Below are 57104 nucleotides of genomic sequence, written 5' to 3'. Positions count from 1 at the left end.
CGCCTCCGCTGATCGTGTGGGCCAGCACCGAATCCGGCGTCCCGGCCCTGCCGTGGTAACCGACGAAGCAGACCGCGTCCACCCCGCGCTCGATGCCGGTCATCATCGCGAGACGCCGGGGAGAACCCCGCAGCAGAGTGCACCCCTGCTCGAGGCGATCGGGGATCAGATTGCGGAACTGCGCGTGCGCGTCGCAGACCACCACCTCGGCGGCGGGGTCGTGCGCCAGCACCCCGCGTACGGCGGCGCTCGCCTCGTCCGTCATGTACCCGCGGTTGCGTTCGTACTCCGCGTTGCCGGGACTGATGTCCTGTGGGTCCACGACCCCGGCGACGCCCTCCATGTCGACCGAGACCAGCACCCGCACGACAGCCTCCGACCCAGCCTGGGATGGGCGCCCACTCCCGGACCGACGGAGACGCCACTGCTGAGCACACTGTCACACCATTAACGAATCTTGATGCCCCACAGGGTTTCCGGGCCGCCCGATCGAGATCACACTGGTGGGTGGAGGAACACGGAGCAGGGTGTCCCTGATCGTGGGAGAGAGTGATCGTGATGGCCGGCCGCGTACGTCTCGAACCGTCGGCGTGGGCCCAGGCGGGGTGGTGGACAGGGGCCGTCCGGGTCGGTGCGGCGCTCGTCCCGCTCGTGACCTGCGCGCTGCTCTCCGCGGGCCGCAGGGATGTCACGCCGGTCATCGCGGTCCTCGTGCTCGTGCTGTGGGTCGTGCTGGCCGCCGCCACCGCTGACCGGGTGGCGGCGTTGATCGCCGCCGTCTCCGGTGGCATCTGGTTCGACTTCTTCCTCACCCGGCCCTACCACCGGTTCGCGATCTCCGGCACCGCCCACATCGTCGCGACGGTGCTGCTCGTGCTCATCGGTGTCTCCGTCACCGAGCTCGCGTTGTGGGGCCACCGCCAGCAGGCGCGGGCCGCCCGCCGCTCGGGATACCTCGACGGGTTGCTCTCGAGCGCCGCGGCGATTAGGGAGGGCGGCACGCCCACCCCGACGATCACTCAGATCGCGGCTCGGCAGATCGCCGATACCCTAGACGCCGAGCGGTGCACGTTCGTCGACGGCCCGCTCCGGGACGCGCGGATCGCCGTTCTGGAAGAGGACGGCACCGTGGTCCGCGCCGGGCACCGGGCCGAGGCCAGTCGGGTCGGGCTGCCGACCGAGGAGTACGCCGCCATCCTGGTGCGGCGGGGGCAGACGGTCCTCGGCTACTTCCGGGTGACCGCTGCGACCTACGTGAGCCACCCCAGCGCCGAACAGTGCCGCGTCGCGGTCCTGCTCGCGGATCAGGTCGCGGGCGCGTTCGGTACAGCGAGCACAGTGCGCACGGACTGACCCGCGCGTCAGGCTGCTGGAGTCTGGCCGGGTCGGGAGGGCATCAGGCCGGGGGTGAGGTCCCAGGTGACGCCGGCGCTGGTGACCTGGGCGGTGAGTAGGTCGCGGTGGACGATGGTGTGGTGCCTGGCGCAGAGCAGTGCTGCGTTGGCGAGATTGGTCTTTCCGCCGGCCCACCACGGGGTCACATGGTGGGCCTCGCACCAGTCGGGTGGCCGGTCGCAGCCGGGAAAGGTACAGCCTTTGTCTCGGTGGATGATCGCGGTCCGTAAGCCACCGGTGAAGAGGCGTTTCGCACGGCCGACGTCGAGTGGTTCGGAGTCGCCGCCGAGGACGGCGGGGATCAGGTCCGCATCGCAGGCCAATCGACGCAGGGTGCCCGCGTCGAGGTAGTCCCCGTCGGTGGTGTCGCCGATCCCCGGCAGGTACGTCGGATCGGATCCGCTGCCTCGTGAACCGAATTGGTCGAGTCGGCCGGCCTCGCGAAGCCCCTCGTACAAGGTCGCGTAGTCCATGGTGACCAGGATCTTCGCGGTCCCGCCGAACTCCCCGACAGACCGCGGGCTGGTGCCGTCCAGCACCCCGGCCGCGGTGTCGACCAGTCGCACGAGGGCATCCGCCCGGCGCTTGGCAGGGGTACGGGAGTCTCGCTCGGGCGCGCCGGCCCCGGTCTCCAGCGGCGCGGGATCCTCGTTGGTGCTGGTCGAGCAGGTCTGTGGCGCGGGTGCGGACAGAGCGCGGAGCGCGTGTTTGACGACGGCGGCGTGCCCACCGGACAGTTCGGCGACGAACCGGGTCAGCCCGGAGGGCAGGTCGGCCCAGTACACCGACTCACAGTCCTGCTGGCGTTCCTCGTTGTGGGCCAGTTGCTCCGGCGCGTATTCGCCTAGGATCCGGGTGCTCAACTCCCGCAGGGTCCGTGCGCCGTGGTCGGACAACGACAGGTAACGACCCAGCAGGTCGTCGCGATCCGCGGTGGGCAGTTTTGGCAGTATCTGTGGCACCTCACGCAGCGCGGCCGCCGCGACCGGCACGCTCGCCGACCCGGTCGCCAACGCATCGGCCACGACCTTGTTCCGCGGGTCGGCGCATTCGACCCCCACGGCGCCGACCCGGCGTACGACGGTCGGTTCCACGCCGGCGGTCTGCTGAGCGACCCAGGCGGGTGCTCCGGTGGCGGTGGAGTTGGAGACGGTGCCCCGGTTCAACGCGTCGGAGGTGGCCAGGGCGGCAACGTTTTCTCCCCGTGTTCCGATCTGCAGCATCGACCCGACGACCTCGCCCAGCTCGGTCTCATCCAACTGGTACAGCGCAGCGGGCCACTCATCCAACGCGGTCTTGAACTCCCTCAGCAGCGACAGCAGCCGGACACCCGTCCCCGGCACCGCGGGCACCCGCGTGTCGGTTGTCGACTGCGCCATGACCCCTCCTGCGATCGCTGCTCCTACCTCTTCCCTACATTCTGAATCATACGCGTGTTCGATATCCCTGACAAGGGTAAATATTACGAAAAATGCTGTGAATGTTGATCATTCGAGCCCCGTTATCCACATCCCCCTTGCATCGAGATGGACGGTTTCGGAGTTTTCCACACACCGCACCACCCGGTTGCCATGCCGTGGCACGAATGCGACATATGTGACACCTGCTGTGCGTGGACGACAGCCCGCAGGTGCCCACTCCGGCGGTCGGTGCTGACCGGTGCAATGGTGGTCGGGTGGAACGTCCGGCGGTGAGCCAGGACCGGACCGGGGCTCGGAGCACCCCCGCGACGGTGGTGTGCTGAGCACGTCGGCCAGCAGAGGAGACGGAGACACTCATGAACAAGAACCCCCGCGCCGCGACCGTCAAGACACCCGCGGAGAACTTCACCGGCGACGTGTGGATGGACCCGCTGTTCAACGGCGATGGCACGTCCCAATTGGTCTGCGGGCACGTGCGTTTCACGCCCGGAGCGCGTACCAATTGGCACTCCCACGCCCACGGGCAGCTGCTCGTGTGCACCGACGGCATCGGCCTGGTCGGCACCCGCGACGGGCGCACGATCCTGCTTCAGGCGGGGGAAAGCGTCTGGACACCGGCCGGCGAGGAGCACTTCCACGGCGGCACCGCCGACCACATGATGTGCCACTACGCGATCCTGGACGCGAGCGGGGACACGGACGCGACGACCTGGTTGGACCCGGTCACCGACGAGCAGTACGCCGCGGCCGAGGCCGCTGCTACCGCCTCAGGGAGTCACTGATGGAGTACCGCTCACTCGGCCGCACCGGCGTGCAGGTCAGCCCCCTCTGCCTGGGCGCCATGATGTTCGGACCCTGGGGCAACGACGACACGGCCGATGCGACCCGCATCATCCACGCCGCCCTCGACGCCGGGATCAACTTCGTCGACACCGCGGACGTGTACTCAGCAGGCGTCTCGGAGGAGATCGTCGGTGCTGCGTTGCAGGGCCGACGTGACGACGTCGTGTTGGCCACCAAGTTCTTCATGCCGATGGGTGAAAGCCCCAATCAGCGCGGCGGTTCGCGTCGGTGGATCATCCGCGAGGTCGAGAACTCCCTGCGGCGGTTGAAGACCGACCACATCGACCTCTACCAGGTGCACCGACCCACCCCGGAGATCGACGTCGAGGAGACCCTGGGCGCACTGTCGGACCTGGTGCACGCGGGGAAGGTGCGCTACATCGGCTCCTCCTCGTTCTCCGGGTCGCAGATCGTGCAAGCCCAGTGGGCCGCCCGGGAGCGCAACCTGGAGCGGTTCGTCACGGAGCAGCCGCCGTACTCGATCCTCGTGCGCGGCATCGACGAGGATGTGCTCCCGACCACGCGTCGATACGGCATGGGCACGCTGACCTACAGCCCGCTCGGTGGCGGGTGGCTCTCCGGCAGGTGGCGCAAGGACGCCGCGTCGGCGCCGACGTCCAGCGCCCGCCCGAGTGCCCGCTTCGACATGAACGTCCCCGCGAACCAGCGGAAACTCGACATCGTCGAGGACCTGGCCCAGCTCGCCGAGCAGGCCGGGGTGAGCATGATCGAGCTGGCGATCGCGTTCGTCGTCAACCACCCCGGCGTCACCTCCGCGATCGTCGGACCGCGCACGATGGAACAGCTGCAGTCCTACCTGCCCGCCGCCGACCTCACCCTCACCGATGACGTGCTCGACCGGATCGACGCGATCGTCGCGCCCGGCGTGACCGTCAACCCGGACGACAACAGTTACGGCGAGCACGAACTCGTCGCAGCCGCGCGGCGTCGCTGACCACGTCGTCTCCGACGCGAACGCGGGTCGCATCCGCGGCGGGAAACGCCCTCCGTCGACCCGATGACATCCCGAGCAAGGAGAGAACCATGCAAGAGCTGACCCTGAACAACGACGTGCGCATGCCCGCCATCGGGCTGGGCGTGTTCCAGACCCCCGCCGATGAGACCCGCAACGCGGTCGCAGCGGCACTGGCGACGGGATACCGGCACATCGACACCGCAGCGGCGTACGGCAACGAACGCGAGGTCGGTGAGGCCGTCCGAGACTCGGCGCTCGCACGCGACGACGTCTTCGTCGAGACGAAGGTGTGGATCAGCGACTACGGGTACGACGAGACTCTGCACGCGTTCGACAAGAGCGCCGGCAAGCTCGGTGTGGAGCAGCTCGACCTGCTGATCCTGCACCAGGCACTGCCCTCGGACTTCGAGAAGACCCAGCAGGCCTATCGGGCGCTGGAGAAGCTGCTGGCCGACGGCCGGGTCCGCGCGATCGGGGTCAGCAACTTCATGGTCGAGCACCTCACCGCATTGATGGAGAAGGCCACCGTGGTGCCCGCGGTCAATCAGATCGAACTGCACCCCTACTTCCAGCAGCGGGAGGTGCAGGCCTTCGGTGCGGAGCACGGCATCCTCACCCAGGCGTGGTCGCCCATCGGCGGGATCACGTTCTACCGCGACGGCGAGCACACCAGCACCCTGCAGGACCCGGTGATCGGCGACATCGCGCAGGCGCACGGGAAGTCGCCTGCCCAGGTGATGCTGCGCTGGCATCTGCAGGAGGGTCGCTCGGTGATTCCGAAATCGACCAAGCCGCAGCGCATCTCGGAGAACTTCGACGTCTTCGACTTCGAGCTCAGCGATGACCAGATCGTGGCCATCGACGCCCTGGACACCGACCGGCGTGGCGGCCCCGAGCCCACCGCCATCACCCTGGAGAGCTTCGGCCGCGACATCCCCGAGGCCTGACCGAACGCCCGGCCCGGGCGGTCGTCACCGCCCGACGGCGTACCCCTGCATGCCGCGGGGGTTGGCGCCGGCCCGCAGGACGCCCGTCGTGGCGTCGCGGGTGACGGCGCACAGTCGACCCTCGCTCCACGCCGGGCCGAGCTCTACGTCGTGACCGCGGGCTGACAGGTCGCGCACCGCGGCGGGGTCCATCCGGTCCTCGATCACCAGCACCCCGGGCTGCATGCCGCGCGGGTAGAACGAGCTGGGGATCGCCTCGCTGTGCCAGGCCGGCGCGTCGATGGCCTCCTGCAGTGCGCTGCCCTGAGCGAGTACCCGCAGCAGGAAGAGCAACTGCCACTGATCCTGCTGGTCGCCACCCGGGGTGCCGCACGCCAGGAGGGGCGCGCCGTCGCGCAGCACCAAGGTCGGGCTGAGGGTGGTCCGCGGCCGGCGGCCGGGAGCGAGCGAGGCCGGAAGGCCCTCCTGCAGTCGGAACATCTGGGCACGCGTGCCGAGGCAGAAGCCGAGCTCGGGGATGGTGGGCGAACTCTGCAACCATCCGCCGCTCGGGGTCGCGGAGATCATGTTGCCGAAACGGTCGACCACATCGACGTGACAGGTGTCCCCACGTTGCGCGGTGGGCGTTGCGACCGTCGGTTCGCCGACGGTCGAATCGCCTGCCGCAGAGTCTGTCTCGCCCAGGCCGCGGGGGAGCACCGGTGCCCGACCGCCGGGGCTGCCGGGCCGGATCTCCATCGAGGCGTCCGCGCCGACGAGGGCTGCGCGCTGCGCGGCGTACGCCGGGTCGAGCAGGTCGCTCAGCGGCACGTCGACGTCGCCGTAGAACGCCTCGCGGTCCGCGAACGCGAGCTTCATGACCTCGGTCGTGGTGTGCACGCCGTCCGCGCCGAGCAGGTCGAGCTCGGCGGGGTCGCCGAGCGCCGAGAGCATCTGCAGCGACTGCAGCAGCACCGGCCCCTGGCCCCACGCGCCGGTCTTGGCGACCGTGGTGCCCGCCCAGTCGAGGGTGGCGGCGGACTCCCAGGTCGCGCTGAACCCCGTGAGGTCTGCGCCGGTGATCACTCCGGCGTGAGCCGCGCCGCTGGAGTCCAGGAACGAACCCCGGGCGAAGCGGTCGACCGCGTCGGCGACGAAACCCTGCGACCACGCACGCCGGGCGCCCTCGATGCGGCTCACCCGGTCGGTGCCGGCGGCGGCGCCCTCGGCGAGGAGGCGGCGCAGGGTCGCGGCGTACGCGCGGTTGGTCACCATCGAACCCGCCGCGGGGGCCTTCCCGTCGGCCAGCCAGGTGTCCGCCGAGGTGGGCCAGTGCTCGGTGAACATCCCGGAGACCCGCTCGATGGTCGCGCAGACGGCGGGGAGGACGGGGTGCCCGGCCTCGGCGTACCCGATGGCCGGTTCCAGTACGTCGGACAGCTCCCAGGTGCCGTGGTCGCGCAGCAGCACCAGCCAGGCGTCGACCGCGCCGGGGATCGCGGCGGCCAGCAGGCCCGACCCGGGCACCTGGTCCAGGCCCTCGGCGCGGTAGTGCTCGATGGTGGCTCCGGCCGGCGCCGGGCCCTGGCCGCAGAGCACCCGGGGCGTCGGATCGTCGGCGGTGGCGACGATGGCGGGCATGTCGCCGCCGGGACCGTTCAGGTGCGGTTCGACCACGTGCAGCACGAAACCGGCGCACGCGGCGGCGTCGAAGGCGTTGCCGCCGCGTTCCAGGACGCTCATCGCCGACTGCGACGCGATCCAGTGGGTGGAGGAGACCATTCCGAAGGTGCCCGCGAGCGTGGGTCGCGTCGTGAACGTCATGCGGTCACAGCGGCGTTCGGCTTCATGACGCTCAGCAGCTCGTACCCGACGTGCGAGGCGGCGATACCGGTGATCTGCGCATGGTCATACGCCGGCGCCACCTCGACGATGTCGGCCGAGACGACGTTCGTGGCGGTCAGCGCTCGCAGGATCGCGAGCAGCTCCCGACTCGTCAGACCGCCGGCCTCCGGGGTGCCGGTGCCCGGCGCGTTCCCGGGATCGAGCACGTCGATATCGATCGAGACGTAGACGGGCGCATCGCCGAGCCGCGCGAGCATCGCCTCGATCACCCCGCGCGTACCGAGCTCGTCGAACTGGGTGGCGTGGATGGTCGCGAAGCCGAGATCGGCGGACTCCGGCAGGTCGCGGACGTCGTAGAGCGGTCCGCGGATCCCGATGTGCAGGCAGTGATCCCGGTCGAGCAGCCCCTCCTCGGAGGCCCGCCGGAACGTCGTGCCATGGGTGTGCGGGGCGCCGAAGTAGGTGTCCCACGTGTCGAGGTGGGCATCGAAGTGCAGCACCGCGATCGGCCCGTACGCCGCGTGCATCACCCGCAGCAACGGCAGCGTGATGGTGTGGTCGCCGCCGAGCGTGAGCAGCCGTCGCCCACCGGCGGTCAGCTCGGCCGCACCCCGCTCGATCTGCCCGATCGCGTCCTCGATGTCGAACGGGTTGGCCGCGATGTCACCGGCGTCCACCACCTGCTGGAGGTCGAACGGCGCCACCTCGAGCTCGGGGTTCCACGGCCGCAGCAGCCGCGAGCTCTCCCGGATGTGCGAGGGCCCGAAGCGGGCACCGGGCCGGTAGCTCACCCCGCTGTCGAACGGCACCCCCACCACCGCCACGTCGTACTCCTCGACGTCCTCGCGGCGCGGCAGTCGCGCGAAGGTCGTGAGTCCGGCGTACCGCGGGGTCTTGCTGGCGTCAGTCGGACCGACGGGCATCGGGGGCACTCCTGCGGGGCTCGTGAGCGCCGGATCGGACCCGGCGGCTCCTCCCCAGGATGCTCTCACCACCACAGGGCGCACCGGGACGGCGGCAGGCAGGCACGTCGTACGACGGTCGGTCGGCACAGCACGACGGGCCGGCCCGAAGTGGGGCCGGCCCGTCGATGTGGCGGAGGATGCGGGATTTGAACCCGCGAGGGGTTTCATCCCCAACACGATTTCCAATCGTGCGCACTAGGCCACTATGCGAATCCTCCAGGCGAGCAGAGGTTACCCGGTCCCGGCGGGACTGCATAAATCAGCGTCGTGCGGCCGTGCGCTCAGCCCTTGATGGCATCCGCTCCGGCGGTGTCGACGACCGTGTGGACCAGGCCGGTGCCCACGTCGTAGACGTGCCCGGAGACGCGTACGGCGGGGGAGATCGTCGGCGCCCACCGCAGCCGGGCCACGTCGGTACGCACGGTGCGCTCAGGGTCCAGCACCGCGGTGTCGGTCAGGGTGCGTTCGTCGAGCCCCATCCGGTGGACGAAGTCGTGCCGCAGCGTGTCGTCGGCGAGCAGCCCCGATCCGCAGTCGGTGTGATGGATGACCGCCACCTCGAACCACGGTCCCTCCGCAGCCTTCGTCTGCACGAGATGGCTGATGTAGGAGACGTCGCGGATGACCTCAGGAGTCACCCGGCCGCCGACGTCGCGCGCCACGATCGCGTCGCCCAGCTGCAGCCCGAGGAAGGCGGCCGGGTCCACCCGCGGGTCGATGCAGGTGATCACGTAGAGGTGCTCGCGAGGGATGAACGGGATCGCCGGCACCTCTCTGTGGGCTCCGGACCGGGCGAACGCCGCATTGCGGTCCTGCAGATTGGTCAGGTTGCTCATCGGGTGGCTCCCGCAGTGGTCGAGGTGGTCGAGCGGGTCAGTGCGGTCAGGGCGTCTTCGATCACCGTCGCGGTCTCGGCGGGGTGCGCGACCGGGACTGCGTGCGAGGAGTCGATCTCCACGACGTTCGAGCCGGCCCGGCCGGCCATGAACCGCAGCGCCCGGGTGGGGATCGAGTGGTCCGCGGTCGCCACCAGCGCCCACGACGGCAGTGAGTGCCACGTGGCCGGCTGCGCGAAGGTCTCCGCGAGCGCCGCCGGGTCGATCGGGTGCTGCGCCGCGGCCATCACCGCCGCGGTCCGCGGGGCGACGTCGGCGGCGTACACCTGCGCGAAGCGCTCAGGGCGCAGGTACATGCCCTGCCCGGCGGGCTCCTCGCGCAGCACGACGTTCGGGGGCGTGAGGCCGCTCCCCGGGAAGCGGTCGTTGAGCTCGCCCGCGCTCTCACCGGCCTCCGGCTGGAACGCCGCCACGAAGACCAGCCCACTTACCGAGGGGGTGAGCGCGTCCGGGTCGGAGATGACGGACCCGGCGTAGGAGTGCGCGACGACCAGGATCGGGCCGTCGAGGGTGCGTAGGAAGGCGTGCAGGTCCGCGGCGTCGCCGGCCAGGCTGCGCATGGCCAGAGCGGGCGCGAGGGCGATGTGACCTCGGTCCTGCAGCTCGGCGACGACCTCGTGCCAGACGGAGGCGTCGGTGAGGGCGCCGTGGACGAGCACGACGGTGAGCGGACCGGAATCGGTTGTCGGAGAGTTCGTCTCGGTGGTCATGATTTCAGCGTGGTCGTCCGCCGTCGTCGTCGGAAGTGGCAGTACTGCCGTTCGTCGATAGAATCATGCCATGACGCGTCATCGGATGGTCGTGCTGCTGATGGATCAGGTCCTGCCGCTGGACGTGGCGATACCCATGCACGTCTTCGCCCGGGAGGCGCCGGAGTTCTACGAGGTGCGGACCGCCTCGCTCGACGGTGGTCCGGTCGCGGTGGCCGGGGGCATGCACCTCGTACCGGACGGTGACCTGCGCCTCCTGCGGCGCGCCGAGACGGTGATCGTGCCCGGCTACGGCGGTGCCGCGACGGAGCGCGTCGCCGAACCCGGCCTGGCGGCTCTGCGGTCGGCGGCGCAGCGTGGCGCGCGGATGGTCTCGATCTGCTCGGGCACCTTCGCTCTCGCGCAGGCCGGCCTCCTGGACGGGCTGACCGTCACCACCCACTGGTCGATGTGCGCCGATCTGGCGCGTCAGCACCCGTCGCTCGAGGTCGATCCGAATCCGCTCTTCGTCGACAACGGGCCGATCCTCACCTCGGGCGGCGTGACGACCGGCGTCGACCTCGCGCTGCACCTGTTGCGCAAGGACCTGGGGCCCGCCGTCGCCACCCACGTCGCGAAGCGGATCGTGATGGCGCCGAGTCGGGAGGGGGAGCAGGCTCAGTTCATCGAGATGCCGCCGATCGCCCCCGGCGACGACGACCTCGCAGCGGCCCAGCAGTGGATGCTGGCGCGGCTGGGCGAGCAGATCACCGTGGCGCAGATGGCCCGGCGGGCGCGGATGTCGACGCGCACCTTCCACCGCCGATTCGCCGAGCGCACCTCGATGACCCCGCTGGCCTGGCTTCTGCAGCAGCGGATCGCCCGTACCAAGGAGCTGCTGGAAGGAACCGGTCTGTCGGTTGAGCAGATCGCCGAGCAGGTCGGGCTCGGCTCGCCGGCCAACCTGCGGACGCACTTCCGCCGCGAGACGAGCCTCGCGCCCGCGCGCTATCGCCAGGTCTTCGGCGGCGGGCCGGGTCGTGGCGCGGGCGAGGGGCGTCACACCGGCGCGGCCGACGTACCCGCTGCGGTGTCCTAGACTGTTCGCCGATCCCCCACGCGGTGGTACCGCGCCGAACTCCCCCAGGGCAGGAATGCAGCAAGGGCAGGCGTGCTCTTCCAGGTGCGTGGGGGGTCCTTCACGTCCAGGGGAGTGCGTGATTGTCCGCACTTTCGTGTCGACGGGTGCACGGATCTGCGGACAACCGCGGCCACCCGTACGAGCTGGTCGCACTGACGGTCCCGGCGCATAGAGTTCCCCAGGTGAGCACCGCGCTGTACCGCCGATACCGACCCGAGACGTTCGCCGACGTCATCGGTCAGGAGCACGTGACCGTGCCCCTGATGCGTGCCCTGGAGACCGGCCGGGTCAACCACGCCTATCTCTTCAGCGGGCCGCGGGGCTGCGGCAAGACCACCAGTGCCCGGATCCTGGCGCGGTGCCTCAACTGCGAGCAGGGCCCCACCCCGACCCCGTGCGGGGTGTGCGACTCGTGCGTGGCGCTGTCCCGCGGCGGCGCCGGCACGGTCGACGTGATCGAGATCGACGCCGCCAGCCACGGTGGCGTGGACGACGCGCGCGACCTGCGGGAGCGGGCGGCGTACGGCCCGGCCAGCAGCCGGTTCAAGGTCTACATCATCGACGAGGCCCACATGGTGACCACGCAGGGCTTCAACGCGCTGCTGAAGGTCGTCGAGGAGCCGCCGGAGCACGTGAAGTTCGTCTTCGCGACCACCGAGCCCGAGAAGGTCATCGGCACGATCCGGTCGCGCACCCACCACTACCCGTTCCGGCTGGTCCCGCCGCAGAAGCTGACCGAGTACATGGAGCAGCTCTGCGTCGCGGAGGGCGTGCAGGTCGAGCCGGGCGTGCTGTCCTTCGTCACCCGAGCCGGCGGCGGGTCCGTGCGCGACTCCCTCTCGGTGCTCGACCAACTGATCTCGGGGTCGCAGGACGGCGGACTGACGTACGCCGGCGCGGCCACGCTGCTGGGGTTCACCGACGGCGAGCTGCTCGACGCCACCATCGACGCGCTCGCAGTGTCCGACCCCGCGGCGACCTTCCGACAGATCGGTCGGGTCATCGAATCCGGCCACGACCCGCGGCGGTTCGTCGAGGACCTGCTCGAGCGGCTGCGCGACCTGATCATCGTCGCCGCGGTCCCCGAGGGGGTGGCGCAGGTGCTGCGCGGCGTCCCGGAGGACCAGCTCGAGCGGATGCGCGAGCAGGCAGCGGCGTTCGGCGCCGAGACCCTGGCGCGCGCCGCGACCATCGTCAACGCCGGCCTGACCGAGATGACCGGGGCCACCGCGCCGCGGTTGCAGCTCGAGCTCATCTGCGCGCGTGTGCTGCTGCCCGGGGCGAGCGGCGAGGAGGGGTACGCCGCGCGGCTGGACCGACTCGAACGCCGCCTCGCGATCGGCGCCGTGCCGGGGGCGACGGCACCTCGGCCCACCGCCTCCGCGCCGGAGGCCACCACGACCCGGTCCGCACAGTCTTCGACGCCACAGCCGACCGCGCCCGAGCCGGCTGAGCCCTCCGAGCCGCAGCCCGGCCGGCCACTCGAGCAGCCCACGCCCCCCGCGGGTCCGACCGAGCCGCCCGTGGTGCCGTCACCCATCCCGGAGCCGGCCCCCACCCCGAAGCCGGACTCGCCGGACGCGCCGGACGAACCCGACGGCGGCGGTGACAATGTCGACGTCCGGTCCCAGGGGCGTGACATCCCCGCGGTCGCCGACCCCGTCGGCAGCCCGTCCGCGGAGCGCGACACGGCCGACGACTCCGACGCGCCGCGGGAAGCGCAGCCGCAGGTCGCGGCTGCGGGAGGGCTCGACACGGACGCGATACGCCGGGCCTGGCCCGATGTGCTCAACGCGATCGCCCGCATCAAGCGGGTGACGTGGGCGTTGCTGAGTCAGCACGCGCACGTGCTGGAGTACAGCCCGCCACTCCTGGTGCTCGGGGTGAGCAGCCCGGGCCTCGCCCAGACCTTCGAGCGTGGGTCGCACCGCGACGTCGTACGTCAGGCGCTGCAGGAGGCCCTCGGTGTCACCGTGACGGTGCAGGCCCGCACCGACAGCGGTGCTCCCACCGGCACGCCGCAGCCGGACGATCTCGCCCCGGCGCGGCCGCCTGCTGAGCGTGCCGATCCCGGCGAAGAGCAGGGCGCGCAACCCGCCGCCCGTGAAACCGGCACGAAGGCGCCTGATCCGCAGCCCGCTGCACTCGCGGCCGCGCGCCGTCCCCAGCGCTCCGCGCCGCGCAAACGGTCCGAGCCCGAGGTCGAGCCCGGCGGATGGGGCGCGAGCAGCGCGCCCGCGCCGAGCTGGGCCAGCGAGCCGGCCACCCCGCAGGCCTCCGCGGGCGTCACCGGTCCCACCGTCCCGGCGCCCGATGACGACGAGGGGTCACGCGACGACGAGGACGTCGAGGACGCCGGCGAGGTCGGCATCCCGGTGGTGACCTCGATCCTCGGTGGCGTGGTCATCGAGGACCAGCGGGACTGACCTGTGCTCTATCGCGCCGCGAAAGGCACCGTCTCACCCGTCGTCCGCGCCCTCTGGCGCCCCCAGGTCGACGGCGCCGACAACGTGCCCCGCCATGGGGGAGTCCTCCTGGCGAGCAACCACCTGTCCTTCATCGACAGCGTGGTCATCCCGTTGGTCGCGCCGCGGCAGGTCCGCTTCCTGGCGAAGTCGGACTACTTCACCGGCACCGGAGCGAAGGGCGCCGCCTCGCGGCTGTGGTTCGAGACGATGGGCATGATCCCTGTCGAGCGCGACGATTCCCAGGCTGCGGCCAAGTCCCTCGAGCTCGCGCTGCGGGTGCTGGCCGCCGGTGACGCGTTCGGCATCTATCCCGAGGGCACCCGCTCGCGCGACGGGCGGCTCTATCGCGGGCACACCGGCGTCGCCCACCTCGCGCTGACGGCCGGAGTGCCGGTCGTGCCGGTGGGTCTGATCGGCACCGACAAGGTGCAGCCGGTCGGTGACAGCCGGGTGCACCGGGAGCAGTTCACCGTGCGCTTCGGCGCACCGATCAACCCGGTGGGCCGCTGGACCGGCGTACCGGCCGGCCGTGCCCGGCGTGAGCTGACCGACCAGGTCATGGACGCCATCGCCCAACTGTCCGGGCAGCCGCGCGCTGCGGCGTACAACGAAAGGCCCTCTGCCACCGGCTGACCGGCGATTCACTGCGAAGTAACCCTTGTCGATACCCAGACGGTCTGGGTATCGTCGGATCATGGGAAGCGACCTCTTGCGCGGGCATCTCGAGGGCCTGCTGCTGGCCGTGCTGGTCGACGCGCCCGGTCACGGATATGCGCTGAGTCAGCGACTGGGCGAACGCAGCGGCGGCGCGCTCTCGGTGCCCGAGGGGTCGCTCTACCCGGCACTGCAACGCCTCGAGCGCGCCGGGCAGGTCACGAGCGCATGGAGCGTGACGGAGGGTCGTCGGCGACGGGTCTACCGGCTCAGCCCCGCTGGTCGCCAGGCGGCGACTCGATCCAGGCAGGAGTGGCAGACCTTCTCGGCAGCCGTGGACCGCGTGATCGGGGGGCTCGCGTGACGGCTGTCGACGATTACCTGGACGAGTTGCGACGCCTCCTGCAGGTACGCGGCGCCATGCGGCGCCGGCTGCTGAAGGAATGCCGCGACCACCTCGTGGACTCCGCCGCCGTGGACGGGCCGTAGGAGGCGGTGCGCCGTTTCGGCGATGCTGCGGGGATCGCGGCGGCGCTGGACGCGGAGGTGGCGACGCGACGAGCGCAGCGGTCGACGTTCGCCACGATCATCGGCGCCTTCGCGGTCGCGGGCTCGACGTTGGTCGTCCTGAACTCCACGACCGCCGCCACGACCGGGTCGATCGGCTGGGCCGTCACGTTCTTCGCAGCCGCGCAGGTCGCAGCGGTGTCGCTCGCGCTCGCGACCCTGCAGGCTCTCGGGTTGCGGGGGCGGCAGGCGACGGCCGGGGAGGTGGCGTTGCTGTGCCGCCGCAACGGCTGCGCCCTGCTCGCCGCGGCCGTCGCCCTGTTCGCGGCCGCGGGCGCCGTCCCAGGGCATGGTCCTGCGGCCCTCATCCTCGGCGGGCCCTTTCTGGCCGCCCTGGCGATGGTGGGTGTGCTGCGGACCCGGTCGGTGATCCGTGCCTACCGGCACGCAGCAGATCGGCCGGTGCGGTCTCCGCTCGCCGATCTCAGCGCGGCGACCCACCTCTCACTTCCGCAGGTGGGCGCCGGCCGGCTGCTCCTACCGACCGCACTCATCGCGGCCGCGGCGGCGTTCGGGCGTGACCGAGCCGAGCACGCGGCGGTGCCCGCTGCCCTCATGAGCGCGGGCGTGGAGGTCGCGCTGGTGATCCTCGGGCTCGCGCTGCTCGGGCCGGCGCTCGGCCTTCGCGCGCGGTGGCATCGCCTCTGAGGCGCGCTGCTCAGCGGTCGCCTGCCAGCTGGGACAGGAACGGCACGCACGCCGCGCCGAGCGGCGTCGCCCAGTAGTAGACCCAGGTGCCGCGGCGTTCGCAGTCGACCAGGCCGGTGTCGCGCAGCTTGCGCAGGTGGTGGGAGACCGTGGGCTGCGAGACGCCGGCATCGGGGATGTCGCAGACGCACACGGGATTCGGATGGGCTGCGATGTGGCTGAAGAGCAGCAGCCGGATCGGGTCGGCCAGGCCCTTCAGAATGCCCGCCACGTCGTCGCAGCTATCGGCCGTGAGCGCGGTCTCGCCCGGCGTCACGCGCACCCGCGAGGCGGTCACGTCGCGCACCGGGATGAAGGTCATCCCTCTATATTGACAAATGTCTAACCAGAGCGCCACCCTTGCCTGCATCGACGTGTATCGAAGCAAGGAGCAGGACCATGAGTGATCCCATCGCCATTCGTGAAGAGGTGCGGCGCCGGTACGCCGAGTCCGCCCGCGCCGCGGCCGAGGGGTCCGGCTCCTGCTGCGGCCCGAGCCTCTACGACCAGAACGTCTCCGCCGACGGCCGGGCAGTCTTCGGATCGGGCCTCTACGCCGGCGAGGACACCGGACCTGCAGGCGTCGCGGTCGACGCGTCCCTGGGATGCGGCGTACCCACTGCGGTGGCCGATCTCGCGGCCGGCGAGACCGTCCTCGACCTGGGTGCTGGCGCGGGCGGGGACGTGCTGATCTCCGCGCGGCGGGTCGGCCCCACCGGTCGGGCGATCGGGCTGGACATGACGCAGGAGATGCTCGACCTCGCGCGCCGCAACGCCGCCGAGGCAGGCGTGACGAACGTGGAGTTCCTGCACGGCTACCTGGAGGAGATCCCACTGCCGGATGCGTCGGTGGACGTGGTGATCTCCAACTGCGTCATCAACCTGGCCGCCGACAAGGGCGCCGTGCTGGCCGAGGCCGCACGCGTGACCCGCTCGGGTGGCCGGTTCGCGGTCTCCGACGTGATCGCCGATGAGGACATGGACGAGGCGACCCGCGCCGACGTCGCGGCGTACACCGGGTGCATCGCAGGGGCGCTCACCGAGCAGCAGTACCGGGACGCGCTGACCTCGAACGGCTGGAGCGAGGTCGAGATCCGCTACACCCACGCGGTCCACGAGCACGCACAGGCGGCGATCGTACGGGCGGTGCGCGCGTGAGTGTCGCTACTGAGCCCCGAGCCGCCGCTGACCGGGGCGTCGTCGCCAAGCTGTCGACTCTCGACCGATGGCTTCCTGCGTGGATCGTCGCCGCCATGGCGATCGGGCTGCTGTTGGGGAGGCTCGTCCCCGGTCTGTCCGGGGTGCTGTCGGCGGTCGAGGTGCAGGGCGTCTCGCTGCCGATCGCGATCGGTCTGCTCGTGATGATGTATCCGGTCCTGGCGAAGGTCCGCTACGACCGCCTCGACCAGGTCACGGGGGATCGGCGCATGCTGATCAGCTCGCTGGTGCTGAACTGGCTGGTGGGCCCCGCGCTGATGTTCGCACTCGCGTGGGTCTTCCTGGCGGACCTTCCGACCTACCGGACCGGGCTGATCATCGTCGGCCTGGCCCGCTGCATCGCGATGGTCATCATCTGGAACGACCTCGCGTGCGGCGACCGCGAGGCGGCCGCCGTCCTCGTCGCCCTGAACTCCGTCTTCCAGGTCGTCATGTTCGCCGTGTTGGGCTGGTTCTACCTCTCGGTGCTGCCCGGCTGGCTCGGGCTGGAGCAGACCCGGCTCGACGTGTCTGTGTGGCACATCGCGGCATCGGTGCTGGTCTTCCTCGGCGTGCCGCTGTTGGCCGGGTTCCTCTCGCGCCGCATCGGCGAACGCCGTTGGGGCCGTGTCCGGTACGAGGCGGCGTACCTGCCGCGGATCGGACCGTGGGCGTTGTACGGCTTGCTGTTCACCATCGTGGTGCTCTTCGCCCTCCAGGGGCACCAGGTCACGTCACGCCCGCTGGACGTCGCCCGGATCGCGCTGCCGCTGCTGGTCTACTTCGCGCTGATGTGGGGCGGCGGCTACGTCCTCGGCCGGGTGCTCGCCATGGGCTATGCCCGGACGACGACGCTGGCGTTCACCGCCGCGGGCAACAACTTCGAGCTGGCCATCGCCGTCGCGATCGCCACCTTCGGCGTCACCTCCGGGCAGGCGCTGGCCGGAGTGGTCGGGCCCCTGATCGAGGTGCCGGTCCTCGTGGGGCTGGTCTACGTCTCCCTGGCCCTACGTTCCCGCTTCCCGTTGGAGGGCGCCCATGCCTGACCCCTGTGTGCTGTTCGTGTGCGTGAAGAACGCCGGCAAGTCCCAGATGGCGGCCGCACTCCTGCGGCAGCTCGCCCCCGGTCGTGTCGAGGTGCACTCCGCGGGCACCCGACCGGGCGGCACCCTCAACGAGCTGTCCCGGCAGGTCGTCGAGGAGGTCGGGGCTTCGTTGGCCGGGGAGTGGCCGAAGGCGGTCGACCCCGATCTGCTCCGCCGCGCCGACCGCGTCATCGTCGTGGGCTCGGATGCGCGCCTCGACCCGGTCGACGGGATGCGCGCTCCGATCACGACGTGGGAACTCGACGAGCCGTCGGCGCGGGGCATCGACGGGATCGAGCGGATGCGCCTGGTGCGCGACGACCTGAACGACCGGGTGCGCTCTCTGCTGGCCGGGCTCGATCAGGGCCTGCCGGAATCCCGGTGACCTGCCGCTGACTGGCGGATCTGCGGTGTCAGGTCCACCTCCGGCACCCGCTGGACCATCTCCCACCTGCCATGGATGGGGCACCGTTGGAAGCGCCGTCGGCCGAGTCGGACGGCCTTGAACGACACCCATCTCTCCCAGACGGTCTCGTAGTAGTCACCGCCGGAGCACCGCACGACGGTCCAGTCCCGCGCCATGCGTCCCACACTAGGCAGTTCGCCTCCACGGCGCGTGGCTACCGAACCCCCGCTTCGACCTCACCGGTCCGAGCGCGGTCGCTTCAGCTGGAAGGTCTCGAATGCCTGGAGGCCGCCGCCGACGCCGGTGGCGTCGTAGTAGGTGACCGTGATGGTGGTGTCCCCGCCCGGACGCCCGGGGTCCACGTCGAATGCCGCGAACCCGTACGGGTGCTCCCCGTCGCGGGAGGCGGACCACCGCGCGGTATCCATGACGTAGACGGGAGGGCGCTTGCCGGTCGTCGGATCGGGGGCGCCGACCGCCGTGATGACACGGCATGCGGGCGGTTGGAAGAGCAGCTGGTTGGACGTGAAGGAGGAACCGCCCCCGCCGAGGACCATGTGCACGGTGCCCTTCGTGGTCTCGACCACGGTCGTATCGGTCGCCGCGACCTTCGGGGTGAGCGTCGCGTTCTGCTCCTGGCCGCGGATCGGGTGGCTGCGTTCGTAGTGGTGCTCGTGCCCGCAGACGACCAGGTCCACGCCGTACCGGTCGAACAGCGGGATCCACTCCTGCCGGATGCCGAGGTCGGCGCCGTTGGCCTTGTCGGCGGAGCTGATCGCCACCTGATGCATGCAGACCACGATCCAGTCGATGTCCCGGTCGTGGCGTGCGCGACGCAGCTCCTGCTCGAGCCAGGTCCGCTGCGCGCCCTTGGAGTAGCCGCGCACGTAGGAGTTCCCACCGTCCTGGTAGCAGACGTCGTCGTTGGCGAGGCTGATCACCCGGACCGCGCCGACCGTGAAGGAGTACCAGAGGCCCCGGGTCACCTGCGTCTGTCCGCCGGCTCTCGGCACCGAGAAGTAGGTCTGGTAGGCCCGATAGCCGATCGGCCCGTTGCCGAGTTCGTTCTCGTGGTTGCCCGCCGCCGGCATCCATGGCCGGTTCCGCGCGCTGCGGGAGTTGTTCGCCCAGAAGTCCCACCACGTGCGGATCCGGTCGGTCGCCAGATTGGCGTAGCAGAGGTCGCCGTTGAACAGGTGAAACATCGGCGCGACCTGTTCCACACCCGCCGTGGTGTCCGATCCGGCGGGTGCGCCGAGGTTGTCGTTGACCCAGGTGGTCGTCGTGCCGGGCAGCAGCTTGCCCAGCGTGGGGGTGCCCTGGTCGCCGAAGCTGGTGAACGTCACCCGTGCCCGCCCGCGAGGACCGGTCGTGAAGGTGCCGAACTGTGGCGTCGTCCCGTCGTGGACGGCCGCGTACAGGTGCGACGTGCCCGGCCTCAGGCGGCTGAGGGCGGCGTGGTGGGCGTACACCGTCGTCCCCGACTTCTCATCGACGTATGACGTCGTCTCGGCGGCGACGCTGCGCTTGAAGTCGCCCCGCTCGTTGCCGAGCAGCACCCGCGCGCCCTGGACGGGCGCCAGGGTGTGCCAGCTGACGACCACCTCCGTGGCGGCGTCCGCTCCGAACTGCAGGTGCAGACCGTGGACGACGGGCACCGGCACGATGTGCCGTCGACCCTTCCCCTGGGGCCTCAGGGTCACGGGCGTCGCCGCGGCATCCGCGGCCGTGGACACCCCGAGAGCCGTGACCGCGGTGGCGAACCCGGCCCCCGCGAGCAGATGCCGCCGGGCGACGCCCGGATCCCCGTTCGTCTCCGTTGCACTCATGAGCACAACGATCTGGAAGACGGCTCGTCCTCGCCACACGGTCTACGTGAACGCACCGGAAACACTCGGTGCGGCGACGGACCGCCGCGCCCGGCCGTCAGGTGGACCGGTGGCCCGGCGGGGTCGAGTTCTCGCCGAGAGTGACCCGGCGGGCGGCGTCAGGGAACCGGCCGAGCAGGCTTTCGACCAGGTCGATCGACCCGCCGATGCAACGCCAACCGTCGTCCCAAAGGCGGGTCACGAGCCAGGAGCGGTCCGCAGGGAAGATCAGGTCCGGCACTGCGCCACGCGTCGAATCCGGAGGACGCCAGGTGGCGGCCTGTTCGGGGCCGGCCTCCACCAGCGTGTAGGTCCAGCCCGAGTAGAGTGCGACTGTGGGCAGATCGCCCCAGCGCTCGGTCTCCTCGGAGTTCGTGTGCAGATACCCCAGCCACCACGGCGCCGGCGAGTGGTCGGCGAGCAGGGATAGCAGCTCGCCGTCCTGCGCCTCGCGCGCGTCCCGGTCGCCGGTGGGCAGCACGAGGGTCGCGTACCCCGCATACACGGATGGCACGCCGGCGTCGATGCCGCGACCGGCCTTGGTGAGTTCGCCGATCCATTCCGTGGTGCGCGCGGTGCCCGCCGGCCACGACCGACCGTCGCGCTCGTACCGAATCCCCACCATCACGCCAACCTAAGCGGCCGAGGGCGTCCACCGGCGCTGGGCGGGGGGAACGGTGTGCGTCGGTTGTCGAGTCCGACGAACCACAGGGTCGTGTCAGCACGAGCCCGTAGGCTGTCGCCTCGTGTACGAAGGTGTGGTCCAGGACCTGATCGACGAGCTCGGCAGGCTGCCGGGCGTCGGTCCGAAGTCGGCGCAACGCATCGCGTTCCACCTGCTGCAGGCCGACCGCGCCGACGTCCAACGCCTCAGCGAGGTGCTGGCCGTGGTCAAGGACAAGGTCCGCTTCTGCGACCTGTGCTTCAACGTCTCCGAGGACACCCTGTGCCGCATCTGCGGCGACTCCCGACGCTCGGTGAGCTTGATCTGCGTCGTGGAGGAGCCCAAGGACATCATGGCCATGGAGCGCACCCGCGAGTTCCGCGGCCGCTACCACGTGCTCGGTGGGGCCATCAGCCCGATCGACGGCATCGGCCCGGACGACCTGCGCATCACCGAGTTGATGCGCCGCCTGGGCGCCGAGCCCATCGAGGAAGTCATCATCGCCACCAACCCCAACCTCAACGGTGAGGCGACCGCGACCTACCTGTCGCGGTTGCTGTCGCCGTTGGGCATGCCGGTCTCGCGACTGGCCTCGGGGCTGCCGGTCGGCGGTGACCTGGAGTACGCCGACGAAGTGACGCTGGGCCGCGCCTTCGAAGGTCGCCGGTTGATCGGTGGCTGAGGTAGACGCCCGGACCCGGGCAGAAGTGGACGCCGGTGAGGGGACCGAGTCGTCCACCCGGTGGCGGGAGATCGCCCGTCGGTACGCCGGGATGGCCGGCGCGTTCTTCGTCCTCGCCCTCGTGGTGCACGTCCCCGGATACTTCCACCAGCTCTACGATCCCGACGAGGCGACGATCGCCGACCAGGCGATCACCCTGCAGCACGGCGGCCGGCTCTACATCGACGCCATCGACCGCAAACCGCCCCTGCCCACCTACCTCTACCACGCGATGTTCGCGCTCTTCGGCAATGTCGACCTGCGCCCGGTGCACCTGCTGGCCGCTCTGCTGCTGGCGGTGGCGGCCTGTGCGGTCGCCGCCGATGTCAGCCTCCGAACCCGCGCGGAACGCGCGTGGGCCGGGGTCCTGATGATCACCGCCGCGGTGGCGTTCCTGCCCGACGCGGGTCAGGCGGCCAACTACGCGCACTTCGCGCTCGCCCCCGGGGCCATGGCGATGGTGCTGGCCCGCCGGCGTTCGACGAGGTCCGCGGCGCTGGCCGGCCTCGCTCTCGCGGGCGCGGTCCTCTGCCGGCAGACCTGGCTCATCGGGCTGCTGCCGGCCGGCATCGCGGTGGCGCGGTCACGTCGCTGGAAGCACCTGGGCTGGATGTTCGGCGGCTTCCTCGTCGGGATCGGGCTGGTGGTGGTCTGGCTGCCGACCGCCGACGTGTGGCACTGGGTCTTCGTCTCCAACCAGGGGTTCCTGCTCACCGCGCCCAACTGGTCGATGGTGTCGGTCAGCTTCTTCGGCGGCCTCGTCCTACTGGTCGGGTTGCACCTGCCGCTGCTCGTTCCCGTGGCCCTGCGGGTCCGGGCGGCCGGTTCGCTGCGGCGGGCGCTGCAGGTCGACCGTGACCTGTGGGTGTGGTGGGCGACGGCGACGATCGCCTGGATCTCGGGGTTCCGCTTCTTCGCCCACTACTGGATCCAATCGCTGCCACCCCTCGTACTACTGGCCACGCCCGTCGTGGCCCGTCTCGCCGGCCGCCCGCGGACGTGGATCATCTCGCTGCTGGTCGTGGTCACGGTTGCGGCCGTGGTGGCGGGATTCACCCCCGGCACGTTCCGCACGCTGCCCGACACGACGCCACTCGCGAAGTACGTCGCGGCCCACACCCGCCCCGACCAGCCGATCCTGGTCTGGGGCAACCTTCCCGAGGCGCAGTGGGAGTCCGACCGCCCCCTCGGGGGAGCGCTGGTGCACTCCGACTTCGTCACCGGAGTGTCAGGCAACCGCACCTCGGACCCGAACACGGTGCCCGCCATCACGCCCGGTGCCTATGCCGCCGTGCTGCGCTCGGTCTACACCCACCCGCCGCAGCTCGTGCTCGACACCTCTACGGCCGACCTGCGCGCGTACGGGGGGCAGTACTTCGACGGTAAGTACCCGTTGTCGGTCTTCCCGCAGTTGAAGTACTTCGTGGACACCTACTACACGCCGGCCGCTCGGGTGAACGGCGTGACGATCTACCGGTTGCGTCAGGAGTACTCGGGCAACAGCGGCGCCGGTTCGTAGGCACCGCGGCCCTGCAGTGCGCGGTGGATGCCGAAGGCGAGGCCGAGCACCGCGGCGCCGGCAACCCCGTCGAGCGCGAAGTGGTTCGCCGTGCCGATGACCACGGTGAAGGTCAACAGCGGGTAGAGCATCGCGGCGTACCGCACGATCCGGTGCTTGGCCAGGTTGAAGACCGTCAGACCGCACCAGAGCGCCCACGCGCAATGCAGGCTCGGCATCGCGGCGTACTGGTTGGTCACCGCGGCGACGGAGGCGTGCCCCCAGGACCCGAAGGTGTGGAACTGCACCAGGGTGTCCACGAAACCCGCACCCAGCAGGCGCGGCGGCGCCATCGGCACGAGGTAGAAACCGCACAGTCCGATCACGGTGGTGGTCACCAGCACCGTGCGCGCCGAGCGATAGACCCGCCGTTGCCAGAAGAACAGCCAGATCAGAACCCCGCCGGTCATCGGCAGATGCAGGAACGAGTAGTAGCCGTTGGCCAGCCGGGCGATCTCGTCGTGCGCGGCGAAGAAGTGGTTGAGCGGCAACTCGAAGTTGATGTGCAGCTTCTGGGTCAGGTGCAGGACCCGCAGTCCGCGGTCGATCGCCGCGGTCTCGTGCGACGGCACGAGGTTGCGCAGGCGCTCGTAGACGACGTCCAGGATGACCAGAATCGCGATCTCATGCCACCAGACGGGGGCCCGGAAAGTTCGCAGCGCGGCAGGAAGCAACGCACGATGCCCGACGTCGGGCACAGTGGTCACCAACCCCGGGGTGCGACTTGACATCCGATAAGGATGCCACCGGCGACCGACATACGCATCTTTGATCCGGCGTTCCGCGTGTTATATAGGCGCTGTGAGTCTGATCACGTCCGGATTCTGACCCCAGCGCGTCCCGGAATACGGGCATCGTGCGTCTCGAATCCTGGTCTCACTACCCTTGGTGACCGTGAGTCTCGTGGTCCAGAAGTACGGCGGGTCGTCGCTGGCCGACGCCGACAGCATCAAGCGCGTGGCGCGTCGCATCGTCGACACCCGCAAAGCCGGCAATCAGGTCTGCGTCGTCGTCTCGGCGATGGGCGACACGACCGACGACCTGCTCGAGCTGGCGGACGCCGTCTCGCCCGCGCCACCGTCGCGCGAGCTCGACATGCTGCTGACGGCCGGCGAGCGGATGTCGATGGCGTTGGTGTCGATGGCCATCGCGAACCTGGGTGACTCGGCCCGCTCGTTCACCGGCTCCCAGGCAGGAGTGATCACCGACGACGTGCACGGCAAGGCGCGCATCATCGATGTCACCCCCGGTCGCATCCAGGAGGCGCTCGGTGCGGGCCACATCGTCATCGTGGCCGGCTTCCAGGGCGTGAGCCAGGGCAGCAACGAGATCACCACCCTCGGACGCGGCGGATCGGACACGACGGCCGTCGCGCTCGCCGCGGCGCTCAAGGCCGACGTCTGTGAGATCTACACCGACGTGGACGGGATCTTCACCGCCGATCCGCGGATCGTGCCCACGGCGCGCAAGATCGACCGCATCACCAACGAGGAGATGCAGGAGATGGCGGCCTCGGGCGCCAAGGTGCTGATGCTGCGGTGCGTGGAGTACGCGCGGCGCTTCGGCCTGCCGATCCACGTGCGGTCCTCGTTCAGTCACCGCGAGGGCACCTGGGTCGTCGACCCGTCGTCCGCCACCGAGTCAGAAGGAGCACCCGTGGAAGACCCGATCATCGCCGGCGTCGCGCACGACCGCAGCGAGGCCAAGATCACCGTCGTCGGGGTGCCCGACTCCCCGGGCAAGGCCGCACAGATCTTCCAGGCGATCGCCGCCCAGCAGATCAACATCGACATGATCGTGCAGAACGTCTCGGCGCTCGCCACCGGTCAGACCGACGTGTCGTTCACCCTGCCCAAGACCGACGGCCAGCGTGCCGTGCAGGTCCTGCAGGCCGCGCGTGAGCACATCGGCTTCGAGTCGCTGCAGTACGACGACCAGGTCGGCAAGCTGTCGCTCGTCGGTTCGGGCATGCGCAGCCACCCTGGGGTCAGCGCCACCCTCTTCCAGGCGCTGGCCGACAACGGCATCAACATCGAGATGATCTCCACCTCGGAGATCCGGGTGTCGGTGGTGACTCGCGACGACCAGCTCGACGACGCGGTCCGCGCCGTGCACACGGCGTTCGGGCTGGACGACGCCGACGGCGAGGCCGTCGTCTACGGGGGGAGCGGACGATGAGCGCTTCGCAGAACGCGCTGCACGTCGGCGTCGTCGGCGCCACCGGGCAGGTCGGGGCGGTCGTCCTGCGGTTGCTCGCCGAGCGGGACTTCCCGGTGGCCTCCCTGCGGGTGTTCGCCTCGGCGCGCTCGGCCGGCAGCTCGCTGACCTGGCAGGGTTGTGAGTACGTCGTCGAGGACGCCTCCGAGGCCGACCCGAGCGGCCTGGACATCGCGATCTTCTCCGCGGGCGGCTCGACGTCCAAGGCACTGGCGCCGAAATTCGCAGCGGCGGGCGTCGTGGTCATCGACAACTCCTCCGCCTGGCGCGGTGACCCGGATGTGCCGCTGGTGGTCAGCGAGGTCAACCCGGCCCGGATCGCCGACCCTGCCAAGGGCATCATCGCCAACCCCAACTGCACCACCATGGCCGCGATGCCCGCGTTGAAGGTGCTCTCCGACGAGGCGGGCCTGCAGCGGCTCACCGTCGCGACGTACCAGGCGGTGTCCGGTTCCGGGCTCGCCGGCGTCGAGGAGCTGGCCAGCCAGATCCGTCAGGGCGTGCAGTCCGGTGACCTCGAGGGCCTGGCGCTCGACGGCGACGCCGTCGAGCTCGGTCCGGCGAAGAAGTACGTCGCCCCCATCGCCTACAACGTGCTGCCGATGGCGGGTTCGGTGGTCGACGACGGCACGCTCGAGACCGACGAGGAGCAGAAACTCCGTAACGAGTCGCGCAAGATCCTCGAGCTGCCCGACCTGCGGGTGTCCGGCACCTGCGTCCGAGTGCCCGTATTCACCGGGCACTCGCTCGCGGTGCACGCGGAGTTCGAGCGGCCGATCACGCCGGCCCGGGCCGCCGAGTTGCTCGGTGACGCACCGGGGGTGGTGCTCGCCGACGTGCCGACGCCACTGGACGCGGCGGGTCGAGACGCGACATTCGTCGGTCGCATCCGGCAGGATCAGGCAGTGGAGGACGAGCGTGGGCTCGTGTTCTTCGTGTCCGGCGACAACCTGCGCAAGGGAGCCGCCCTCAACACGGTGCAGATCGCCGAGGTCATCGCCGCGGCGCGGTGACGGGGGGAGGCACGTCTGACATGACGCGCGACGGAGCGACCATTGCCGTGGTCGGGGCCACGGGGCTGGTCGGCCAGACGCTGCTCGGCGTGCTGCCGATGGGCCGCGACGTGTGGGGGGAGGTGCGCCTCCTCGCGTCGTCCCGGTCCTCGGGTCGCACCGTCGACGCCGCCGGCCGCGAGCTGCAGGTGCACGGCCTGGACGACGCCGCGTTCGCCGGTGTCGACGTTGCCGTTTTCGCAGTGCCTCCCGAGGTCGCTCGGGAGTGGGCGCCGCGCGCGGTCGCCGCGGGCGCCGTGGTCGTGGACAGCTCGGGCGCCTTCATCGGCGACGACGCGGTGCCCCTGGTGGTGCCGGGGCTCAACCCGGCCGCCACCAAACGGGAGGGTGCGCGGATCTTCGCCAGTCCGAGCGCGACGACCCTGACGATGATCGGTGTGCTGACGTCACTGCACCGGCGGTGGCGGTTGCAGGAGCTGATCGTCTCCACCTACCAGGCCGTCTCGGATGCCGGGTCGCCCGGAGTGCAGCGCCTCTACGACGAGGCGAACGCCCTGGGCGGCGACCGCAGCGTCGGGCAGTACCCGGGCGACGTACGCCGCAAGCTCGCCGACCTCTCCGGCGCGAGCCCGTTCCCTGCACCGATCGCGTTCAACGTCGTCCCGTGGGTCGGCGGCCCGGGTGACGGCAAGTCGTCGGCGCACGAGCTCGCGGTGCGCGCCGAGCTGCGTGCCCTGCTCGAGACGCCGACGCTGAAGATCGCCACGACGTGTGTGCAGGTGCCGGTCACCACGACCCACTCGATGACCGTGCACGCGACGTTCGAGCAGCGGCTGCACCGTGAAGACGTCGTCCAGGCTCTCACGCAGGACGCGAACTCCGTTGTCGTGCTTGATGACCCGAGGTCCGACGAGTGGCCGACGCCAGTGGACGTCGTCGGATCGGACCCCGTTTTCGTCGGCCGGGTGCGGCAGTTGGACGACTTCCCGAGGTCGGTGCAGTTCTTCGTCTGCGGCGACAACCTGCGCCGGGGTTCCGCGCTCAACCTGCTGGAGATCGCCGAGCTCGTCGTCAGCTGATCGCAGTCCACGATCGGGTGCCGACGCGTGGTGCGGAAGTGACCGCGGGGCCGATTCCCCACCTGCGCGGGCGCTCCCGGCGCAGGAAAGTGACCGCAGGGTCGATTCCCCACCTGCGCATGCGCTACCGGCGCAGGAAAGTGACCGCGGGGTCGATAACCCACGCTCGAGGTACCAGCCCGAGGCCACCGCTCCTGCTCGAGGCCGCCTGAAGACCGCCGCCTTGCAGCGGTAGCTCTTCGAGCGGAGGTAAGTGACCGAAGCGCCGGTTTCCCACCTGCGCGCGGTACGGCATCCGTGTCGGCACACCGGGTTAGCGTGTGCGGATGGGGACTGCGGACGCGCGTGAGATGAACCAATCGAGCCGTCGGGCGGTGCTGGCGGCGGGGGTCGTGGCGCCGGTCGCGGCGCTCGCGAGCTGCACCGGTTCCGGCGGCGGTGGTGACGGATCGAAGGACGCCGCCGCCAAGCTCGCCGCCGCGTTGCAGTCCGGGCACTTCGCCGGCAGTCCCGTGACCGGCCAGGACGTCGACACGTCGTACGCCGCGGTCGTCCGCGGGCTGGCCGCCACCGCGCACACCGTGCGGGTTGTGAAGGTGACCCCAGGGGCGTCGAAGTCGTCCAAGACCGTGATGCTCGCGACCCAGTGGACGCTCGCCGGCGGCCGTCGGTGGACCTACGACCAGCAGGTCACGATGACGTCGACGGCCAAGAAGTGGACCACTCCCTGGTCCTCCACCCTGGTGCACCCCCAGCTGCGCACCGGCGAGCACCTGACCGCGGCATCCGTGGCGCAGGACCGGGGCGAGATCACCGACGACAACGGCGACGCCATCGTGACCTACCGGCCCGTCTACCGGGTCGGCATCGACAAGACGAAGGCGGCCGCCGCGACTGCCACCGCCTCGGCGACGAAACTCGCGGCGGTCGTCGGAGTGGACGCCGCGTCGTACGCGAAATCCGTTGCGGCAAGCGGTCCCTCGGCGTTCGTCGAGGCCATTGTGCTGCGCACGCAGGCGGTGACCGCGGCAGAGGCCGCTCGCATCCGTGCGATCCCCGGCGCCGTCCTGATCACCGACCGGCGCCCGCTCGCGCCGTCCGCGACCTTCGCCCGCGCGGTGCTCGGCACGGTCGGACCGGCGACCGCGGAGATCGTCAAGAACAGCAAGGGCACCAAGGATCCGGTCACGGCGACCGACCTGGTGGGCATCGGCGGCCTGCAGCAGCAGTACGACGCGCAGCTGCGGGGGAGCGCCGCCCTGCGGATCAGCGCGGTGCTGCCCGGTGCCAGCGGGCCGCAGTCCGTGCGCACCCTCGCCTCGCTCGGCGCCGTCGCGCCGAAGCCGCTGCGGACGACACTGCGCCAGGACCTGCAGACAACCGCGGAGTCGTTGCTGAAAGCACAGAAGAGCCCCTCGGCGCTGGTGGCGATCCGGCCGTCCACCGGCGAGGTGCTGGTGGCGGCCTCCGGCGCGGGTTCGCAGGGGTACGACACGGCGTTCCTCGGCCGGTATGCGCCAGGCTCGACGTTCAAGGTCGTCTCGTCGCTGGCCCTGCTGCGGTCCGGCCTCAAGATCACCGACACGGTCGACTGCACCCCGACGATCTCGGTGCAGGGGCGGATCGTGAAGAACTTCCCGGACTACCCCAAGGACAAGCTCGGGATGATCCCGTTCAAGACCGCGGTCGCGAACTCCTGCAACACCGTGATGATCCGGGGCGCCGACCGCGCGTCGCAGAGTTCCCTCGCGGTGGCGGCGGATTCGCTCGGGCTGACGCAGAACCCGTCCGACGGTCCCTTCTTCGGCAGCGTGCCGCCCGGTGACGCCGGGGCCGACCACCAGGTGTCGATGATCGGTCAGGGAAGGGTGCTCGCCTCACCGCTCGGGATGGCCACCGTGGCGGCGTCCGTCGCGCACGGCGCACGCGTCACGCCGTACGTGCTGCCCGACCACAAGCCGACCGTGTCCAAGCAGCCGACCACTCCGCTCACCGCTGCCGAGACCACCTCCCTACGGGCGCTGATGCGTGCGGTGGTCACCGAGGGCGGCGCGACGGGTCTGCAGTCGGTGCCCGGCGGGCCGGTGATGGCCAAGACCGGGACCGCGGAGTACGGCACGGGCAACCCACCGCAGACGCACTCCTGGATGATCGCGTTCCAGGGCGACCTCGCGATCGCCGTCTTCGTCGAGACCGGCGGATACGGCGGCGTGACCTGCCTGCCGATCGTCAAGAGCTTCCTCACCGCGGCGGGGAAGGCCTGACCGGCGACCATTAGGGTTTCGGGCGTGCCCCATAACCTTCGCTTACCTGCCGTTCGATGGCTGGGCGCGCTGATCGTCCTCCTCTTCGGAGCATTCGTCGCGCTGCCTGCGGCAGGTGCCGCCACCTCGGGCAGCCATCCGCAGAGCATCGGGCGGGCGTCCACCGCGTCGGTGCCGAAGGTGCTGCGGGTGGGGACGGAGGGCACCTACCCGCCGTTCGACTTCAACCAGAACGGCAAGCTCACCGGCTACGACGTCGAGGTCGTGCAGCAGATCGCCCAGCGGCTCGGCGTCAAGGTGCAGTTCGTCCAGATCCCGTTCGACTCGCTCTTCGCCGCGCTCAAGGCCGGGCGCATCGACATGATCGCCGACCAGATCACGATCAACTCCGAGCGCAAGTCCCTCTACGACCTGTCGTCGCCGTACGTCGACACGACGGGCGTCATCGTGGCCCGCTCCAGCGAGAAGAACATCCACTCCCTGGCCGACATCAAGGGCAAGAGGGCTGCTGAGAGCAGCACCAGCAACTGGGGCGACATCGCCCGCAAGGCCGGCGCCAAGATCCAGACGGTGGAGGGGCTCGACCAATCCCTGAGCCTGCTGCAGCAGGGTCGCATCGACGTGCTGGTCAACGACCAGCTGGCCGTGAAGTACGCCATCCGCGTCACCGGCGCGACCGACGTCAAGATCGTCGGTACGACGCCCGACGCCAGTCAGTCGGCGTTCGCGGCACGTAAGGGCAGCGGATTCATGCCCCAGATCGACACCCAGATCGCCGCCATGAAGTCCGACGGCAGCCTGAAGAAGACCTACGACAAGTGGTTCACGGTGCAACCCAAGGTGCCGAGCACCTGGGACACGATCCGCACCAATCTGGTGCCGATGCTGAAGGGGCTGGTCACCGGCACGCTGCCCCTGACCGCGATCAGCTTCGTGGCCGGGCTGGTCATCGCCCTGGGTGTCGCGATCGCCCGGATGTCCAACCGTCTGGTGCTATCCGGAGTAGCCCGCGCGTACATCGCGATCATCCGTGGCACGCCGCTGCTGGTGCAGCTGTTCATCATCTTCTTCGGCCTGCCCGAGCTGGGCGTGAAGTTCTCGCCCTTCCCGGCCGCGATCATCGCCTTCAGTCTCAATGTCGGGGGGTACGCGGCCGAGACCATTCGGGCCGCGATCCAGAGCATCCCGCGCGGGCAATGGGAGGCGGCCTCGTCGGTCGGGATGAACTACCCCACGGCGCTGCGGCGGGTGATCATCCCGCAGGCAGCGCGCACCGCCGTACCGCCGCTGTCCAACGAGCTCATCTCGCTGGTCAAGGACACCTCGCTGGCGTCGACGATCATCGTCACCGAGCTGCTGCGCAAGGCCCAGGACGCGGCCGCGCCGAGCGGGAAGTACCTCGAGCTCTACAGCACGGCGGCGGTCTACTACCTGGTGGTCTGCCTGATCCTGGCATTCGCCCAGGACAGACTCGAAGGACGATTGGGCAGGTTCGTGGCGCGATGAGTGATCTGGTGCAGGTCAGCGGACTGGCCAAGGCGTTCGGCGAGCACGCGGTGCTGAAGGACATCTCCCTCAGGGTGCCCGCGGGGTCGGTCACGGTGGTGCTGGGACCGTCCGGGTCCGGCAAGACCACCCTGCTACGGGCGCTCAACGCGCTGGAGATCCCGGACTCCGGCTCGGTCCGGATCGCCGAGGTCGAGGTGGACTTCGCCAAGATCACCCCTGGTCGCGGTGGACGGTTGTCGAAGGAGCAGAGCCGGCTGATCGCCCGGTACCGCGCGCAGAGCGGGATGGTCTTTCAGAGTCACAACCTCTTCCCGCACCGCACGGTGCTGCAGAACGTCACCGAGGGCCCGATCGTGGTGCAGAAACGGCCCGCCGCGGAGGCGGCGGCGTCCGCTCGGGAGCTGCTGGCGAAGGTCGGGCTCGCCGATCAGGCCGACAAGCACCCGTTCCAGCTGTCCGGCGGGCAGCAGCAGCGGGTCGGCATCGCCCGCGCTCTCGCGCTACGCCCCGAACTGCTGCTCTTCGACGAGCCCACCTCGGCGCTCGACCCGGAGCTGGTGGGGGATGTGCTCGGCGTGATGCGCGACCTCGCGCAGGAGGGCCGCACGATGATCGTGGTCACCCACGAGGTGCGGTTCGCCCAACAGGTCGCCGACCAGGTGCTCTTCATCGACGGCGGCAGCGTGGTCGAGTCCGGCCCGCCGAGTCAGGTCATCGCCGACCCGCAGCAGGAGCGCACCCGCACCTTCCTGCGCCGCATCCTCGACCCGCTCTGACCCCTCCCGTCGGGGGGTAGCGAAAACGCCGAGGGGTGGCGATATATCGCCACCCCTCGATGTTTCTCATACCCCCCGACGGGGTCACGGTCAGCGGAAGGCGGCCTCGCCGGTGAGTGCCTGGCCGACGATGAGCTGGTGCACCTCGGAGGTGCCCTCGTAGGTCATCACCGACTCCAGGTTGTTGGCGTGCCGCAGCACCGGGTAGTCCAGCGTGATGCCGTTGGCCGCCAGGATGGTGCGGCACTCCCGGGCGATCTTGATGGCCTCGCGGCAGTTGTTGAGCTTGCCGACGCTCACCTGCGCGGGCTGCAGCGTGCCGGCGTCCTTCTGCCGGCCGATGTGCAGAGCCAGCAGCTGCCCCTTCATCAACTCCAAGGTCATGTCGGCCAGCTTGGCCTGGGTGAGCTGGAAGCCGGCGAGCGGCTTGTCGTAGATGATGCGGGAACCGGCGTACTCCAGCGCGGTCTCCAGACAGTCACGCGCGGCACCCATGGCGCCGAAGATGATCCCGAACCGGGCTTCGGACAGACAGGTCAGCGGCCCGCGCAGGCCCGAGACCTCCGGAAGCACCGCGCTACCCGGGAGTCGCATGTCCTCGAAGGACAGCCCGGCGGTCTTGGACGCCCGCAGCGACAGCTTGTGCTTGACCTCGGTGGCGGTGAAGCCCTTGGTGTCGGTCGGCACGACGAAACCGCGGATCTTGTCGTCGGTCTGCGCCCAGACGACGGCGACGTCGGCGACGGTGCCGTTGGTGATCCACATCTTGCTGCCGTTGATGACCCAATCGTCACCGTCGCGCTTGGCGCGGGTGCGCATGCCGGCGGGGTCGGAGCCGAAGTCCGGTTCGGTGAGCCCGAAGCAGCCGAGCGCCTCACCAGCGGCCATCCGGGGCAGCCACTCCTGCTTCTGCTCCTCGCTGCCGAAGTGGTGGATCGCCGTCATGGCAAGCGAGCCCTGCACCGACATCAGGCTCCGCAGCCCGGAGTCGGCAGCCTCCAACTCCTGGCACGCCAGGCCGTACATCGTGGCCGAGGCGCCGGCGCACTCGTAACCGTCCAGGTGCATACCGAGTACGCCGAGCGCCCCCAGCTGCTGGGCAATCTCGCGAGCAGGGATCTCACCGGCCTCGAACCAGTCGGCCAGGTAGGGGCGCAGCTTGTCGTCCGCGAAGGACCGGACCGTCGTGGCGAGGTCGCGTTCCTCCTCGGAGAGCAGCGAGTCGATGGCGGTCAGTTTGTCCAGGGCGGGATGTGCGGTCACCCCTCCATCATGACGCCCCGCTCGACCGTCGTCAGGTCCGCGGGCCCTGTTCGCGCCCCTCGATCCCCTTCGGGTCGGGGTTGGCGGCGCTGGCGCCGGTGCGCCCGGAGTCCTGCGACCGGTTGTTCTTGTCGTGGTCGGAGCCGACGTCGCCCTTGAGCGCGTTGAAGATCGCCACGCCCTGGCCGGCGAGCCCGGTGACCAGATCGGACAGTCCGTCCGATCCGTTGACGACCGTCATGTTCGCGCCCGCCAGACCCGCGGCGGCCTTCTCCACGATCTGCGGAAGCTGGGCGATGAGCGCCTGGTCCAGGGCGACCCGGTTACTGGAGGCCGCGGCGGCGGCCTGGATCTGCACCTTCTCTGCGTCCGCGCGAGCGAGGATCCGCACCCGCTCGGCGTCCGCCTCGGCCGGCTTCACCACTTCGGCGACCAGCTGCTGCTGGCGCAGCTCGGCGTTGCGCTGGGCCAACTCGGTCTGTGCCGCGATGACCTCCCGCTGCGCCTGCGCCTGCGCCAGGGGGCCGGCCTGGGCCGACTTCGCCTGAGCCGCCTGGGTTTCCGCGGTGTATCCGGCTTGGGTGACGGCGGTGTCGCGCTGGAACTGGGACTGCGCGCGCAGCGACTGCTGCTCGGCCTCGGCCGCGGCCTGGTTGGCGTTGGCCTGCGCGATCTGCGCCTGCTGCTGGATGCGCGCGTTGTGCGGCGCGGCCATGGCCTTGATGTATCCGAGGCCGCCGTCGTCGATGTTCTGGATCTGCAGCGCGTCGACGAGCAGACCCATCCGGGCCATCTCCTCCTTGGAGCCCTCCAGCACCTCACCGGCAAGCTTCTGCCGCTCGGTGATGATCTCCTCGACGGTCATCGAGCCGATGATGCTGCGCAGGTGGCCGGCGAAGATGCGACCGGTGAGGGTGGCCATCTGGGTCTGGTCGGACAGGAACCGCTGGCCGGCGTTCACGATCGAGTCGTTGTCGGAGCCGATCTTGGCCGCGATGACCGCCTTCACGCTGAGCGCGATGCCCTGCTTGGTCACGCAGGGCTCCTCCACCTCGGCCTCGAAGAGCGAGAGCGTGAGGAACTGCACCTTGCGGAAGACGGGGAGCACGAACGCGCCGTGACCGGTCACGACGCGGAAGGGGGAGACGCCCGATCCCTTGCCACCAGAGATGAGCATGGCCTCGTCAGCGCGAGGGACCCGATATCCGAACACTGTTTCTCCTTGGTGAAGTGGGTGGTGCGCGCCGTACGTCGGCGAAGGCAGATGGTGAGGGGTGCGGACCTAGAGGCGCAGCAGTGAGTCCAGGCGCTCCCCCCACGGGGCGACCTCGACGGCACGGGAACCGAGCTCCGCGACACAGACGACCTGCTGTCCACGTCGGAGGGGCTCGGGGGAGCGTGCGATGAAGGCCTCGGTGCCACCCCTGATCCTGAACACTGCTTCCCCCGGTCCGTCGTCACCCTGCGTCGCCACACTCAGATGGCCGATCAGGCCGACCGGCGACAGATCAGATGTGCTCATCCGGACTTTCCCGATCGGGCGGCCCCCTCGGTCGCCGTACCCCTTGGAAACTACACCTGTGTCCCGGCCGAGGAACGCGCTACCTGTCGATCGGAAGTCCCGTCACGACGCGGGTCACGGGGTGTGCTGCGCGTGCGCGGCCCGGACGACGTCGGCCAGCGGTGTGGCGGCCCGCCCGAGCAACCGCGTGAGGTCATCGCTGCTGGTCTCGAGGTCGCCGTGGGCGATGGACGTGTCGATGCTGGCGACGAACTGCGCGGTGGCCTCGTCGAGACCGTTGCCGCGCAGCACGGCGACGTACTCGGCCGCGGGGACGTCGCGGTAGACGACGGTGCTGCCGGTCACCTCGCTGACCGCCGCGGCCAGTTCGGACATGTCGAACGACGGTCCGCCGAGCTCGTACGTGTGGTCGCCGGCCTCGTCCTGCAGCAGCGCGGCCACTGCGGCGACGGCGTAGTCCTTGCGGGCGGCCGCCGAGATCCGGCCGCTGCCGGCGGCGCCGACGATCTCACCGTGGTCGAGGTACTGCGCGAGCTGGGCGGTGTAGTTCTCGTCGTACCAGCCGTTGCGCAGCAGGGTGATCGGCACACCCGACGCGTGCAGCATGCGCTCGGTCTCCTGGTGCTCGCCGGCCAGCGGGTTGGTCGTGTCGTCGGCGTTGAGGATGCTCGTGTAGACGATGCGCGTCGCGCCACCGGCTTTGGCAGCATCGATCACGTTGGTGTGCTGCGGGATGCGTTGACCCGCCTCGCTTCCAGAGATCATCAGGAGCCGGTCGACGTCGTGTAGGGCGGCGGTCAGGCTCTCCGGTCGCTCGTAGTCGCCTTCGCGCACCTGCACGCCCCGCTCGGCGAGATCGGCCGCTTTGCTCGGCGTTCGCACGACGGCGACGACGTCCTGTGCGGCGATGTCGCGGGCGAGCAGTTCCTCGACGACCAGGCGTCCGAGCTGACCGGTGGCGGCGGTGACGGTGTACGTGGGCATGGGGATCCTCCTGGCGTGGAGCGTGGCCGACGCGGACGCGCCGGGTTCTCCTCGCCAACATAGGCCCGCGGGATACTAGGTTCCTAGGAGATACTGTCGGGATGCCGATTGACACCGCCGATCCCGTCGCCACCCCGTGTGCAGAGGGCAAGGCATTCGATCCGTGTCCCGTGTCGCCGGTCGTCGACGTCGCCTTCAGCCGATGGACCACCCCGATCCTGTGGCTCCTGCAGAACCGGGGGCCGTTGCGGTTCAACGTGATGCGCGACGCGCTGGGCACGGTGACCGCTAAGACCCTCACCGGTCGGCTGCGACAGCTCGAACGCGACGGTCTCATCACCCGCACCCAGTTCCCCGAGGTGCCGCCGCGGGTCGAGTACGAGATCACCGAGCTCGGCGCGTCCCTGACCCCCGCCTTCAAGATGCTCGTGGCGTGGTCGGAGGACCACATGTCGAGGGTGCGTGACGCCCGCGACCGGTACGACGACGCGGGCCGCCCGATGCCGGCCTGAGGTCCGTTCCGAAGGGATCTCAGCTGCCGTACGAGTCCAGCGCCTCCGTGGCTGCCGGCAGGACCGCTGCACGGTCCGTCGCGACCAGGCCGATGCGGGTGCGCCGGTCGAGCAGGTCGTCGACATCGAGCGCGCCCTCGTGGGTGACGCCGAAGACGAGCTCGGCCCGGGTGACGAGCTGGTCCTCGCCGACGGGGGTCAGCAGGTCGGCATCGGCTGTCAGCGCGGGCGCCTCGGTGCCGTACTTGTGCACCAGACGATCGGGCGCGGCGACCCGAGCCAATACGGCGGGAGCCGCAGCGCCGACGAGCGGCAGGTCGTGGGTGCGGCACGGCGCCGCCGTGAGCCCGCGTTCGCGGACCACCGCATCGACGGCGTCTTCCGCCATCCGGCGGTACGTCGTCAGCTTGCCTCCGATGACCGTCACCACCCCGTCCGGCGAGGTCAGCACCGCATGGCGCCGGGAGATGTCGGCGGTCGAGCCGCCCGCGTCCAGCAGCGGGCGCAGGCCGGCGTACGTGCCCACGACGTCGGCCCGGGTCAGCGGTCGCTCGAGCACCCGGCTGAAGGTGTCGAGCAGGAAGTCGATCTCGCCGTCGGTGGCGACCGGCACGTCGGGGACCGGCCCGTCGGCAGCTTCGTCGGTGAGTCCCAGGTAGGTCCGGCCGTCCGGCTGCGGCAACGAGAAGACGAAGCGGCCGATCGAGCCCGGCACCGGCGCGTTGACGATGACGCCGCTTCCGCCGAGGGTGTCGGTGCGCAGCACCAGGTGGGTGCCGCGTGACGGCCGGAGGGCGACATCGGGCACCAGCCCGGCGGCCCACACGCCCGCGGCGTTCACGACTGCCCGCGCCTTGATGTCGTGAGTGGTGCCGGCGAGTTCGTCGCGCACCCGCGCCCCGTCGCCCGTCACCTCGAGCGCTCGGACCCGGGTGAGCACTCGGGCGCCCTCGCCCGCAGCGGTGCGCGCCAGCGCGACGACCAGCCGGGCGTCGTCCTCGATCCGGGCGTCCCAGGCCGTGATGCCACCACGGATGTCGTGTCGTAGCGCGGGCGCGAGGGCGCGGGCCTGCGCCGCGCCGACCCGGCCGGGGCGCGGCAGCAGCGCACTCGGCGTACGGACGACGCGGCGCAGCACGTCGCCGGCGGCGAATCCCGCACCGATGATCGCGGCGCTCCTGCGGGAGATGTCCGGCGTGAGGGGCACCAGCCACCGGGACGGTCGGACGAGATGGGGCGCGGTGCGGCGTAGCAGGATCCCGCGCTCGGCCGCGCTCTCGTGGGCGATGCCGATCTGGCCGTGCGCGAGGTAGCGCAGCCCGCCGTGCGCGAGTTTCGAACTCCACCGCGACGTGCCGAACGCGAGGTCGTGCGCGTCGATGGCCACGACGCTCAGGCCGCGCGACGCCGCGTCGAGTGCCACGCCCGCGCCGGTGGCCCCGAGGCCGATGACGAGGAGGTCGATCGATCGGCCGTCGGTGACCTCGGCGAGTTCGCGCGCCCGTCGGGCGCCGTTGAGTGCGGTGTCGCGGGCCATGGAGTGCCTTCCCAACGTGCCCGGTGCGGGCTGATGCATTGCGCGTGTGTTCTTCTCGGCGTTTCCGATGTTACGAGTAAACGTTCTGTGTCACACTTTAACGTATGAGTGATCGAATGCACTGGTCTCGCTGGGGAGATCCGGCTCACGCGGCGACGCTTCCGCCCAACGCGATCGGCATGCTCGAGTTGGCGTTCGGGCCGGCGTCCCCACGGCCGGCGATGGACGTCGCGACCGTGCAGCTGCCACCCATCGAACTTTCCGACGAGCTGCTCGACGCGCTGCGCGGAGTCGTCGGAGTCGAGCATGTCGACACGGGCGACGATGCGCGGGTGCTGCACACGGGTGGCAAGTCGACGCCCGACCTGCTGGCTCTGCGCGGCGGCGACGCCGGCGCAGCACCGGACGCCGTCCTGCGCCCTGCGGATCACGGCGAGGTGCTGGCCCTCGTGACGCTCTGCGCCGAACGCCGGATCGCCGTCGTCCCGTATGGCGGCGGCACCTCCGTCGTCGGCGGCCTCGCAGCCGCCCACGAGGGTTTCTCCGGGGTCGTCGCGATCGACCTCGGTCGACTCGACGGGCTGGTCGGCGTGGACGACGTGTCGAGCACCGCGGTGCTGCAGGCCGGTGTCTCCGGACCACGGGCGGAGGAGCTGCTCGGTGAGCACGGCCTCACCCTCGGTCACTTCCCGCAGTCGTTCGAGTTCGCCACCATCGGCGGTTTCGCGGCCACCCGCTCCAGCGGCCAGTCGTCGTCGGGGTACGGCCGATTCGATGCGATGGTCGTCGGCCTCAAGGTCGCGACGCCGCAGGGCACCTGGGAGCTCGGGGCCGCGCCCGCGAGCGCGGCGGGACCCGACCTCAGACAGATGGTGCTCGGCTCCGAGGGCACCCTCGGCATCGTTACCGAGGTGACGCTGGCGGTCCGGGCCGCGCCAGCGACCGCGCTCTACGAGACCTGGCGGTTCCCGTCGTTCGCCGACGGCGCGACGGCGATGAGGACGCTCACCCAGGACGGCATCAACCCGACCGTCCTGCGGCTGTCGGACGAGACCGAGACGTCGCTCAATCTCGCGAAACCGGAGAGCATCGGCGCGGACTCCCCGGGCGGTGCCCTGATGGTGTGCGGGTACGAAGGCGCCGCAGAACGCGTTGCTCGGATGCGGAGCGAGGTCGGGGCGACCCTGGAGAGCCTCGGCGGCACGCCGCTCGGCGTCGAGGACGGGCAGCAGTGGGCGCAGGGGCGGTTCAGCGCGCCGTACCTACGCGACGCGCTCCTCGACGAGGGCGTCCTGGTCGAGACCCTGGAGACGGCGACGTTCTGGGGCAATCTGGACCACCTGTACGCCGAGGTGAAGGCCGCGCTGGAAGGCGCGTTGAGCGCGCAGGGGACGAACCCGATCGTGCTCTGCCACATCTCGCACGTCTACCGCACGGGTGCGTCGCTGTACTTCACCGTGGCGTGCCGGGAGACGGACGATCCGCGCGGGCAGTGGTACGCCGCCAAGGCAGCGGCGTCGGAGGCGATCGTCGACGCGGGCGGCACGATCACCCACCACCACGCTGTCGGCCGGGACCACAAGCAGTGGTACGCCGAGGAGATCGGCCCGATCGGGGCGACGGTGCTGCGCGCGGTCAAGCAGGCCGTGGACCCCGCCGGCGTGCTCAACCCGGGGGTGCTGATCCCGTGACCCGCTCCTTCCACCTCCTGGTGAATCCGCACTCCGGTGGAGGACGCGGGGCACGCGTCGCCGCCGAGGTCGGCGCGGCGCTGCGGGCACGCGGCGCTCGGGTGCGGTCCACGGTCAGTCCCGGCATCGAGGCGGCTGACGACCTCGTCGCAGATACCGCCGAGGACGAGGTCTGCGTCGCCGTCGGCGGCGACGGCATGGTCAGTTCGGTCGCGAAGGCGGTGGCGCACCGGGGGGTCACGCTCGGGATCGCCCCCTCGGGCCGCGGGAACGACTTCGCCCGCCAGCTGAGCATCCCGACGGACCCGCAGGTGCTCGCGGCGTTCCTGATCAACGGCGGGGTGCGCCTGGTCGACGCGATCGGCGTCGGTGACAAGGTCGTCGTCGGCAGCGTCTACGCCGGCGTCGACTCGCTGGCCTCGCAGCTGGTGAACGGCATGCGCCGGGTGCCCGGCGTGCTGCAGTACCCGCTCGGGGCACTGCGTGCGATGGCCACGTTCCCGGTCACGACGTACCGGGTCACGGTCGACGGCGTGGAGCGCACGTTCGACGGGTTCACCGTGGTGGCCGCCAACTCCGGCTACTACGGCAAGGGCATGCACATCGCCCCCGACGCGGACCCGGCCGACGGCCTGCTCGACGTCCTGCTGCTCGGCGCGGGCAGCCGCGCGAGCTTCATCCGCAAGCTGCCGCAGGTCTACCGCGGCACCCACACCGCCAACGAGGAGATCGTCGTCCTGCGCGGACGCGAGGTGCGCATCGAGGCCGACGGCGTCCAGGCGTACGCCGACGGCGACCCTCTCGCTCCGCTGCCGGTGACGGCGACCGTGCTGCCGGGTGCGCTGCGGATCATCGCGCCCGACCCGGCGACGGCGCGAACCACCCGCTGAGCGCTTCGCGTGGCCCGAGACGAAGAACGGCCCTGATCCGCGTTCCCGCAGGTCAGGGCCGTTCTCTTTGCTGGTCGGGGTGACAGGATTTGAATTCTCCACGCGCCCGTTTCTTGCTTGGCGCAAATTCACGCTATATGCCTCTGACCTGCGACGTTGTAGCCTTCAACGCATGAGAGCCGCGGGCGTAAGAAGACCCAAAGTACCTCCAGTTATGCCCCAGTTATGCCCAAATGTGTCCGCGGACGGCGCGTCGTGACCCGGGCGAAGCGGGACTTCGGGACGATCCGGAAGCGTTCCAACCGCCGCTTTCAGGCGTACTACATGGGCCCGGATGAGGGCATCCACCGTGCACCGTCGACCTTTCAGGCGAAGTCGGACGCCGAGGGTTGGCTCGCAGCCGAGCGCCGGCTCATTCAGAACGACGAGTGGTCGCCCGCCAAGTCCCGACGGGCGCAGGTCCAACGCGCGATAGAGGCGTTCGGCCCGTACGCCGAGTCGTGGCTGCTGCAGCGCGAGGTCAAGCAGCTCACTCGTGCGCTCTACCGGAGGCAGCTGGATCGGTTCATCCTTCCGGTATTCGCCGAGGTGTCACTGCGCGACATCACGCCGCCAGTCGTGCGTACTTGGTACGCGACCCTCGATCCGAACACACCGACTCAACGAGCGCAGGTCTACTCGCTGTTGCGCGCCGTTCTGAACGAGGCGGTGCGAGACGACATTCTGACCAGGAATCCTTGCACCATCCGGAGCGCCGGGATCGCACGACGCCAGCGCCCGATAGACCCGGCATCGCCCGAGGAGATCGTCACGCTGATGAACGAAATGCCTGACCGTTACTGGGCTTTCATCCTCATCGCGGCCTGGTGTGGACTGCGCTTCGGTGAGCTCGCCGAGCTACGTCGCGGAGACGTTGATGTCAGGGCTGGCCTCATCCACGTGCGACGAGCAGTTACATGGGACCACAGCACCCCGGTCGTCGGAACACCCAAGAACGGTCAGCAGCGGTCCGTGTCAATGCCACCCCACATCGTCGAGGCTGTCACGAACCATCTCCGCTCCGTTGAACGAGACACGGATGCACTGCTGTTCGCAGCTGTAGGGGACAGCACTCGCCAGGTGCATTCCAACACAGTCCGCCGCCACTGGATCAAGGCCAGGACGGCCGCCGGGCGCCCGGACATGCGCCTGCACGACCTCCGCCACACCGGCGCTGTGCTCGCTGCACTGGCCGGCGCGACACCGAAGGAGACGATGGACCGACTCGGGCACCTCACCGCGGAGGCGGCGATGCGCTACCAGCACGTCGCACGAGGCCGCGACGCCGAGATCGCTGCGAAACTCTCGGAGCTGGCAGGCTACTAATTGCGTGTAGGACCACCGTTTTCCTTCGAGTCCTCCTGGTACAGACACATGCGGCTACGAAAAGACGCACTCGTCGTGACGTCGCCTCCCTCAACCGCAAGAGCGGACAACCCGGACAGGAGTCTCTACGCTGACTCGAGTGGACACATCAGGCGCTGACGGAGGTGATGGCGAGGGCCACCCCCGGGATGTGTCTCCCATGGCATGGCTTGAACCGGAGATACTTACCGATGGGCAGCCACTGACCATCCATATCGCCAACTGCGCAGACCTGAGCGGCAGAACGCTTCAAGTGGATCTCGGCTACGTCGACGCTGTCGATTCAGCTTGGTGCTTGTCTACCCCGATCGTTATAGACGGCAACGGCCGCGGCACGACCACAGTGCCGTCTGGCTTGTCCTTGGGTACGGAAGCGATCGTCATGGTTACGCAGATCAAAAGCCCTGAGGAAAACATCTTACGACAGATTTCCTCTAGTCGACCGGCCACGCTCAACTCAGCGATATCATCGCCCAAGGCCAGCGAAGAGGTGCTCGCGGAACTGCTTGCCAAGCAGGGGGAAATGTACGGCACACCCCTGGGTAAAGTAGGTGCTGGAACAATCGAGCACCGTGTAGTAATCCTGGTCGAAGGCCTCCTTCTTACCCAGCCGGCAAAACTCCCGGGCTGGTCCATACAACCATTATCTCCTAGCTTAGGAATGGAGGAGTACCGACTGATCGTCAACCAAGTTGTGCGCGACTTGGGTTGGGCTCCTGGCGACATCGCCTCCGTCGAGCCATGGAGGTCTCAGGCGTCATCCGCCTATCCACTTTGTGCCGCCGTATTTCCCGCCGTTTGGGCAGTCACATACGAGGACGCCGGCCGTATGACCGAGGAAAGCGTGCGACTAGCACTTGCATTGCTTAGCGCTAATAGAGGGGCGGCGGGACGTCCGGTTGTCGTTGCCATTCAGCAACGCCAGTCGAATGACGGAGTGTTGACCAAGCTCTCACTACCTGGAGCCCAGTACTTAGGCAATCTCGCGGGTGGATTCATCGCGGGAGAAGACCAGCGATTCCTGCTCGACCAAGTACGCGCATCGGAGAAAGACCCAATCATCCGGCTTGCGTACGAACTGCTTGCGGAGGCAATTCCTGAAGCCTCCGTGGATGCCCGCTACTTCAGGTACTGGTCCATTCTAGAATTACTTTCGGGTGCTCGCATCGCACCGGGTCAGGTGGTCACGCTGCTTAATGGCTCCCCATGGCCGGGCGATCCAAACGCCACCACGAGCGCTGCAGCTCCTCGGGTTTACGAGTACCTTCGCTCGTCAACGACAGCTTCTCAAGACGGTGCCGCAGGGCCTGGCAGGTCCCTGTATGAGCAGGTCCGGATCTGGTATGCGCGGAGGAATGCAACTGGACACTACGGGCGCCTCGTTCCTGGCGACAGCAGGCAGGTTTCGAAGGGCTGGTACAACTGGGCCATGCGCTCCGTAGACGACCGTGGAGAGCCTCTCGGCCAACTCAGTGTCTTAAAGGAAACGGTCATCCGGGCGCTCGCCCGGGAGGTGCGCGCCAATTCCGGCTCGGCGTGACACTGTGCGCAGAAATTCTAGCCAGCCAATCCACTAAGTATCCTGCTGCATCGGCATAATCGGCGAAGTGGGACAGTCGACTTCGCGGCGATCGGCGAACGTATACCCCGCCGCGTGCGCCAGACGCGCCAAAGCCACAGAAGTTTGTGTCGACGAGACGTCAACGAGCGTGGCTTCACTAGTGCCGATACCACTGTGCGCCTATCCCGACCACAGAGCATCGGCCGTCCGTAGGTAGCTGATGTAGGCACCTCTCGTGCGCTCGAGGAGATCCGCAGTCTGAATGAGCGGGGCTTCATACGCCGTGGCCAAACGTGCCGTCTTCTAGCACCCTCACACCTCTCAGCCTGATCCTGCCAACGAGTTGGCGCACGGCGTTAACGCGGTCATCGGCGAAGACGCACGCTTGAGGTGGTTAGCTGGACATCGAGATAGCGTACAGAGGAAGCGAAATGGACGCCGTTGTCCTCAGAGACGGCCACGAGCGGACTCACGTGCGGTTCGCAGGTGTGCGTTGCTGCTTGATGCAGGCTGGGATCGCCGTCAACCAGATCACCCACTGGCCTGTTCGGGTCCCAGCACCAGCGTCACGCGACCCTACGCAGCGGTCAGACGCATCTCGCGCGCTCTCGGTGCTGTGATGCGAGTCGGTCGGGAACGCGTGCGAACGACTGGGAATGTGAGTTGATAGGACCGCACGCCGCATGGCTCCGCCATCGTTGTTCCAACCAGATGGAAGGATGACGCCGTGAGCGCCACTTCTGACGACCTGATCGACCTGGGATACAGGGCCGAGGATATGAATCGGCAGGAACTCGAGCGGTGCACGATCCTCACCGCGCGCGAAGAGAGCCTGTTGCGTAAGTTGAAGAGCCCCGGCCAGAGACTCCTGATCGGCCCCCGAGGCAGCGGGAAGAGCACCTATCTTCGGTTAGCCCGTTATCAGCTCCAAGACGAAGCCGTTGCGTTGCCGATATACGTCAACTACGCCAAGTCACTCTCGCTTGAGCCTGAGCTGCGCCGAGATCCAAGTGCTCTTGCCTTTTTTCGGCAGTGGGTCCTTGCTCTGATCCTTCGAGGACTGTCGCAAGCGACAGACGCTCTTGGACTGGAGCTAGCCGAAGCACCGGCGGTCCGACTGAAGCTCGCCACGACAGTTGCTGATGCCGTCGAGCGTCGCCGCGTGGACCAAGCTCCGCCGAGCGACTTCACGCTGACGGAGATCCTCGAGATACTAGAACGCGTCTCTGCAACTGCTGGCAGGCGGCGCGTGGTCTTGCTCCTAGATGACGCAGCTCATGCCTTCTCTCCGGAGCAGCAGCGCGAGTTTTTCGAGATCTTCGGCAATCTGCGATCCAGAGTGGTTAGCGCCAAAGCCGCCGTCTACCCCGGCGTGACGACCTATACCCCTCGTTTCCAAGTCGGGCATGACGTTCAAGTTTCGGACGTTTGGCTTGATCCCTCTGATCCCGACTTCATACCAATGATGAGTGAAATGTGCGAAAAGCGACTCGATGCAGAATCGTTGGCGCGGCTTCGAGGGCGCCGCGGTGCACTCGAATATCTAGCCCTCGCAAGTTTTGGGCTCCCGAGGAATCTGCTTTCCATGTTGTCGCAATTCCTAGAAGAAGATGAAGATGGTTCCCTCAAGAACACCACTCAACTGTGCGATTCAGCAATTGAAGATTCGGCGGCGGCGACCATCAAAGTCTTTCTGTCACTAGAAGAGAAACTGCCGAGATACAAAAATTTCGTTGCAGTTGGAAGCGATCTGGTCGGCGCTTGTATCGATGCTATATCGACGTATAATTCCGGCCGACCAGGCACAACTAAAGTCGTGTCGGTCCTCTTGCAAGAGCCGGTCCCGGCAGAGGTTGACCGCATTTTGGGCTTGCTGGAGTACGCAGGTGTTCTGCGGCGTTCCAGCAATCTCAGCATGGGCCCGAAGTCCTTCAGGCAGGTGGTGATTCATTACTCGCTTCTGCTGACCCATGGTGCCATGGCACTTGGGCGCAACCCGTCGATTGCTGAGGCTATTGACGGCCTCGCTCGACGTGAATCGTCCGCAGCGCGCGTTCGCCGAACACTTGCCAGTCTCCTGGGTAAGGATTTTTTGAGCCGCTGCAAGCTCGACATGGCGGCATGCCAGCGGTGTGGCACTCCTAGGGAGATACCCGAGGCGCGGTTCTGCTCGCATTGCGGGGCGCCCCTGACTGATGCCTCGATTTATGAGGAGTTGCTGTCGACAAGCATTGAGAAATTGCCAATCAGCCAAAAGCAACTGGATCGGATCACGGCTGCAGGAAAAGTAAGTACGGTCCAGGATATCCTGACCGACGAAGAGAATGTAAAATTGCTGGCCGCGGAATATATAGGCCCAAAACGCGCAGCTCAGATAAAATCCGTGGCCGAAGAGTTCATCTATGAGTGATGTCGTGGTGAACTATTCGGGCGTCGCCTCGCAGATCGATATCCGAGCTTGTGTTCGTGAGGTTCAAATCTCTCGAGAGTCTGCGATTTCTCAGTGGATCGATGACGTCATTCTTATGAACAGGTTGTCGACATCGCTCATGGGTGGGGATCACGACGTGACGCTGGGCCAGATGCTCGTTGCGCAGATGGTTGGATCTACTGAGAACTACTTTCGGACGGTTTTCGCCGATCTCGCAAATACGTGCCCATGGGTAGCTCGCAACGTCGCGTTGGAATCGATTCCTTTCTCTGCGGTTCGCACATTCGCGACGGGAAAAGCTGGGTATGGGTTGGTCGAGGGCGTGCTTTTTAGCTCGAAAGGAGTTATCGCTAAGCAATTCAAGCGATTCACGAAATATCAAATAGCTGAAGAAACGGCCCTTGGGAAGGCGGTAGCGACATTTGACTCGGTGTGCGCGATCCGTCATGCATCGGTCCACTGGTCCGGAAGGTTTGATACCCGAGCGCACGGAACCCTCCGAATCGATGACCTTGGCAAGGCTCAATACGGAGTCGCTCTCGACCTTGCGGCAATCCAGGACAGTTTGGCGGCGTGCGACTTCCTTGTGAGATCTTCCAATCAAGTCCTTTTTGATCACACGATGAAGCGATGGTTGGACGAGGGCTACTTGGGAGTGGACGTCTCTGCCGCAGACAGCCGGTCCCGGGTCCGGGCACTGTCCGCGATCTTCGCTGAGCGGCGCCTCAAGTCGGTAGTTTCCAGACGTATCGCCGAGTCCGCGGCGTCTGACTAGCGCCGGCCTGGGGCGGATTTTCTCCTAAGCTCGACGTACAGACCGAGGACGGTGCCCCCTTCCGCCGTGACTGATTTGCTGGCTAGCGGTCGGGGTGTCTGTCACAGGTGGAGAAGTTGCCGCGTTCTGGGCGGTACGACACCCGGTAGAGACGGGAACCCGCTTTGGGGGCGTGGGCCGAACGCGAGGCGATGCAGCCAGAACGAAGACAAGCAGTCGGGTTGACGTCAACCGGATTGACTCGGAACATCCTGGCCTCCAAGCCACGCGGGGAGTGCTGACTGTTTCGAATGTGTGATGGGTGTCTATGCGCCCGCGCACGTACGCGCCGGCTGCCAATGAGGCCGCCGGCACCTCTACACGAGTAGTAACCCAGAACTGCCGTCACCGGATTGGATCCGGCGGATAGCTGAGCGCGCGGACCGTCAGCTGCGCAGCTGCTCCTCCAAAGACGTTGCCACTGCTTCGAATTCGGCGAGGGCGGCAGTGAGGTCTTCAACGATCTCGCGGGCGATGATGTCCGGCGACGGCAGGTTGTCGAGGTCCTCGAGCGAATCGTCCTTGAGCCAGGTGATGTCGAGGTTAGCCTTGTCGCGGGCGATGATCTCGTCGTACGTGAACGACTTCCAGCGTTCAGACTCGGCGCGCTCGGTCGCGGTGTACTCAGCAACGAACTCGTCGAGGTCCGCACGGCGCAGCGGGTTCTGCTTGAGGGTGAAGTGCTTGTTAGTGCGCAGGTCGTAGACCCAAAGCCGCTCGGTCCAGGGTTGCCCGGGTCGGGCGACCTTCTTGTCGAAGAACAACACGTTGGCCTTCACGCCCTGGGCGTAGAAGAGTCCGGTCGGCAACCGGAGCATGGTGTGCAGGTCGAAATCCGCGAGCAGTTTGCGGCGGATGTTCTCGCCGGCGCCGCCCTCGAAGAGGACGTTGTCCGGCAGGACGACGGCCGCGCGACCGTTCGTGTTGAGGATCGTGGCGATGTGCTGGACGAAGTTCAGCTGCTTGTTGCTCGTGGTTGCAACGAAGTCCTGGCGTTCGATCTCGCGGTCCTCCCGGGCCTCCCGACCATCCGCACCGACCATGGTCAGCGATGACTTCCGGCCGAACGGCGGGTTCGACAGCACGACGGACCAGCGGCGGCCCGGGTCTGCGATCAGGGAGTCGCGCACCTCGATGAGCGAGTCCCCGTTGGAGGTTCCCATGCCATGCAGCAGCAGGTTCATCGCGGCCAATCTGGCTGTGCCGTCGACAAGTTCGTAGCCCGCCACGAACTCGTCGCGGAGGTGGTCACGCTGCGTCGGGGTCATCGACTCGGCGCCGCGCGAGGCGTGGTCATGAGCAACCAAGAGGAAGCCACCGGTGCCGCAGGCCGGGTCGACGACCGTGTCGTCGACCGTCGGTTGTACGACGTCGACGATCGCCTCGATCAGAGCCCGAGGCGTGAAGTACTGGCCGGCCCCGGAGCCCTTATCGGACGCCCCCTTGGAGAGGAGGTCCTCGTAGGCATCGCCCTTGATGTCGGTGCCCGACTGCGACCAGTTCTCCTTGTCAATCAGGTCGACGATGAGCCGGCGCAGCTTCGCTGGGTCCTGAATCCGGTTCTGCGCCTTACGGAAGATCGTGCCGATGACACCGTCTTCACGGGCGAGGCCGTTGAGGATCCGCGTGTACTCAAACTCCAGGCGGTCGCCCTGGGCGTCGAGCAGGGTTTGCCACGAGTACTCCTTGGGCACGACCTGCTCAGGCGCGAGCTTCCGGGTGGCCCGCTCTTGCGCCATCTTCAGGAACAGCAGGTAGGTCAGCTGCTCGGTGTACTCGATGACACCGACTCCGTCGTCGCGCAACACATCGCAGTACGACCAGAGTTTGTCGACCAGGCGGCGTGCATCAGTCATCGTGAACTCCTTGGCTTCGTAGGCGTGCGACCGCCGCGGCAAATCGGGGTACCCCGGTCCGCCGGAGCGATGCCAGCAGTTGGGGTGTCGACAGTGACGGGCGGGATGACTCGCGCGACTGATTCTGCAGGGCGAGGAGGGTTTCTCGCGGGTGCAACTCGAGTTGATCGAGCAGGAAGGCGTCCGGATGGCTGACGGTCAAACCCCACTGCCCGAGTTCGGGCCCAGGAAAGTGCTTCAGGTTCGCTGTGACGATGACCTGGCACCGAGACACGATCGCTGCGGCCATGACGTGAGCATCGTCAGGATGGCCAGGCATGTCATCGAGCAACTGCTCGTATGCCGCGACGGTTGCGTTCGGGAACGCACCCGTCATCGCTGTGATCCGTGCGTGGGCGCCTTCGCGACCAACGGACTCAATCGTGGCCAGATTGCGCTCCAGTTCGACCAGAACCTCAGCCGACCAGCGCGGCTCGAACGCTCCGTTCTCGGCGATACGCAGCAGGGTGTCGCACAGCGTCGGCGGGTAGAGGACACACGTGTCAAGCAGGACCTCGAACGTCATTGGTTCAATGGCGCTTCAGCGGTGGCTGACCATCGAGTAGGTCGTAAAGACCTGCGCTCTCGGCATCGCGCGCCATCTCGTCAAGACTCTGGCGCCGTTGCACAGCCACGCGCTCTTGATAGGCGATCAGATCCTGCAGAGCGACGTACCGGTGCCGACCCGGCTTCACTGCCTCCAGGTCGCCGCGATCAATGATGCGCACCAGGGTCGGCCGCGAGATCCCAAGGAAGTCGGCGGCTTCCTGGGTAGTGAGCATGGCGTTATGGGGTGCGACGGTCACGCCCATGCCCTGTGCCATGGCGTCAGCGACCTGCACCAGAACGCGGTGAACCTGGGCTGACAGCGCAATCGTCGTGCCGTCCGGTGCGATGAGTGCGGCAAGGCCACCGTCGCCCACCCGCAGGAAATTGGCCAGCGACGACGCTGACGCCTCGTCTTCCGACGACGGGAGATAGGTCTCAGCGTGCCGCGCGGCGGTCTTCGTGGGGGTCGGCATGGCGCTAATACTAGCTCGAAACGAACAAAACGAACAGAGTCGGACTCGGTTGGCGCAAGCGTTTGCTGCGCGCTGGCGCGCGTCCGGCACCAGATTGGGTGGAGCCCAAAGCACTACAGACTTTCGAAGAAGTCTTCGTCGAGCCGGTGCAACGTCACGGTCTGATCGGCCTGCACGCCCACGCCATAGGCGACGAGCAGCTCGGCCAACCGTCGACCGTCAATCAGCTCGATGCGTGCGTTGATCCGCTCGGCTTCCTGGATGGCGCCACTCGAGAACCGCGAGGTTGTGATCAAGACGCCTCTGTCGCCCTGCTTTCCGAGGAGGGCACCGGCGAACTCGTGGATCCTGGGCCGATCGATGGTCCGATCTTCGGCGTACCGCTTCGCCTGAACGTAGATGCGATCGAGGCCAAGCGGGTCCTGGCTGATGATGCCGTCAACACCCGCGTCCCCGGATGCGCTGGTGCGCTCGACCGATCCAGCCGTGCCATATCCCATGCCCGCCAGGAGCCGGATGACCAGTTCCTCGAACCCGGTGGGGGACAGTGCCAGCGCCGCTTGCAGGATCTCACCCTCGACCGCCGCTCGGTTCGTCGAGAGAGCTTGCTCGATGAGGTCGCTGGGAGTCGCCTCACTCGGCTCGTCGTGGACGGCGAAGCTCGTGGGCGAGGTCTTGTCGCGCGTCCGGTCGCGGAACTCGAGGTAGGCCGGGTACGCCTCGAGGGTCTTCATGTCAATATGCGACGGGTTTTCTTTGAGAGCCGCACGACCGTCGTCCGTGATCAGGACGTGCCCGCGGCTGGGCCGTGTGACGAAGCCGGCCTGCGAGAGGTAGGTGAGCGACCATCCGACTCGGTTGTCGATGGTGCGTTGCCGTCCGCTCGGCAGAAGCTCAGCTCGCTCGGTCTCCGTGAGCCGGAGCTCCTCGGCCATGACGTCCTTGACATCTCGGGATCGGCGGGCGGCACCGTCCGCCAGGAGAGCAAGGACCGGCCGCATGAGCGTCTGGAAGTCCGGTATCACCCGGCCACCTCCTCGATCACTTCGTCGTCGGTGCTACGGCCGGCGAGCCTGCCGCTGAAAGCAGCCGCAAAGACTGCACTCCGCAACTTTGCGACGCGGTCAACAAAGGGTTCTAGTTCGCCCCGAATCGAGGAAGCCCCTCCGATGACCTGGGTGGTGGAAGCCATCAGCCGTTCCCGGTCCGCGTTGTCAGGGATGGGGATTTGGATCGCCCGGACCAGACTCAAATTCAGGTTTGGTTGCACACCACCGGCTGCAAGTCGTCGCAGAGCCGAGTAGTTGGCTTCGAGGACGAGGCGGATCCACGGCTTCAGGGCTTCGTCCCGAACGTCGACAGCTGCGCAGGCCTGGTTTGTCGTAGCTGGGATGCCCAGCTCGGCGACCGTACCTCGGGTCTTTCCTTCGCCGTACATGGCAATCAGCAGCGTCCCCGTCGGATACAACTTCAAGCTCGTCTCGGCGAGTGCTGCGTCGGTAACGAACCGATTGGCCTCAAGGAGGTCACCCTGTGACAAGTCGCCGCTGGTTATCCACGGGATGTTGCCTCCCGCGTAGTACCGAGGTTCAGAGCGCTGCGGCGTCGTCCCAGTGCCGACCGATGCAAGTTCGCCCAGGGTGTAGGTCGTTGAGTTGCAAGCTGCAGCAGCGACGAGTAGTTGTCGGGCGGAGGACACCATGGTCTTCGTTCGCTGCTGAGCAGCGGACGCATAATTCGCCGCTGCGTCGAGACGGGAGAAGTGGTCTTCGATGATCTCAACAATTCGCCGTTGCTCGGAGAGGCCGGGCCAACGAATCTGCGTCTCCGCGAACCGCTTTGCAGAGATCTCTTTGAACGTCGTACCGCTGGCGCGCGAATCCAGATCTGGCTTTGCGGCCAACAAGTACCAGTAGAGATACTTCGAGTCCAGAAAATCGGGAGGTATGGCCGTCTTGCAGCCCTGATTTGTGCACATCTCTCGACCCGCAATAGCGACATATCCGATAGGTGCGCGCGAGCTGACGATAACCGATCCCGCCGGGACGAGCCGGGTGCTGCACGAGGCGAGGCCGGCATGCGTCAATGAACGGTCGCCGCCCTGCAGCGTCTGGGATCGATCGCGGGACATGTCATTCGGTGTAAGCCAAGCGATGGGGCCGCCCCAGAAACTTCGTACACCTGTCTTCGGGGTCGCACCAGAGACTATTTTGCAGACGTCACCTAGAGCTGCCTCCGACCAGCCGAACGGCACCTCGCTCATGCGGTGAGTTCGGCGTTCAGGTTCTCCAGCAGGTCGGCCGCCTGGTCGCCGAGGTCGCGCAGCGCACCGTCGACGCCACCGCGCTCGGTGAATGGTGCGTCGTCGAGGTCCTCGGCGGTGATGCCAGCGGAGTTCGCGATCACTTCGACCATCCGGTCCAGCCACCACCTTTGTGCCTCAGTGAAGTTCGTGCCGGCTTGCTCTTGCTGGGCGAGCCACGCAACGTACTGCTCGCGCACGCGGTCGGCGTACGGAACGAGTTCGTCGTCGGCGCCGACGGTATAGCGCAACAGCGACACCAGATCGGTGAGGGTGTGCCGGTCACTGTGGCGCACGCGGTCGATGTACAACGTCTCGTACGCGCTCCAGATGATGTCGGGCGTCCAGTTATGCGGCGGCCTGCTGATCCGGTCGGCGAGCTCCTGGATGTCGGCGAAGTTGATCCGTCGGACGCGGGCTTCACCGAGCAGCTGGATCGCGGTGATCTCGTCGCGATGCTGCTCGAGGTACGCCTCCCAGGACTCGACGACGGAGCGCGCCCGGCCGGTGTCGACGACGCCGCCGGCTGAGATCAGCGCGTCGGCGTTCACCTCGTCAATCACACGGTCGTGGGTGGCGCGCAGCTCGAGTATGCGGCCGCGCAGCTCAGGGTTAGCGGCGAGCGGTTTGGCCGCCTCGTCGAGGAGCCGTTGGATCGCCTCGGCCGGATCGGCCTGCCCCTGAGTCGCTGTGGCTTGGACATCGGGGTCGACCGCGTCGACCAGGCCGCGGACGATGCCGCGTACGGATCCGCCGGCGACACCGTCGAGCTCGTCACGTTCGGCGGGGGTGAGGTCGAGCTCGAGCTTGGCCAGGCGGGACGCGAGGGTGGCGGTCTCGCCCTCGGTGAGGGACAGCGTGGCGGCCTTGTCGAGCAGCTTCTTGAGCGAGACACCCTTCTCCCGGTTCAGGGGTGGGTCGACGAAGTCGTGCTCGGTGACTCCGACCGCGTCGACGATCACGAATCGGTCCTTCCCGGACGCGTCCGGGGTCACGGACTGGAAGTCGGCGGGAGCGATGGTGCGGGCACCGCGGCCTTTCATCTGCTCGAAGTACTGCGCCGAGAGCACGTCGCGCATAAAGAACACGCACTCCAGGGGCTTCACGTCGGTGCCCGTGGCAATCATGTCGACGGTGACGGCGATGCGCAGGCTGGGCGACGTGCGAAATGCCTGCAGCTGTCCCTTGGGGTCGCGCGCGTTGTAGGTGATCTTCGCGGCGAAGGCATTGCCCTTGCCGAACACCTCGCGCGCGGTGGTGACGATCTCCTCGGCGTGCGCGTCGTCCTTGGCGAAGATCAGCGTCTTCGGCACGGTCGAGCGGCCGGGAAAGATCTCGGTGAAGAGGCGGTCGCGGAACGTCTCGAGCACGAGCCGGATCTGCGACTTGGCGGTGACCGCGCGGTCGAGCTGTTTGTGGGTGTACTCCAGGTCCTCCTCCAAGGCCTCGAGGCGTTGCGTGCGGGTGCGCCGGTCGACCTTTGGCACGAATGTGCCGGCGTCGATCGACCCGCCGCGCTCGGAGATCTCGGTGCGGATCCTGTAGACGCTGAAATCCACGTTCACGCAGTCGGCGACCGACTGCGGATAGGTGTACTCCGAGACCAGGTTCTGCCGGAAGAACGCGAACGTCTGCTTGCCCGGCGTCGCGGTCAGGCCGACCACGTGGGCGTCGAAGTACTCCAGCACGCCGCGCCATACGCCGTAGATCGAGCGGTGCGCCTCGTCGACGACGACCAGGTCGAACGTCTCCGGCGGGAGCTGCGCGCTGTAGGAGACGGTGACGGGGGAGTCGGGCACGAAGTCGTCCAGGCCCGGGTCGTCCTCGGCGCTGACGTCCTGGCCCTGCAGCGCCGTGTACACGCGTTGGATGGTGGAGATGACGACGTTGCTGCTGGCGAGCATGCCGGAGCGGGTGAGCTTGTCGACGTTGTAGATCTCGGTGAACCGGCGCCCATCGCCGGGCGTGCGGTAGTTCTGGAACTCCGCGATGGTCTGGTCGGCGAGGTTGTTGCGGTCGACCAGGAACAGGATCCGCTTGAACCCACCGAACGTGAGCAACCGGTAGGCGAGCGTGACCGCGGTGTACGTCTTGCCAGCGCCAGTCGCCATCTGCACCAGGGACCGATCGAAGTGCTGCGCGGCCAGCGATTGCTCGACGCCGGTGATCGCGGTGATCTGCGCGGGGCGCAGCGCGGACATGTCCAACTCCGGAAGATCCCGCACTTTCGCCCGCCACGTGGGTGCGTCCGGGGCGGTGTCAGCGTCCCGGATGATGCGCGCAAGCGTCGCCGGCTGCGGGAACCCGAACAGCTGCCGCGCCCGTGGGTCGGGGTCGTAGCCGTTGGTGAAGTGCGTCTCGCTGCCACTCGCCTCGAACACGAACGGCAGTCGGCCATCGCGCGTCAGTGCTTTGAGCCGTACGTGGGCGGGCAGGCCCTCCGCATACGTCGCGGACTGCCACTCCACCCCGCTGAGCGTCGTGCCCAGCGGCTTGGCCTCGATCACCCCGACGACGCGTTGGTCGACGTACAGCAGGTAGTCCGCGCGACCGTGCCCCGACTTCATCGGGACCTCGCGGCAGGCGACGCCCTGAGTGGCGAACAGGTTCAACGCCTTCTTGTCCTGGACGACCCATCCGGCATCGGTCAGCTGGCGATCGATCACCACCCGCGCCCGTGCCTCGGCAGCCAGCCGAGCGTCGTCCCCGTGATGCGCATTCATAGTGTTCGCAGGTTACTGGGCGTGCCCCAACCTCGGGTCGTCCGACGGCGGATGTCGAGATGCAGCGAACATGGAACAAGAGACGCCTTGGAAATGATCAGCCATCCATCGTCCTGGAGGTCCTCGATGTAAAAGCCGCAATCGACTGTGATGGGCGGCAGATCAGATTTGAGTATGGCCAGTCCGCGAGTCTGATACCGAACGATCCTGAAGTGCCACTCGCACCAGCCAGGTCATGCCGCCGAGCTGAGACCGGTGCTGCAGCACGGGGAGCTGCACCCAGTAGTGCAGTACGCCGTCGGGATCCGTTCTTCGGCGTTGTACTAGTACTTCATACAATGCTATTAGCTGGTCGTACACCAGGGCGGACGTCTGGTCGCAATCCGCGCGAATGCATTGGCATCACCGCGGGCGGCGACCGATACGCGGCCGCCCCACCGATTCCCATGAGCCAGGGTTAGCAGCCGCTGAACATCCCCGGGGGTTCGCCGCCCGTGCCGAGGGAAACGAAGCCAAGTTGGTATGGCGTCATGTGGGTGCGCCCCGGCAGGAGACAAACCGGTAGAGCCAGCTTCACCGGGCGCTGCGCCCGGGCGGTCTTACGGGAATCGACCGGACCAGCGGCCGCGGCGGAACGGGTTGGCTGCCGGTGCTCAGTGGTATTGCCATGTCGACGCCGCTCGAAAGCTGGACAGTTGCGATGGCCAAACCCGACGGGGGCAAGGGCAGCGACCACGACCTCAGGTGGTAAGCGCGGAACCCTCGGACGTCCGCGTCACCACGGTATTTGGGATCGTGGCCGGTGGCCAGATCTGAGGATCATTGACGCGTCCGGGCCTGTGATCCCGGTAGGATCAGCAGTGACGGGCGGATCCACCTTGGAGGGCCTGAATGCTCCGAGAGGGAACCGTGGCACTTCGCCCCACTGCACGCGTGCTAACGCACAGACGAGATGTTTCCTGGGCTGGGCGTGCCATAGCCGCATTGCTCGTTCTGCTTGGTGCGTTCTTCGTCACACCACCCCGCGCAATTGCGGCTGCGGATGTGACGACGCCGGTGCTGAACTCGTTCAGCGCAGATCTGTCGCCAGTGACTCCGGGTCAGATTCAGACGCTGCACTACAGCGCTTCTGATGACTCTGGCGCGCTTAGTCAGGTCTTGTTCATTTACTCGGACTCCCTTGGCGGTCAACACCAAATAGCGCGTAGTGGCGGGATTCCGCTGACTGGGACCCTCACCCAGACCATTCCGACGACATGGCCCAACGGCACGTCCACACTCGATAGTGTCTACGTCACGGATGCGGGTGGGAACGTTGCGATTTACCGGGCGAACGGCAGCATTCAAAAGGTTCCAACGAACGCCGTGGGCCCAACCAGCCACACCCTGGACCTATCCACCGCCAACTTCACGGTCGATGGAAGCAGCGCCGATGTGACGACGCCGGTGCTGAACTCGTTCAGCGCAGATCTGTCGCCAGTGACTCCGGGTCAGATTCAGACGCTGCACTACAGCGCTTCTGATGACTCTGGCGCGCTTAGTCAGGTCTTGTTCATTTACTCGGACTCCCTTGGCGGTCAACACCAAATAGCGCGTAGCGGCGGGATTCCGCTGACTGGGACCCTCACCCAGACCATTCCGACGACATGGCCCAACGGCACGTCCACACTCGATAGTGTCTACGTCACGGATGCGGGTGGGAACGTTGCGATTTACCGGGCGAACGGCAGCATTCAAAAGGTTCCAACGAACGCCGTGGGCCCAACCAGCCACACCCTGGACCTATCCACCGCCAACTTCACGGTCAACGATGGGTCGCTACACGTTCCGGCCAAGCCCGACGCACCGTCGGCAACGGCAGGCGACGGGTCCGCCACCGTCTCCTGGAATCCGCCCACCAACGATGGCGGAGCGCCCATCGCCAGCTACACGGTTGTTTCGATCCCAGACGGCGTCACCGTTAAGACCCGAGGCACCTCAGCCACTGTCGCGGGGCTGAGGAACGGCGTGGCATATCAATTCACTGTGATCGCCTCGAATGCGGTCGGGTCCAGTTCGCCATCAGACACCAGCACCGCAGTCACTCCGCTTGGCACCCTGAGTCCTGGGACTGTCACGGTGTCGGGAACGACGAAGGTGGGGTCTTCGTTGAGTGTTGATCCTGGTACGTGGGGTCCGGGTTCGGTTGCGTTGTCGTACCAGTGGTCTCGGGTTGTTGGTGGTATCTCCACGGTGGTGGCTGGCGCGAAGGGTTCGACGTATGCGCTTTCACCTGCTGATGCGGGTGCCCAGTTGAAGGTGGTGGTGACAGGTAGTGAGTCCGGGTATACCACCGCGGACCGCGAGAGCGCCCTCACCAGCGCGGTGGCCTACGGCACGCTCGTCCCGGTGACGCCGAAGGTGTCCGGGTCAGTGAAGGTCGGTTACACGTTGACCGCAACGCCCGGCGCCTGGGGACCGGCGCCGGTGAGCCTGACCTACCAGTGGTACCGGGTTTCCTCCGCTGGCGCAGTGACGCCCATCTCCGGTGCAAGATCGGAAGAGCGTCGTGTAGGGAAAGAGTGTAAGTCCGCGTGGAGGTAGGTCGCGGTGACAGGTAGTGAGTCCGGGTACACCACCGCGGACCGCGAGAGCGCCCTCACCAGCGCGGTGGCCTACGGCACGCTCGTCCCGGTGACGCCGAAGGTCTCCGGGTCAGTGGAGGTCGGATACACGTTTGACGC

General features: G+C 68.1%; 50 protein-coding genes, 1 tRNA gene and 1 other RNA gene (1 of these 52 running past the window's edge). 30 read left to right on the top strand and 22 right to left on the bottom strand.

Annotated features, from left to right (window positions below; translation table 11 throughout):
* Positions 1–367, bottom strand: the start of a protein-coding gene (locus J4030_RS16480) for a M55 family metallopeptidase (protein WP_208050331.1). Its footprint begins 455 nt before the window's first position; 367 of the gene's 822 nt are visible here — the first part of the coding sequence; it begins with the start codon at positions 365–367; its stop codon lies off the left edge, out of view.
* 191 nt (positions 368–558) lie between these two features.
* Between J4030_RS16480 and J4030_RS16475 the strand changes: the two genes are divergently transcribed.
* Positions 559–1353 carry a DUF4118 domain-containing protein gene (locus J4030_RS16475; protein ID WP_208050330.1) on the top strand — a complete coding sequence of 265 codons (795 nt, stop codon included), beginning with the start codon at positions 559–561 and terminating at the stop codon, positions 1351–1353.
* 8 nt (positions 1354–1361) lie between these two features.
* Here the strand turns inward: J4030_RS16475 and J4030_RS16470 are convergent, their stop codons facing one another.
* Positions 1362–2774 (bottom strand): HNH endonuclease signature motif containing protein, encoded by a 1413-nt coding sequence (locus J4030_RS16470; protein WP_208050329.1) that lies wholly within the window; start codon positions 2772–2774, stop codon positions 1362–1364.
* 398 nt (positions 2775–3172) lie between these two features.
* Here J4030_RS16470 and J4030_RS16465 point away from each other — a divergent pair, with 398 nt between their 5' ends.
* The 3 genes from J4030_RS16465 to J4030_RS16455 all read left to right on the top strand — a co-directional run bounded on the left by J4030_RS16465 (position 3173) and on the right by J4030_RS16455 (position 5582).
* Complete coding sequence (locus J4030_RS16465) at positions 3173–3598, top strand: cupin domain-containing protein (protein ID WP_208050328.1); 426 nt, start codon at positions 3173–3175, stop codon at positions 3596–3598.
* On the top strand, positions 3598–4614 hold the full coding sequence (locus J4030_RS16460; RefSeq protein WP_208050327.1) for an aldo/keto reductase: 1017 nt from the start codon (positions 3598–3600) through the stop codon (positions 4612–4614). Before J4030_RS16465 ends, J4030_RS16460 begins: the two co-directional genes overlap by 1 nt.
* Positions 4615–4703: 89 nt before the next feature.
* On the top strand, positions 4704–5582 hold the full coding sequence (locus J4030_RS16455; RefSeq protein ID WP_243763498.1) for an aldo/keto reductase: 879 nt from the start codon (positions 4704–4706) through the stop codon (positions 5580–5582).
* Positions 5583–5606: 24 nt separating this feature from the next.
* Here J4030_RS16455 and J4030_RS16450 read toward each other — a convergent pair whose 3' ends face one another.
* The 5 genes from J4030_RS16450 to J4030_RS16430 all read right to left on the bottom strand — a co-directional run bounded on the left by J4030_RS16450 (position 5607) and on the right by J4030_RS16430 (position 9977).
* Entirely contained in the window at positions 5607–7385 is a 1779-nt protein-coding gene (locus J4030_RS16450) for a gamma-glutamyltransferase family protein (protein ID WP_208050326.1), read from the bottom strand.
* On the bottom strand, positions 7382–8329 hold the full coding sequence (gene speB, locus J4030_RS16445; protein ID WP_208050325.1) for an agmatinase: 948 nt from the start codon (positions 8327–8329) through the stop codon (positions 7382–7384). The genes J4030_RS16450 and speB overlap by 4 nt, the downstream gene beginning before the upstream one ends.
* Positions 8330–8499: 170 nt before the next feature.
* Positions 8500–8589, bottom strand: a tRNA-Ser gene (locus J4030_RS16440).
* 63 nt (positions 8590–8652) lie between these two features.
* Positions 8653–9207 (bottom strand): carbonic anhydrase, encoded by a 555-nt coding sequence (locus J4030_RS16435; RefSeq protein ID WP_208050324.1) that lies wholly within the window; start codon positions 9205–9207, stop codon positions 8653–8655.
* Positions 9204–9977 carry an alpha/beta fold hydrolase gene (locus J4030_RS16430; RefSeq protein ID WP_208050323.1) on the bottom strand — a complete coding sequence of 258 codons (774 nt, stop codon included), beginning with the start codon at positions 9975–9977 and terminating at the stop codon, positions 9204–9206. The genes J4030_RS16435 and J4030_RS16430 overlap by 4 nt, the downstream gene beginning before the upstream one ends.
* A gap of 70 nt (positions 9978–10047) precedes the next feature.
* On the opposite strand from J4030_RS16430, the gene J4030_RS16425 reads away from it, so the two are divergent.
* From J4030_RS16425 to J4030_RS16400, 7 genes are all read left to right on the top strand, one after another.
* Positions 10048–11055, top strand: a complete 1008-nt coding sequence (locus J4030_RS16425; RefSeq protein ID WP_208050322.1) for a GlxA family transcriptional regulator — start codon at positions 10048–10050, stop codon at positions 11053–11055.
* Positions 11056–11062: 7 nt separating this feature from the next.
* Positions 11063–11159: signal recognition particle sRNA small type (gene ffs, locus J4030_RS16420), an RNA gene on the top strand.
* Positions 11160–11279: 120 nt separating this feature from the next.
* Positions 11280–13523 (top strand): DNA polymerase III subunit gamma and tau, encoded by a 2244-nt coding sequence (locus J4030_RS16415; RefSeq protein WP_208050321.1) that lies wholly within the window; start codon positions 11280–11282, stop codon positions 13521–13523.
* 3 nt (positions 13524–13526) lie between these two features.
* The gene (locus J4030_RS16410) at positions 13527–14198 is read left to right on the top strand and encodes a 1-acyl-sn-glycerol-3-phosphate acyltransferase (protein ID WP_208050320.1); all 672 of its coding nucleotides are present in this window, start codon (positions 13527–13529) and stop codon (positions 14196–14198) included.
* Between the two features lie 61 nt (positions 14199–14259).
* Positions 14260–14583 (top strand): PadR family transcriptional regulator, encoded by a 324-nt coding sequence (locus J4030_RS16405; protein ID WP_208050319.1) that lies wholly within the window; start codon positions 14260–14262, stop codon positions 14581–14583.
* On the top strand, positions 14580–14708 hold the full coding sequence (locus J4030_RS18365) for a hypothetical protein (protein ID WP_279538208.1): 129 nt from the start codon (positions 14580–14582) through the stop codon (positions 14706–14708). The genes J4030_RS16405 and J4030_RS18365 overlap by 4 nt, the downstream gene beginning before the upstream one ends.
* Before the next feature lie 6 nt (positions 14709–14714).
* Positions 14715–15434, top strand: a complete 720-nt coding sequence (locus J4030_RS16400) for a hypothetical protein (protein WP_208050318.1) — start codon at positions 14715–14717, stop codon at positions 15432–15434.
* A 10-nt stretch (positions 15435–15444) separates the two neighbouring features.
* On the opposite strand, the gene J4030_RS16395 is transcribed toward J4030_RS16400, so the two are convergent.
* On the bottom strand, positions 15445–15795 hold the full coding sequence (locus tag J4030_RS16395; RefSeq protein ID WP_208050317.1) for a helix-turn-helix transcriptional regulator: 351 nt from the start codon (positions 15793–15795) through the stop codon (positions 15445–15447).
* Between the two features lie 77 nt (positions 15796–15872).
* On the opposite strand from J4030_RS16395, the gene arsM reads away from it, so the two are divergent.
* From arsM to J4030_RS16380, 3 genes are read left to right on the top strand one after another with little or no spacing between them, the layout of a single operon-like run.
* Entirely contained in the window at positions 15873–16631 is a 759-nt protein-coding gene (gene arsM, locus J4030_RS16390; protein ID WP_208050316.1) for an arsenite methyltransferase, read from the top strand.
* Complete coding sequence (arsB, locus tag J4030_RS16385) at positions 16628–17716, top strand: ACR3 family arsenite efflux transporter (protein ID WP_208050315.1); 1089 nt, start codon at positions 16628–16630, stop codon at positions 17714–17716. Before arsM ends, arsB begins: the two co-directional genes overlap by 4 nt.
* The gene (locus tag J4030_RS16380) at positions 17709–18140 is read left to right on the top strand and encodes a low molecular weight phosphatase family protein (RefSeq protein ID WP_208050314.1); all 432 of its coding nucleotides are present in this window, start codon (positions 17709–17711) and stop codon (positions 18138–18140) included. The genes arsB and J4030_RS16380 overlap by 8 nt, the downstream gene beginning before the upstream one ends.
* 257 nt (positions 18141–18397) lie before the next feature.
* Here J4030_RS16380 and J4030_RS16375 read toward each other — a convergent pair whose 3' ends face one another.
* Both J4030_RS16375 and J4030_RS16370 read right to left on the bottom strand, forming a co-directional pair.
* On the bottom strand, positions 18398–19990 hold the full coding sequence (locus J4030_RS16375; RefSeq protein WP_208050313.1) for a metallophosphoesterase family protein: 1593 nt from the start codon (positions 19988–19990) through the stop codon (positions 18398–18400).
* 97 nt (positions 19991–20087) lie between these two features.
* A complete protein-coding gene (locus tag J4030_RS16370) occupies positions 20088–20654 on the bottom strand; it encodes a hypothetical protein (protein ID WP_208050312.1) in 567 nt (188 codons plus the stop codon).
* Positions 20655–20775: 121 nt separating this feature from the next.
* Here J4030_RS16370 and recR point away from each other — a divergent pair, with 121 nt between their 5' ends.
* Positions 20776–21375: a recombination mediator RecR gene (gene recR, locus J4030_RS16365; protein WP_208050311.1), complete on the top strand. Its 600-nt coding sequence runs from the start codon at positions 20776–20778 to the stop codon at positions 21373–21375.
* Positions 21368–22933 carry a DolP-mannose mannosyltransferase gene (locus J4030_RS16360; protein WP_208050310.1) on the top strand — a complete coding sequence of 522 codons (1566 nt, stop codon included), beginning with the start codon at positions 21368–21370 and terminating at the stop codon, positions 22931–22933. Before recR ends, J4030_RS16360 begins: the two co-directional genes overlap by 8 nt.
* Here the strand turns inward: J4030_RS16360 and J4030_RS16355 are convergent.
* On the bottom strand, positions 22897–23703 hold the full coding sequence (locus J4030_RS16355; protein WP_208050309.1) for a phosphatase PAP2 family protein: 807 nt from the start codon (positions 23701–23703) through the stop codon (positions 22897–22899). The genes J4030_RS16360 and J4030_RS16355 overlap by 37 nt on opposite strands.
* 163 nt (positions 23704–23866) lie before the next feature.
* Here J4030_RS16355 and J4030_RS16350 point away from each other — a divergent pair, with 163 nt between their 5' ends.
* The 6 genes from J4030_RS16350 (at position 23867) to J4030_RS16325 (ending at position 31830) form a co-directional block, all read left to right on the top strand.
* Positions 23867–25150 carry an aspartate kinase gene (locus J4030_RS16350; RefSeq protein WP_208050308.1) on the top strand — a complete coding sequence of 428 codons (1284 nt, stop codon included), beginning with the start codon at positions 23867–23869 and terminating at the stop codon, positions 25148–25150.
* The gene (locus J4030_RS16345) at positions 25147–26202 is read left to right on the top strand and encodes an aspartate-semialdehyde dehydrogenase (RefSeq protein WP_208050307.1); all 1056 of its coding nucleotides are present in this window, start codon (positions 25147–25149) and stop codon (positions 26200–26202) included. Before J4030_RS16350 ends, J4030_RS16345 begins: the two co-directional genes overlap by 4 nt.
* Positions 26203–26222: 20 nt before the next feature.
* Complete coding sequence (locus J4030_RS16340; RefSeq protein WP_208050306.1) at positions 26223–27281, top strand: aspartate-semialdehyde dehydrogenase; 1059 nt, start codon at positions 26223–26225, stop codon at positions 27279–27281.
* A gap of 326 nt (positions 27282–27607) precedes the next feature.
* Positions 27608–29545, top strand: coding sequence for a penicillin-binding transpeptidase domain-containing protein (locus J4030_RS16335; RefSeq protein WP_208050305.1), 1938 nt, complete (start codon positions 27608–27610; stop codon positions 29543–29545).
* Positions 29546–29569: 24 nt separating this feature from the next.
* Positions 29570–31051: an ABC transporter substrate-binding protein/permease gene (locus J4030_RS18605; RefSeq protein WP_208050304.1), complete on the top strand. Its 1482-nt coding sequence runs from the start codon at positions 29570–29572 to the stop codon at positions 31049–31051.
* Positions 31048–31830 (top strand): amino acid ABC transporter ATP-binding protein, encoded by a 783-nt coding sequence (locus J4030_RS16325; protein WP_279538207.1) that lies wholly within the window; start codon positions 31048–31050, stop codon positions 31828–31830. The genes J4030_RS18605 and J4030_RS16325 overlap by 4 nt, the downstream gene beginning before the upstream one ends.
* Before the next feature lie 90 nt (positions 31831–31920).
* On the opposite strand, the gene J4030_RS16320 is transcribed toward J4030_RS16325, so the two are convergent.
* The 4 genes from J4030_RS16320 to J4030_RS16305 form a co-directional block, all read right to left on the bottom strand.
* On the bottom strand, positions 31921–33093 hold the full coding sequence (locus J4030_RS16320) for an acyl-CoA dehydrogenase family protein (protein WP_208050303.1): 1173 nt from the start codon (positions 33091–33093) through the stop codon (positions 31921–31923).
* 31 nt (positions 33094–33124) lie between these two features.
* A complete protein-coding gene (locus J4030_RS16315; RefSeq protein WP_208050302.1) occupies positions 33125–34306 on the bottom strand; it encodes a flotillin family protein in 1182 nt (393 codons plus the stop codon).
* Positions 34307–34375: 69 nt separating this feature from the next.
* The gene (locus tag J4030_RS16310; RefSeq protein WP_208050301.1) at positions 34376–34615 is read right to left on the bottom strand and encodes a hypothetical protein; all 240 of its coding nucleotides are present in this window, start codon (positions 34613–34615) and stop codon (positions 34376–34378) included.
* A gap of 114 nt (positions 34616–34729) precedes the next feature.
* On the bottom strand, positions 34730–35599 hold the full coding sequence (locus tag J4030_RS16305; RefSeq protein ID WP_208050300.1) for an SDR family oxidoreductase: 870 nt from the start codon (positions 35597–35599) through the stop codon (positions 34730–34732).
* Between the two features lie 101 nt (positions 35600–35700).
* On the opposite strand from J4030_RS16305, the gene J4030_RS16300 reads away from it, so the two are divergent.
* On the top strand, positions 35701–36111 hold the full coding sequence (locus J4030_RS16300; protein WP_208050299.1) for a helix-turn-helix domain-containing protein: 411 nt from the start codon (positions 35701–35703) through the stop codon (positions 36109–36111).
* A gap of 19 nt (positions 36112–36130) precedes the next feature.
* On the opposite strand, the gene J4030_RS16295 is transcribed toward J4030_RS16300, so the two are convergent.
* A complete protein-coding gene (locus tag J4030_RS16295) occupies positions 36131–37648 on the bottom strand; it encodes a glycerol-3-phosphate dehydrogenase/oxidase (RefSeq protein WP_208050298.1) in 1518 nt (505 codons plus the stop codon).
* Between the two features lie 104 nt (positions 37649–37752).
* On the opposite strand from J4030_RS16295, the gene J4030_RS16290 reads away from it, so the two are divergent.
* From J4030_RS16290 to J4030_RS16265, 6 genes are all read left to right on the top strand, one after another.
* Positions 37753–39339: an FAD-binding oxidoreductase gene (locus J4030_RS16290; RefSeq protein ID WP_243763497.1), complete on the top strand. Its 1587-nt coding sequence runs from the start codon at positions 37753–37755 to the stop codon at positions 39337–39339.
* Positions 39336–40229, top strand: a complete 894-nt coding sequence (locus J4030_RS16285) for a diacylglycerol kinase family protein (RefSeq protein ID WP_208050297.1) — start codon at positions 39336–39338, stop codon at positions 40227–40229. The genes J4030_RS16290 and J4030_RS16285 overlap by 4 nt, the downstream gene beginning before the upstream one ends.
* Positions 40230–40484: 255 nt before the next feature.
* Positions 40485–41594: a tyrosine-type recombinase/integrase gene (locus J4030_RS16280; protein ID WP_208050296.1), complete on the top strand. Its 1110-nt coding sequence runs from the start codon at positions 40485–40487 to the stop codon at positions 41592–41594.
* Positions 41595–41793: 199 nt separating this feature from the next.
* Positions 41794–43173, top strand: a complete 1380-nt coding sequence (locus J4030_RS16275) for a hypothetical protein (protein WP_208050295.1) — start codon at positions 41794–41796, stop codon at positions 43171–43173.
* A 748-nt stretch (positions 43174–43921) separates the two neighbouring features.
* Positions 43922–45604 (top strand): AAA family ATPase, encoded by a 1683-nt coding sequence (locus tag J4030_RS16270; RefSeq protein ID WP_208050294.1) that lies wholly within the window; start codon positions 43922–43924, stop codon positions 45602–45604.
* Positions 45597–46400: a hypothetical protein gene (locus tag J4030_RS16265; protein ID WP_208050293.1), complete on the top strand. Its 804-nt coding sequence runs from the start codon at positions 45597–45599 to the stop codon at positions 46398–46400. Before J4030_RS16270 ends, J4030_RS16265 begins: the two co-directional genes overlap by 8 nt.
* 425 nt (positions 46401–46825) lie before the next feature.
* On the opposite strand, the gene J4030_RS16260 is transcribed toward J4030_RS16265, so the two are convergent.
* The 6 genes from J4030_RS16260 to J4030_RS16235 form a co-directional block, all read right to left on the bottom strand.
* Entirely contained in the window at positions 46826–48295 is a 1470-nt protein-coding gene (locus J4030_RS16260) for a class I SAM-dependent DNA methyltransferase (protein ID WP_208050292.1), read from the bottom strand.
* On the bottom strand, positions 48288–48860 hold the full coding sequence (locus J4030_RS16255) for a PIN domain-containing protein (RefSeq protein ID WP_208050291.1): 573 nt from the start codon (positions 48858–48860) through the stop codon (positions 48288–48290). Before J4030_RS16255 ends, J4030_RS16260 begins: the two co-directional genes overlap by 8 nt.
* Before the next feature lie 4 nt (positions 48861–48864).
* On the bottom strand, positions 48865–49356 hold the full coding sequence (locus J4030_RS16250) for a helix-turn-helix domain-containing protein (protein ID WP_208050290.1): 492 nt from the start codon (positions 49354–49356) through the stop codon (positions 48865–48867).
* Between the two features lie 113 nt (positions 49357–49469).
* Entirely contained in the window at positions 49470–50357 is an 888-nt protein-coding gene (locus J4030_RS16245; RefSeq protein WP_243763503.1) for a restriction endonuclease, read from the bottom strand.
* Positions 50358–50377: 20 nt separating this feature from the next.
* Positions 50378–51619, bottom strand: a complete 1242-nt coding sequence (locus tag J4030_RS16240) for a restriction endonuclease subunit S (RefSeq protein ID WP_208050288.1) — start codon at positions 51617–51619, stop codon at positions 50378–50380.
* A complete protein-coding gene (locus J4030_RS16235) occupies positions 51616–54381 on the bottom strand; it encodes a DEAD/DEAH box helicase family protein (RefSeq protein ID WP_208050287.1) in 2766 nt (921 codons plus the stop codon). The genes J4030_RS16240 and J4030_RS16235 overlap by 4 nt, the downstream gene beginning before the upstream one ends.
* A 984-nt stretch (positions 54382–55365) precedes the next feature.
* On the opposite strand from J4030_RS16235, the gene J4030_RS16230 reads away from it, so the two are divergent.
* Positions 55366–56964 carry a fibronectin type III domain-containing protein gene (locus J4030_RS16230; protein WP_208050286.1) on the top strand — a complete coding sequence of 533 codons (1599 nt, stop codon included), beginning with the start codon at positions 55366–55368 and terminating at the stop codon, positions 56962–56964.
* The last annotated feature ends 140 nt before the right edge of the window (positions 56965–57104 follow it).

It is taken from the genome of Allobranchiibius sp. CTAmp26 (assembly GCF_017565405.1).
GTDB lineage: Bacteria > Actinomycetota > Actinomycetes > Actinomycetales > Dermatophilaceae > Allobranchiibius.
This window is presented reverse-complemented; position numbering and strand designations above follow the sequence as displayed.

Bases quoted from the DNA above. Each gene is read 5' to 3' on its own strand.
- J4030_RS16475 (WP_208050330.1), top strand. From the start codon at position 559: ATGGCCGGCCGCGTACGTCTCGAACCGTCGGCGTGGGCCCAGGCGGGG.
- J4030_RS16470 (WP_208050329.1), bottom strand. From the start codon at position 2,774: ATGGCGCAGTCGACAACCGACACGCGGGTGCCCGCGGTGCCGGGGACG.
- J4030_RS16465 (WP_208050328.1), top strand. From the start codon at position 3,173: ATGAACAAGAACCCCCGCGCCGCGACCGTCAAGACACCCGCGGAGAAC.
- J4030_RS16460 (WP_208050327.1), top strand. From the start codon at position 3,598: ATGGAGTACCGCTCACTCGGCCGCACCGGCGTGCAGGTCAGCCCCCTC.
- J4030_RS16455 (WP_243763498.1), top strand. From the start codon at position 4,704: ATGCAAGAGCTGACCCTGAACAACGACGTGCGCATGCCCGCCATCGGG.
- J4030_RS16450 (WP_208050326.1), bottom strand. From the start codon at position 7,385: ATGACGTTCACGACGCGACCCACGCTCGCGGGCACCTTCGGAATGGTC.
- speB (WP_208050325.1), bottom strand. From the start codon at position 8,329: ATGCCCGTCGGTCCGACTGACGCCAGCAAGACCCCGCGGTACGCCGGA.
- J4030_RS16435 (WP_208050324.1), bottom strand. From the start codon at position 9,207: ATGAGCAACCTGACCAATCTGCAGGACCGCAATGCGGCGTTCGCCCGG.
- J4030_RS16430 (WP_208050323.1), bottom strand. From the start codon at position 9,977: ATGACCACCGAGACGAACTCTCCGACAACCGATTCCGGTCCGCTCACC.
- J4030_RS16425 (WP_208050322.1), top strand. From the start codon at position 10,048: ATGACGCGTCATCGGATGGTCGTGCTGCTGATGGATCAGGTCCTGCCG.
- J4030_RS16405 (WP_208050319.1), top strand. From the start codon at position 14,260: ATGGGAAGCGACCTCTTGCGCGGGCATCTCGAGGGCCTGCTGCTGGCC.
- J4030_RS16395 (WP_208050317.1), bottom strand. From the start codon at position 15,795: ATGACCTTCATCCCGGTGCGCGACGTGACCGCCTCGCGGGTGCGCGTG.
- arsM (WP_208050316.1), top strand. From the start codon at position 15,873: ATGAGTGATCCCATCGCCATTCGTGAAGAGGTGCGGCGCCGGTACGCC.
- J4030_RS16380 (WP_208050314.1), top strand. From the start codon at position 17,709: ATGCCTGACCCCTGTGTGCTGTTCGTGTGCGTGAAGAACGCCGGCAAG.
- J4030_RS16375 (WP_208050313.1), bottom strand. From the start codon at position 19,990: ATGAGTGCAACGGAGACGAACGGGGATCCGGGCGTCGCCCGGCGGCAT.
- J4030_RS16370 (WP_208050312.1), bottom strand. From the start codon at position 20,654: ATGGTGGGGATTCGGTACGAGCGCGACGGTCGGTCGTGGCCGGCGGGC.
- J4030_RS16355 (WP_208050309.1), bottom strand. From the start codon at position 23,703: ATGTCAAGTCGCACCCCGGGGTTGGTGACCACTGTGCCCGACGTCGGG.
- J4030_RS16345 (WP_208050307.1), top strand. From the start codon at position 25,147: ATGAGCGCTTCGCAGAACGCGCTGCACGTCGGCGTCGTCGGCGCCACC.
- J4030_RS16340 (WP_208050306.1), top strand. From the start codon at position 26,223: ATGACGCGCGACGGAGCGACCATTGCCGTGGTCGGGGCCACGGGGCTG.
- J4030_RS16335 (WP_208050305.1), top strand. From the start codon at position 27,608: ATGGGGACTGCGGACGCGCGTGAGATGAACCAATCGAGCCGTCGGGCG.
- J4030_RS16325 (WP_279538207.1), top strand. From the start codon at position 31,048: ATGAGTGATCTGGTGCAGGTCAGCGGACTGGCCAAGGCGTTCGGCGAG.
- J4030_RS16310 (WP_208050301.1), bottom strand. From the start codon at position 34,615: ATGAGCACATCTGATCTGTCGCCGGTCGGCCTGATCGGCCATCTGAGT.
- J4030_RS16305 (WP_208050300.1), bottom strand. From the start codon at position 35,599: ATGCCCACGTACACCGTCACCGCCGCCACCGGTCAGCTCGGACGCCTG.
- J4030_RS16300 (WP_208050299.1), top strand. From the start codon at position 35,701: ATGCCGATTGACACCGCCGATCCCGTCGCCACCCCGTGTGCAGAGGGC.
- J4030_RS16295 (WP_208050298.1), bottom strand. From the start codon at position 37,648: ATGGCCCGCGACACCGCACTCAACGGCGCCCGACGGGCGCGCGAACTC.
- J4030_RS16290 (WP_243763497.1), top strand. From the start codon at position 37,753: ATGAGTGATCGAATGCACTGGTCTCGCTGGGGAGATCCGGCTCACGCG.
- J4030_RS16275 (WP_208050295.1), top strand. From the start codon at position 41,794: ATGGCATGGCTTGAACCGGAGATACTTACCGATGGGCAGCCACTGACC.
- J4030_RS16265 (WP_208050293.1), top strand. From the start codon at position 45,597: ATGAGTGATGTCGTGGTGAACTATTCGGGCGTCGCCTCGCAGATCGAT.
- J4030_RS16260 (WP_208050292.1), bottom strand. From the start codon at position 48,295: ATGACTGATGCACGCCGCCTGGTCGACAAACTCTGGTCGTACTGCGAT.
- J4030_RS16255 (WP_208050291.1), bottom strand. From the start codon at position 48,860: ATGACGTTCGAGGTCCTGCTTGACACGTGTGTCCTCTACCCGCCGACG.
- J4030_RS16250 (WP_208050290.1), bottom strand. From the start codon at position 49,356: ATGCCGACCCCCACGAAGACCGCCGCGCGGCACGCTGAGACCTATCTC.
- J4030_RS16245 (WP_243763503.1), bottom strand. From the start codon at position 50,357: ATGCGGCCGGTCCTTGCTCTCCTGGCGGACGGTGCCGCCCGCCGATCC.
- J4030_RS16240 (WP_208050288.1), bottom strand. From the start codon at position 51,619: ATGAGCGAGGTGCCGTTCGGCTGGTCGGAGGCAGCTCTAGGTGACGTC.
- J4030_RS16235 (WP_208050287.1), bottom strand. From the start codon at position 54,381: ATGAATGCGCATCACGGGGACGACGCTCGGCTGGCTGCCGAGGCACGG.